This is a genomic window from Pseudomonas rhizosphaerae (assembly GCF_000761155.1).
In the GTDB taxonomy this organism is placed as follows: domain Bacteria; phylum Pseudomonadota; class Gammaproteobacteria; order Pseudomonadales; family Pseudomonadaceae; genus Aquipseudomonas; species Aquipseudomonas rhizosphaerae.
Map to the genome: position 1 here is coordinate 3971804 of NZ_CP009533.1, position 57671 is coordinate 4029474.

26 protein-coding genes and 1 pseudogene (2 of these 27 running past the window's edge) are annotated in these 57671 nt (G+C 61.6%); 17 read left to right on the plus strand and 10 right to left on the minus strand.

Features of this window, described 5'->3' with window-relative positions; translation table 11 throughout:
- Positions 1-467: the beginning of a mechanosensitive channel MscK gene (mscK, locus tag LT40_RS17620; protein WP_043192395.1), read on the minus strand. The gene continues 2914 nt to the left of window position 1, outside the view; the window shows 467 of its 3381 coding nt (coding positions 1-467); its start codon is at positions 465-467; the stop codon falls past the left edge of the window.
- 38 nt (positions 468-505) lie between these two features.
- A complete protein-coding gene (locus LT40_RS17625) occupies positions 506-2248 on the minus strand; it encodes a potassium/proton antiporter (protein WP_043192396.1) in 1743 nt (580 codons plus the stop codon).
- A gap of 226 nt (positions 2249-2474) precedes the next feature.
- On the opposite strand from LT40_RS17625, the gene LT40_RS17630 reads away from it, so the two are divergent.
- Entirely contained in the window at positions 2475-7052 is a 4578-nt protein-coding gene (locus tag LT40_RS17630) for a membrane-targeted effector domain-containing toxin (protein ID WP_043192397.1), read from the plus strand.
- A 57-nt stretch (positions 7053-7109) separates the two neighbouring features.
- Here LT40_RS17630 and putA read toward each other — a convergent pair whose 3' ends face one another.
- Positions 7110-11063 (minus strand): trifunctional transcriptional regulator/proline dehydrogenase/L-glutamate gamma-semialdehyde dehydrogenase, encoded by a 3954-nt coding sequence (gene putA, locus LT40_RS17635; RefSeq protein WP_043192398.1) that lies wholly within the window; start codon positions 11061-11063, stop codon positions 7110-7112.
- A gap of 394 nt (positions 11064-11457) precedes the next feature.
- On the opposite strand from putA, the gene putP reads away from it, so the two are divergent.
- Together putP and LT40_RS17645 are read left to right on the plus strand one after the other, a co-directional pair.
- Positions 11458-12945: a sodium/proline symporter PutP gene (gene putP / locus LT40_RS17640; protein ID WP_043192399.1), complete on the plus strand. Its 1488-nt coding sequence runs from the start codon at positions 11458-11460 to the stop codon at positions 12943-12945.
- 222 nt (positions 12946-13167) lie between these two features.
- Positions 13168-14007, plus strand: coding sequence for a 23S rRNA (adenine(2030)-N(6))-methyltransferase RlmJ (locus tag LT40_RS17645; protein ID WP_043192400.1), 840 nt, complete (start codon positions 13168-13170; stop codon positions 14005-14007).
- A 47-nt stretch (positions 14008-14054) separates the two neighbouring features.
- On the opposite strand, the gene LT40_RS17650 is transcribed toward LT40_RS17645, so the two are convergent.
- From LT40_RS17650 to aceE, 3 genes are all read right to left on the minus strand, one after another.
- Positions 14055-16745: a putative bifunctional diguanylate cyclase/phosphodiesterase gene (locus LT40_RS17650; RefSeq protein ID WP_043192401.1), complete on the minus strand. Its 2691-nt coding sequence runs from the start codon at positions 16743-16745 to the stop codon at positions 14055-14057.
- A 294-nt stretch (positions 16746-17039) separates the two neighbouring features.
- Positions 17040-19004, minus strand: coding sequence for a dihydrolipoyllysine-residue acetyltransferase (gene aceF, locus LT40_RS17655; protein ID WP_043192402.1), 1965 nt, complete (start codon positions 19002-19004; stop codon positions 17040-17042).
- Between the two features lie 11 nt (positions 19005-19015).
- Complete coding sequence (aceE, locus tag LT40_RS17660; protein ID WP_043192403.1) at positions 19016-21661, minus strand: pyruvate dehydrogenase (acetyl-transferring), homodimeric type; 2646 nt, start codon at positions 21659-21661, stop codon at positions 19016-19018.
- A gap of 382 nt (positions 21662-22043) precedes the next feature.
- Between aceE and glnE the strand changes: the two genes are divergently transcribed.
- The 10 genes from glnE (at position 22044) to LT40_RS17710 (ending at position 36594) form a co-directional block, all read left to right on the plus strand.
- A complete protein-coding gene (glnE, locus tag LT40_RS17665; RefSeq protein ID WP_043192404.1) occupies positions 22044-25070 on the plus strand; it encodes a bifunctional [glutamate--ammonia ligase]-adenylyl-L-tyrosine phosphorylase/[glutamate--ammonia-ligase] adenylyltransferase in 3027 nt (1008 codons plus the stop codon).
- Positions 25071-25287: 217 nt separating this feature from the next.
- Positions 25288-26337, plus strand: a complete 1050-nt coding sequence (waaF, locus tag LT40_RS17670; protein ID WP_043192405.1) for a lipopolysaccharide heptosyltransferase II — start codon at positions 25288-25290, stop codon at positions 26335-26337.
- Position 26338: 1 nt separating this feature from the next.
- A complete protein-coding gene (gene waaC, locus LT40_RS17675; RefSeq protein WP_043192406.1) occupies positions 26339-27403 on the plus strand; it encodes a lipopolysaccharide heptosyltransferase I in 1065 nt (354 codons plus the stop codon).
- On the plus strand, positions 27403-28524 hold the full coding sequence (locus LT40_RS17680) for a glycosyltransferase family 4 protein (protein WP_043192407.1): 1122 nt from the start codon (positions 27403-27405) through the stop codon (positions 28522-28524). Before waaC ends, LT40_RS17680 begins: the two co-directional genes overlap by 1 nt.
- Entirely contained in the window at positions 28521-29327 is an 807-nt protein-coding gene (gene rfaP, locus LT40_RS17685) for a lipopolysaccharide core heptose(I) kinase RfaP (protein WP_043192408.1), read from the plus strand. The genes LT40_RS17680 and rfaP overlap by 4 nt, the downstream gene beginning before the upstream one ends.
- Positions 29327-30061 carry a lipopolysaccharide kinase InaA family protein gene (locus tag LT40_RS17690; protein ID WP_043192409.1) on the plus strand — a complete coding sequence of 245 codons (735 nt, stop codon included), beginning with the start codon at positions 29327-29329 and terminating at the stop codon, positions 30059-30061. Before rfaP ends, LT40_RS17690 begins: the two co-directional genes overlap by 1 nt.
- Positions 30058-30810 carry a lipopolysaccharide kinase InaA family protein gene (locus tag LT40_RS17695; RefSeq protein WP_043192410.1) on the plus strand — a complete coding sequence of 251 codons (753 nt, stop codon included), beginning with the start codon at positions 30058-30060 and terminating at the stop codon, positions 30808-30810. Before LT40_RS17690 ends, LT40_RS17695 begins: the two co-directional genes overlap by 4 nt.
- Positions 30810-32240: a lipopolysaccharide kinase InaA family protein gene (locus tag LT40_RS17700; RefSeq protein WP_043192411.1), complete on the plus strand. Its 1431-nt coding sequence runs from the start codon at positions 30810-30812 to the stop codon at positions 32238-32240. The genes LT40_RS17695 and LT40_RS17700 overlap by 1 nt, the downstream gene beginning before the upstream one ends.
- A gap of 105 nt (positions 32241-32345) precedes the next feature.
- On the plus strand, positions 32346-35429 hold the full coding sequence (locus tag LT40_RS17705; RefSeq protein WP_043192412.1) for a dermonecrotic toxin domain-containing protein: 3084 nt from the start codon (positions 32346-32348) through the stop codon (positions 35427-35429).
- 175 nt (positions 35430-35604) lie between these two features.
- Positions 35605-36594, plus strand: a complete 990-nt coding sequence (locus tag LT40_RS17710) for a polymorphic toxin type 44 domain-containing protein (RefSeq protein ID WP_043192413.1) — start codon at positions 35605-35607, stop codon at positions 36592-36594.
- 57 nt (positions 36595-36651) lie between these two features.
- On the opposite strand, the pseudogene LT40_RS22130 reads toward LT40_RS17710, so the two are convergent.
- The 4 genes and pseudogenes from LT40_RS22130 to LT40_RS17725 form a co-directional block, all read right to left on the minus strand.
- Positions 36652-36825, minus strand: a pseudogene (locus LT40_RS22130) (hypothetical protein); the annotation flags it as partial.
- Positions 36826-37010: 185 nt separating this feature from the next.
- Positions 37011-40304 (minus strand): Ig-like domain repeat protein, encoded by a 3294-nt coding sequence (locus LT40_RS17715; RefSeq protein ID WP_043192414.1) that lies wholly within the window; start codon positions 40302-40304, stop codon positions 37011-37013.
- Positions 40305-40744: 440 nt separating this feature from the next.
- Positions 40745-44434: an Ig-like domain repeat protein gene (locus LT40_RS17720; protein WP_043192415.1), complete on the minus strand. Its 3690-nt coding sequence runs from the start codon at positions 44432-44434 to the stop codon at positions 40745-40747.
- Between the two features lie 488 nt (positions 44435-44922).
- Positions 44923-46995 (minus strand): hypothetical protein, encoded by a 2073-nt coding sequence (locus tag LT40_RS17725; RefSeq protein ID WP_043192416.1) that lies wholly within the window; start codon positions 46993-46995, stop codon positions 44923-44925.
- Positions 46996-47299: 304 nt separating this feature from the next.
- On the opposite strand from LT40_RS17725, the gene LT40_RS20980 reads away from it, so the two are divergent.
- The 4 genes from LT40_RS20980 to LT40_RS17750 form a co-directional block, all read left to right on the plus strand.
- The gene (locus LT40_RS20980) at positions 47300-50023 is read left to right on the plus strand and encodes an autotransporter outer membrane beta-barrel domain-containing protein (protein ID WP_084139841.1); all 2724 of its coding nucleotides are present in this window, start codon (positions 47300-47302) and stop codon (positions 50021-50023) included.
- Positions 50024-50177: 154 nt separating this feature from the next.
- Positions 50178-52385, plus strand: a complete 2208-nt coding sequence (locus LT40_RS17735) for an autotransporter outer membrane beta-barrel domain-containing protein (RefSeq protein ID WP_052393460.1) — start codon at positions 50178-50180, stop codon at positions 52383-52385.
- 1392 nt (positions 52386-53777) lie between these two features.
- A complete protein-coding gene (locus tag LT40_RS17745; RefSeq protein WP_148308577.1) occupies positions 53778-56582 on the plus strand; it encodes an RCC1 domain-containing protein in 2805 nt (934 codons plus the stop codon).
- A 57-nt stretch (positions 56583-56639) separates the two neighbouring features.
- A protein-coding gene (locus LT40_RS17750) for an RCC1 domain-containing protein (protein WP_052393461.1) crosses the window boundary here: on the plus strand, positions 56640-57671 show its 5' portion. Its footprint extends 951 nt past the window's final position; only the first 1032 of its 1983 coding nucleotides appear in the window; it begins with the start codon at positions 56640-56642; its stop codon lies beyond the right edge, outside the window.

The following is a 57671-nucleotide window of genomic DNA, read 5'->3' on the forward strand; positions in this document are numbered from 1 at the left end:
GCGCTGATTTCGGTCTGCGCACGCTCCGGGCGAGTCTGCGCGGTAATGATCAGGCTATTGGCATCGGACAGCGCCTTTTGCAGCTCACCTTGTTCGGTGGTGCGCTCGCTGAAGATCTGCTCCAGTTGCGGCACGCTCAAGGTGGCATAGCGCTGGGTCACCGGAATGATCGGCATGCCCTTGAGGCGGCTCAGCTCGCGCTGGGCCTCGAGGGTCTGCTTGGGCGCATCGGCCAGTTGCTGCTTGAGTTCGGCCAGCTTGCGCTCTTTGTCCGTCTGGTTGCCGAGCAGACCCAGAGTCTGCTCGAACACTTGCTGCAGGGCCTTCTGGTCGGCTTCTGGCAGCTTGCGTTCGGCGATCTTGTCGAGGTTGTTTTGCACCGTTTCACGGTTCAGCGGGTCGGCGGCCTGAGCGCCGGCGACAGCCATGCACAGCCCCAGCAGGGCTGCGGAAAGAAGTTTGCGCATAGGTAAAAAGTCGTACAGCTAGAAGAGAGAAGGGCAGTTTAGAGGAAGAGCCCAGGCCCTGGACGACTTCCTTCGGGGAATTTGACGCCCACTTTCATGATCCGGTTCCCGTCCATCACCGCGACCGTCCAGAGCGTGCCGTTCCACTCCACGTGGTCGCCGACGATCGGCGCGCCGCCTACGCGTTGGATGATGAAGCGGCTTAGCGGCATTTGCGGGTCGAGACCGTCGAGCTTGAGGCCGTAGAGCGCCGAGACCGCGCCCAGTTGCGCGTCGCCCTCGAGTACGAAGTCGCCGAAGAAGCGCAGGTCCAGACCGCGCTGGGGTGCCTGGCTGAACAGTTTGCCCAGGGCCGGCAGGTTGTGCTCGTGGCCGATCACGCACAGCAGATCGTCCACTTCCAGCACGGTACTGCCCGACGGGTGGAGCAGTTGCTGGCCGCGAAACAGTGCCGCAATGCGAGTGCCTTCAGGCATCTTCAGCTCGCGCAGGGCCGCGCCGATGCACCATTTTTCCGCGCCCAGGCGGTACACGAACAATTCCCACTCGCTGGTGATGTGCACCTCGAGGGCCGAGCGCGAGATCGGCGCCGGGTCCGGCGGCACGGTGACCTTGAGCAACTTGGCCACCCACGGCAGGCTGGTGCCCTGCACCAGCAGCGACACCAGCACGATGAAGAAGGCCAGGTTGAAGAACAATTGTGCATCCGGCAGCCCGGCCATCAGGGGGAACACCGCCAGGATGATCGGCACCGCGCCACGCAGCCCGACCCAGGAAATGAACGCCTTTTCGCGGCCGTTGAACGCTTTGAACGGCAGCAACCCGACCATCACCGACAGCGGCCGCGCAATCAGGATCATCCACAGGGCCAAGGCCAGCGCGGGCAGGGCGATGGGCAGCAGGTCGTGGGGCGTGACCAGCAGCCCCAGCACCAGGAACATGCCGATCTGCGCCAGCCACGCCATGCCGTCGAGCATGTGCAGAATGCCGTGGCGGCTGCGAATCGGCTTGTTGCCCATTACCAGGCCGCACAGGTAGACGGCGAGGAAGCCGCTGCCGTGCAGGGCGTTGGTCAGGGCAAATACCAACAGGCCGCCCGCCACCACCAGGATCGGATACAAACCGGTGGCCAGGTTGATACGGTTGACCAGTTGCAGCATGACCCAGCCGCCACCCAGCCCGATGATGCCGCCGATGCCGAACTCGCGCAGCAAGTGGCCCAGCAGGCCCCAGTGCAGGCCGGTCTGGTTGCTGGCGATCATGTCGATCAGGGTGACGGTGAGGAACACCGCCATGGGGTCGTTGCTGCCCGATTCGATCTCGAGGGTCGCGGTCACCCGCTCGTTCAGCCCCTTGCCGCCCAGCAGCGAGAACACCGCCGCCGCATCGGTGGAACCGACGATGGCGCCGATCAACAGCCCCTGGATCATGCTCAGGTCGAACAGCCAGGCCGCCACTGCACCGGTCAGCGCGGTGGTAATCAGCACCCCGACCGTGGCCAGCGACAGCGCCGGCCACAACGCCACGCGAAAACTCGATACCCGCGTGCGCAAGCCGCCGTCGAGCAGAATCACTGCCAGCGCCAAGTTGCCGACCAGATAGGCCGTGGGGTAGTTGTTGAATATGATGCCGCCGCCGTCCACGCCGGCGGCCATGCCGACGGCGAGGATGATCACCAGAATGGGAATGCCCAGGCGCGACGAGAGCGAACTGACCAGAATACTCGCACCCACCAGCAACGCGCCGATCAAGAACAGGCTGTTGATGAAGGTGGCATTCAAAGGGCAGTACTCCATGAAAACGGGGGAAGCCGCGGAGGCGTCATGCAGGCCGCGTGCCAAGGGATTCTAACCTGTGCAAATGGTTGTATGTCAAAGTGCTTATCGCTAATTCATCCATTGGCCCAAAAGCCCTGGCAGTCCAGTGACAGGTGGATATCTATGTAGCGCGAGCGCTTCGGGGTGCCTGCCTATGGTGCGACCTTCGTTAATTTGAAGGTGAATCCACATGACACTGCACACCGCGCCCGACCTCGCTTCGGTGCTTGAACTGCAAGCGGGCGATGGCCCACAACGCACGGCCTTGCTCAATACCGCAGGGCTGCTGCTGGCCCAGGCGCAAGAAGCTCACGCTGCGCTGAACGGGTTACTGGCGCAAAAACCGGAAGAAGTCGGACAGTACTGGCAGGACCTGGCACCGGGCGCTTTGATGTCGCGCCGCGACCACGCGCGGCAGCTGCGCCGCCAGGTCTGGTCAGACCGTAGCGCGCTGCTGACCCTTTTCGCCCAGCTGAGCCCGCGTGTAGCGAGTTGGCTGGACGACAGCAGTCCCGGGACGATGGCTGTGCGTTGCTGCACACTGGTGCTGCATGGCAGCGATGGCACCCGGCTTGGCCTGCCGGGCGCCCTGGCGTTCGACGACCCGGCCAGCCCTGGTTGCCTGTTGGTCATCCCCGGTGTCGAACACGAGCTTTTCGAATTCGACTCTCGCGAGCTTGCCGCCCAGGCATTGATCGAATACTTACTCAGCGAGGCGGGTAGCGCCTATGCGACGTGGCTGAATGCCCCGGCCCTGTTGGCCGCGTCCTCGACGATCGGAGTCATGCTGCTGTTCGAACCTGCCGCAGGCGACCCCTGGTCTGTCAGCATCGACGCCTCCATTGCCGCGCTGGGCGTTAACTCTTTTGCTGAGCGCACCCAGTGGTTCTGCCGCGCCCTGCCGGACGCCTATGTCGAGGCCGTGGCCAGCGTATCCAGCCGTGATGCCCGCCGTCAGCAGCCGTTGCTGCACTTCCACAGTTTCGGTGCGAGCCTGAGCGACGCGTTGTGCCATGAGAAAGGGGTGGCCTGTGAAGCAGCCATTGCGCGGTTCTTCGGCGAGCCCATGGACAGTGACGAATTCAAACGCTACCGCCAGGCCCATGCCGAGTTGCAGGCGGCACAGGCGCGCGGCGACGCCTTGCTCAATGAGTTGATCAACGCGCCCCAGGTGTTACCCGCCGACCATTGGAGCGCCAAGGACGACACGGGCCTGGACCGCACCCAGCGGCTGGTGAGCAGCCTGGCCAAAGGGTTGTTGCAGGAAGCGCAGTTGCAGGTCTACGAGCAGACGCTGAGCATCGAGGCCCTGGCCCTGGTCACCGAAGTGGTGACCCATCCCTCGGCCCGCGAACGCGGCGACAGCTCGATCACCGTGCTGGAAGTCGCCATGGGCGATGCCGAATTTGCCTGGACCCTGCCCGGCGCTCTTGTGCTGCGCAACGAGGACGCCGGGCAGAGCGCCACGCCTGCGCTGTTGTTCTACCTGATGGGCTGCGAGGGTGGGCTGAAATCGTTCGAGTCCATCGACGCATTGCGCACTTGCCTGCAGGCTACCCTGGCCGACACGGCCTACGACCTGCTCTGGTCGCGGCTGGACAGCATGGGCCTTGCGGCCTTGCAGCGCTTTCGCAGCATTGGCAACGTGCCGGTACTGATGCGCGAGGTCGAGGGCGACGCAATCAGCCAGTGCGTGCAGGACTGCATCGACCGCGCAGCGTCAGCTCGGCACGATGAGCCAAGCCGTGCGCGCCTGGCCCAGGCTCGACAGCTGCGCCTGCCGGGCAGCGAAATCCGCGACCTGGCCGTGGGCCGGATCGCCGAACAGCGACGTGTGCAGGCCACACTCGCCGCGTTGCCCAGTTGGCTGACCAAGGCGCCCGACGCCGTGCACAAGGTCTATGGGCTGCGTCTGCACGCCTATAACCAGGCCGCCACTGACCTGGAGCGCTACCTGGGGGGTGAGCCCGCCAACCTCTTCAGCTTTGCCCACGGACTGTTGGCACAGCGCCTGAAAGCCGATCTTGGCCAGGACCTGGACCCTGAACAAGTGATCGTTCAGATGCCCGACGAGGTCGAGCACAAGGCCGTGCCCAACGTGCCCTCGTTGATCAAGAGGCCCAGCAGAGCCACCCATCGACTGCACCTGGTCGAGTTGGCACTGCTCAACGTCGACCGCCAGGTCAGCGCCCGGCTGGACTTCGCCCAGCTGTTCGACGGTCGTACCGGGCTGGCATTGAACGTGGCGGGGTTGAACGCTGGCTATTTGCGTGCCCTGGTGATCGAGCTGGACATCGCCCGCCAGTATCGCGACAAAGTCGTAGCCACCTTTGGCCTGCTCGATGACGCCCAACCCCTGGGCGGGCTGCGCAGCCAGATTCTGCTGGCGCCTTACCGCCACCAGCTGTTGTTGCACGCGTTGAGCGCACAGCAACAAGGCCAGCTGGATGCCGCAGGCGTGGCGCTGCTGGAACGCGCGGTGGCGGCCCGCACCCCTACGGCTCTGGCGCAGCAAAACCTTGCGGTCTGCACGGTCACCCTGAGCCTGGGCGGCCAGGAGCGGGATCTGTACACATCCTTGGTGCTGATCCACGACCCGGTGGCGCAGCAGGTGGTGTTGTACCTGCCCGATGTGCCGCAGGGTGGCGAATTCATTCAGGCCGCCACGCCGGCAGCGGCCAGCGACCAGTTGCTGCGGCGTCTGCTCAAGCCCGCGGTGCTGACATGGCTGGCAGGCCAGGGTGGCCTGCATGAGGCCAGCCCTGAGCGCGTGGCGTATCTCGACACTGCACTGCTGCGCAATTACATGGGGTTTATTGCCTACCGGGCGGTCAGTCATCGCGTGTACCCCGTGGCAGCCTGCCTATTGGAAACCCGCAAGCACCTGTTGCTGGCTGAAGCGGCCGCAGCATCGCGCAGCCGCGACGACGTACGACAGGCGTTCAAGCAGCAACTGCTCGGCGGCGCCCGGCAACTCTTGATCTCGGGGCTCAGTTACCAGCCCGGCATCGGCACCGCCATTCAGCTGCACGACGGCTGGAACGATGCGCAAGCGGCGGCCAATGCCTTTTCCCAGGGCCATACGGCACTGGGGCTGCGGCGCATGGCGTCGGCAGAACTGAATTTCGGTTTTGCCCTGCTCTCGTTCATTCCCGGTGCTGCCGGCCTGCGCGCGGCGCGCGACAGCGTGCGCAAGCGTCAGCGCCTGGCCACGGCGATGCCGCCGATCGACGTGGGCCACAAGCGCCATGTGCTGAACGGCTTCAAGGGTCACGAAGTGGACATCTCGCTGGTAGCGGCCAAGGCTCAGAACGGGCGCAACCTGGGCACCTGGAAAAAGGACGGCAAGCTGTATATCTGGCAGGACGGCAAGGCCTATGAAGTGTTCCGCCGCCCCGGCGAGTTGACCCTGCGTCTGCGCAAGACTGCGCGCAGCGGCTACGAGCAGCCCGTGCGACGTGCGGCCAACGGGCGCTTCGTCGGGCATGCCGATCTGCCGGGCAAGGGCGGCGGCAAGCCCGCTGCTGCTGCAGCACCCACCACCCCCGCCGAGGCGAAGACCAGCCGCTACGAGATTGCCGAGGCGGACCGGGCACTGCTCAAACCGGTGATGGACGCAGCCCACCGCAACCGTCGCCTGCTGGACCCGCACATGGTGTCGTTCAGCGAGATGACGACGCCTACTCCAGGTCATCTGGCCAAGCAGCGGTTCTTCAAGCTGCGCGACCTTCTGCTGGCCGATGCCGACCAGTACCTCAAGGAATTGACCCTGCCTGCCCGAGTCGAGCTGCCAGGCTTGGCACCGAACATGTCCCAGCGAGCCTTCATCGAGGCGGTCTACGCCAAGGCCCAAGGTATGGTGGTAGGCGAAAGCCACGGCATGATCAGCGGCAAGCGAGTGATCATCGACAATTTGCAGACCCTCAAGGAGCAGGGCGTGAAGACCCTGTATTTCGAGCATCTGCTCAGCGACATGGATGGCGTCGACCTGGCGACGTTGAACAAGCAGCGCAAGCTACCCGCCGGGCTGAAGAAGGAGCTGCAGACTCAGGACACGGGCAACGGCGTGCCTGTCGGCCAGCCCTACACCTTCCTCAATGTCGTGGAGCAGGCCAGCAAGATGGGCATTGACGTGGTGGCCATCGACTGCGCCGCCAGCTATCGGATTTCCAACATGTTCTATACCGGCATTGCACACCGCCAACGCATGTTCAGCTATTACGCGAGCAAGGTCATTCAAGAGCATCAGGCTGCCAATGGCGCGCACAAGTGGGTGGCCCTGGTGGGCAACTCGCACGCCAATACCTTCAAACGGGTACCGGGGCTGGCAGAAATCAACCGGGCGATAGGTTTACGCGTAGCGGATGTGCCCAAGGGGCAGGCTGCGATCCAGCTGGATGTGGGGGAGGGGTTGCAGAGCGGGCTCGGTGGTCCGTTGCATTGGACACAGGCCGATTTCTATCTGACCGTCGAGGCGCCCCATGTGACGGTGGCCGGGAGCACTTCACTGACGGCGCGAAGCGCGCAGCCAAGTCCGGCGCGGTTGTCGGCGCCGGGCACCTTCTATATCGACAGCTCGGCGCAAGGGCTGGCCGTAGTCCATTTGAGCCGCGATGGGCAGACTTACCGGACACCCATCAGCAAAGACGCCGGGGGTGGTTATTCGGTCAGCCGGCCCAGCTGGGCTGCGGTGCATGACAAGCCCTTTGCCGACATGGACGCGCTGCTCGGCGGCTTGAGCGCCCAGGGCATGACCCACGTGCCCTGAGGCTCTTGCCTGACACCCACGCTGCAACGCGGAGTGCGTGGGTTGTCAGGCAGCCGGTCAGCCGATGCTCATCAGGCTGGCATTGCCTCCGGCAGCCGCCGTGTTCACGCTCAGTGCCCGTTCGATCACCAGGCGTTCCAGGCAAATCCCGGTTTCACCCTGGGAAAGGCCCTGCACGCCGACGATGGCACCGCCGCGCTTGGCGATCTGCTCGCACACCGCGCGCAGCTGATCGGAATCACCGTGGTGCAACACGGCGTCGAAGTGAACTTCGTCCTTGTTCCACTCCGGCACCAGTGTGACCCGTTCCTGGACTTCCTTGGGCAAGCGCGCACGCACCGCCTTGTTCAAGGCATTGTCGGGCATCACTGCACGGGAACCCACCGCCATGACCGCCGCCAGTTGCACGCGCAGGTCAGCTTCCACCTCGGCCAGGCACAGCACGTGCTCGCGCGGCAGAAGGGTGTAGCTGTTGCGCTCTCCGGTCGGGCCATCGAGCAGGCGCGTCACGCCGCTCTGCGACTGCGCGGCGAACTCACCGCACAGTTGGGCCAGATCGGCCTGCTGGGTGCTGGCGGCCCAGGCTTGCAGGGCCTGCAAAGGCTTGCCCATCGCATCGCGCAGGCGCACATCCGGAGCGATCCCGGCGTCGCTGCGCTGGAAGGACTGCGCGATGGCATCGTTGGGTCGAGTCGACAGCAGGCGGTACAGGTACAGCGGACCACCGGCCTTGGGACCGGTACCCGACAGGCCTTCGCCGCCGAACGGCTGCACGCCCACCACGGCACCGACGATGTTGCGGTTGACGTAGACGTTGCCGGCATGGACGTTGTCGATCACCTTGGCGATGGTCTCGTCGATACGCGTGTGCACGCCCAGGGTCAGGCCGTAGCCGGAAGCGTTGATCTGACCGATCAACTGGTCCAGCTCGCGACGCTTGTAGCGCACCACGTGCAGCACCGGACCGAAGATCTCGCGCTGCAGTTCGTCGAAGCTTTCCAACTCGATCAGGGTCGGCATGACGAAGGTGCCGCGCTTGATCTCGGCGCTGTCGGCAATGGCCATCTGGTACACGTCGCGGCCTTTGTCGCGCATGCCCTGGATGTGCTTCTCGATGCCCGCCTTGGCCTCGGCGTCGATTACCGGGCCAATGTCCACGTTCAAACGCTCCGGGTTGCCCAGGCGTGCTTCGGCCATGGCGCCCTTGAGCATTTCGATCACACGGTCAGCCGAATCTTCCTGCAGGCACAGCACGCGCAGGGCCGAGCAGCGCTGGCCAGCGGAGTCGAAGGCCGAGGAAACGACGTCGATCACCACCTGTTCGGTGAGCGCCGAGGAATCGACGAACATCGCGTTCTGGCCACCGGTTTCGGCGATCAGCGGAATCGGACGGCCTTGCGCATCCAGGCGCCCGGCGATGTTGCGCTGCAGCAGCCGCGCCACTTCGGTGGAGCCGGTGAACATCACGCCTTTGACGCGCTCGTCGCCTACCAGCCGCGCGCCCACGGTTTCCCCGCGGCCGGGCAGCAGTTGCAGCACGCCTTCGGGAATGCCGGCTTCGAGCAGCAGACGTACGGCCTGGGCAGCCACCAGTGGCGTCTGTTCTGCCGGCTTGGCCAGCACCGGGTTACCGGCGGCCAGGGCCGCGGCGACCTGGCCACTGAAGATCGCCAGCGGGAAGTTCCACGGGCTGATGCACACCACCGGACCCAGCGGGCGGTGGGCGTCGTTGCTGAAGTCGTTGCGCGCCTGCACTGCGTAGTAGCGCAGGAAGTCCACGGCTTCGCGGACTTCGGCGATGGCGTTGGCGAAGGTCTTGCCGGCTTCGCGGGCCAGCAGGCCCATCAGCGGCTGGATCTCGGCTTCCATCAGGTCTGCGGCACGCTCCAGTACCGCAGCGCGCTCGGCCGGCGGCGTGGCCTGCCAGATCGGGCCGTTGATCAGCGCGCTCTGAATCGCGTTGTCGACATCGGTCACCGTCGCTTCTTGAACATGACCGACCACGTCGCGCAGGTCGGACGGGTTCAGCACCGGCTGGGCCGGTTCGTTGCTGGCCTCGCAGCCCAGCATCGGCAGGGCTTTCCAGTCGTTGTGAGCCGTGGCCAGCAGGGCTGACGACAACGACGCGAGGCGATGCTCGTTGGCCATGTCGATACCGGCCGAGTTGGCCCGGTCGCTGCCGTACAGGTCACGCGGCAGGGGAATGCGCGGGTGCGGCAGGCCGAACTGACCTTCCTGGGTCGCCATCCGCTCGATGGTGGCCACCGGGTCGGCGACCAGTTCCTGGATGGAGATGGACTGATCGGCAATACGGTTGACGAACGAGGTGTTGGCGCCGTTTTCCAGCAGGCGGCGAACCAGGTAGGCCAGCAGCGTTTCATGGGTGCCGACCGGTGCGTACACACGGCACGGGCGGTTCAGCTTGCCATCGGCGACCTTGCCCACGACCTGCTCGTACAGCGGTTCGCCCATGCCGTGCAGGCACTGGAATTCGTACTGGCCGGGGTAATAGTTCTGACCGGCGATGTGGTAGATGGCGGCCAGCGTGTGAGCGTTGTGAGTAGCGAACTGCGGGTAGATGACTTCCGGTACCGACAGCAGCTTACGCGCGCACGCTACATAGGACACGTCGGTGTACACCTTGCGGGTGTACACCGGGTAGCCTTCCAGCCCCTCGACCTGGGCGCGCTTGATCTCGCTGTCCCAGTAGGCGCCTTTCACCAGGCGGATCATCAGGCGATGACGGCTGCGACGAGCCAGGTCGATGACGTAGTCGATCACATACGGGCAGCGCTTCTGGTAGGCCTGGATGACGAAGCCGATACCGTTCCAGCCGGTCAGCTGCGGCTCGAAGCACAGGCGTTCGAGCAGGTCCAGCGACAGCTCCAGGCGGTCGGCTTCCTCGGCGTCGATGTTCAAGCCGATGTCGTATTGCTTGGCCAGCAGGGTCAGCGACAGCAGGCGCGGGTACAGCTCTTCCATCACGCGCTCGTACTGGGCGCGGCTGTAGCGCGGGTGCAGCGCCGACAGCTTGATCGAGATGCCCGGACCTTCATAGATACCGCGGCCGTGGGAGGCCTTGCCGATCGAGTGGATCGCCTGCTCGTAGGAGGCCAGGTATTTCTGCGCGTCGTGCTCGGTCAGCGCCGCCTCACCCAGCATGTCGTAGGAGTAGCGGAAGCCCTTGCTCTCGAATTTGCTAGCGTTGGTCAGGGCTTCGCCGATGGTTTCGCCGGTGACGAACTGCTCGCCCATCAGGCGCATGGCCATGTCGACGCCCTTGCGGATCATCGGCTCGCCGCTCTTGCCGATGATGCGGCTGAGCGACGACGACAGGCCCGATTCGTTGTGCGTGGACACCAGCTTGCCGGTCAGCAGCAGGCCCCAGGTGGCGGCGTTGACGAACAACGATGGGCTGTTGCCCAGGTGCGGGTGCCAGTTGCCGGTGCTGATCTTGTCGCGGATCAGGGCATCGCGCGTGCCCTTGTCGGGGATGCGCAGCAGCGCCTCGGCCAGGCACATCAGGGCCACGCCTTCCTGGGAACTGAGGGAGAATTCTTGCAGCAAGCCCTGGACGATGCCCGCACGGCCACCGGCACTCTTCTGGTTGCGCAGCTTCTCGGCGATGCGCGCGGCCAGCTTGTTGGTGGCCTCGGCCATGTCGGCCGGCAGGCGCGCCTGCTCCAGTAGCATCGGCACCACTTCAGGCTCGGGACGGCGATAGGCACCAGTGATCGCGGCGCGCAGTACCGACTGCGGCAGGATGCTTTCGGCGAATTCCAGGAAGCACTGATGGGCATGGTCGGGCTGGATGTCGCCCGCATCGTCATTGCCACTCACCCCGGCGCTGGTCAGCTCGCTCAGCGTCGCGCCACCTTCCAGCTTTTCCAGGTAGTTGAAGATCGCTTGCTTGATCAACCAATGTGGCGTGCGGTCAATGGACTGCGCGCACGCCTTGAGGCGTTCGCGGGTCGGGTCGTCCAATTTGACGCCCAGGGTGGTGGTTGCCATTTCTTGTCCTCATCAGGGCCACGGTGCGTGGCAATAAAGCCGGCGGCAAGATTAGCCGTGCGCTTTGCGGGGTGCAACCAGGTGCAACCTTGATCTCGATGAAAGTTGCACCGCTCGACGGAAAATCTTTTTGCATGGGTTGAATCTGCACAATGCCAGTGCGGCTGTGTAGCCGTGAACGAGCAAATGCTCCGAAAGGAAGCAGATGCGCTGTGTTTATCCGGATGTTTCCAAAGGTGCAACTTGCTTGCCAAAAGGGGTTGCGCCGGTCTGCAATGCGAGCCTAAAGTTCGGCGCCCTTGGGTCAACCCGAATGTCGTGCAATCTGCCGACCTGCACCTAGAGCGCCGAAGCGCGCTTGCAGGCTCATAAAAACAAATCAAGGAGACACCCCATGAGTGTCAGCAATCCCACTCTGATCACCTTCGTGATCTACATCGCTGCCATGGTCCTGATCGGCTTGTTCGCTTACCGTTCCACCAACAATCTTTCCGACTATATCCTTGGCGGGCGCAGCCTCGGCAGCGTGGTCACAGCGCTGTCGGCCGGCGCCTCGGACATGAGCGGCTGGCTGCTCATGGGCCTGCCGGGTGCGATCTACATGTCTGGCCTGTCCGAGGCCTGGATCGCCATTGGCCTGATCATCGGCGCCTACCTGAACTGGTTGTTCGTCGCGGGCCGGCTGCGCGTGCAGACCGAACACAACGGCGATGCCCTGACCCTGCCGGACTATTTCGCCGGGCGCTTCGAAGACACCAGCGGCCTGTTGCGAATCATCTCCGCAGTGGTGATCCTGGTGTTCTTCACCATCTACTGCGCTTCGGGCATCGTCGCCGGCGCGCGGCTGTTCGAAAGCACCTTCGGCATGTCCTACGAGACCGCCCTGTGGGCCGGTGCCGCAGCGACCATTGCCTACACCTTCGTCGGCGGCTTCCTGGCGGTGAGCTGGACCGACACCGTGCAGGCCACCCTGATGATCTTCGCCCTGATCCTCACGCCCATCGTCGTGGTACTGGCCACCGGCGGCGTCGACACGGCTTTCCTGGCCATCGAAGCGCAGAACCCGGCCAACTTCGACATGCTGCGCGGCACCACTTTCATCGGCATCGTTTCGCTGTTGGGCTGGGGCCTTGGCTATTTCGGTCAGCCACACATCCTCGCCCGCTTCATGGCGGCCGATTCGGTGCGCTCGATCGCCAAGGCTCGCCGCATCTCCATGACCTGGATGATCCTTTGCCTGGGTGGCACCGTAGCCGTGGGCTTCTTCGGCATCGCCTACTTTTCGGCCAACCCCGAACTGGCCGGACCGGTCACCGAAAACCACGAGCGCGTGTTCATCGAGCTGGCCAAGCTGCTGTTCAACCCATGGATTGCCGGCGTGCTGCTGTCGGCCATCCTGGCCGCGGTAATGAGCACCCTCAGCTGCCAGTTACTGGTGTGCTCCAGCGCCCTCACCGAAGACTTCTACAAGGCGTTCCTGCGCAAGGGCGCATCCCAGCGCGAGCTGGTCTGGGTCGGCCGCATGATGGTGCTGCTGGTGGCACTTGTCGCGATCTGGCTGGCGTCCAACCCCGAGAACCGCGTGCTGGGCCTGGTCAGCTACGCCTGGGCTGGATTCGGCGCGGCGTTCGGGCCGGTGGTGCTGATCTCGGTCATCTGGAAAGGCATGACCCGCAACGGTGCCCTGGCCGGCATTCTGGTCGGCGCGGCGACGGTGATCGTGTGGAAGCACTTCGAATTACTGGGTCTGTACGAGATCATCCCGGGCTTTGCCTTTGCGAGCCTGGCCATCGTGATCGCCAGCAAGCTGGGCCGCGGTCCTTCGCAAGGCATGCTCAACCGCTTCGCACACGCCGAGGCGGCTTTCCACCAGGGCAAGTGATGCAGAGCAGGCTGCCCTATTCCGTCTAGAAGCGGCCAAAGTGGGAGCGGTCCGTGGCCGCGAAAAGAACACCGCGGTGCGTCAGTCAACACGCGCCGCCTGTTTCGCGGCCGATGACCGCTCCCACGGTTTACGTGTGGAACAGGGCGCGAAAGGGCCCGTCCACCCGCCGCAAAAATCCCATCCGAAATGCTAGACTCCTGCCCATCTGCAGGAGTCCCCATGAACTATCGTCATGCCTTCCACGCCGGCAATCACGCCGACGTGTTCAAACATATCGTCCTCACCCGGTTGATTGCGCTGATGTCGCGCAAGGAACAGCCGTTTGCCTACATCGACACCCACGCCGGCCTCGGCCTGTACGACCTCAACGGCGACCAGGCGACGCGCACCGGTGAATGGCTCGAAGGCATCGCCCGCCTGTGGCAGGCCACCGACCGGCCTGCGCTGACCGACGATTACGTCAAGGTGATCAACCGCCTCAACACCGAAGGCGAACTGCGCTACTACCCAGGCTCGCCCGAACTGGCGCGACGGCTGATGCGCCAGCAGGACCGCGTGCTGCTCAACGAAAAGCACCCGCAGGACGGCCAACTGCTCAAGGACAACATGAAGAAGGACCCACGCGTCGCGGTTCATCTGGGGGAGGGCTGGCACGTGCCGCGGGCCTTGCTGCCCGTGGCCGAAAAACGCGCGGTGATGCTGATCGATCCGCCGTTCGAGCAGCTGGATGAGTTGCAGCGCTGCGCCAAGGCCATGAAGGAAACCATCGGCCGCATGCGTCAGACCGTGGCTGCCATCTGGTACCCGATCAAGGACGATTCGCGCGCCCTCAAGCGTTTCTACCAGGAACTCACCAGCAGCGGCGCGCCCAAGCTTCTGCGCGTTGAGCTGCTGGTGCACTCGCTGGATACGCCGCAGAGCCTGAACGGCTCGGGACTGGTCATTTCCAACCCGCCATGGGGCCTGGAAGAAGAACTCAACACACTGATGCCCTGGCTGGCCAATCTGCTCGGCCAGAGCCAGGGTGGCTGGAAGATGGACTGGCTGATCGCCGAATGACCCTCAGGGTGTAAGGCACACCTCGCTGTAATCGCAGGCTGGGAACGTCAGACCGCAGGGCCGCGGGGATAGCGTTTGAGCCGTTCGATCAGCTCGGCGCCAGGAATCGGCTTGTCGAACAGATAGCCCTGGCCGACGTCGCAGCGCTGACGGCGCAGGAACGCCAGTTGCTCGGCAGTCTCGATGCCTTCGGCCACCACCTTGAGCTTGAGGTTGTGCGCCATGGCGATCACCGCCGAGGTGATCTCCATGTCGTCCTGGTTGTCCGGGATCTCGTGGATGAAGCTGCGATCGATCTTGATCACGTCGATGGGGAATTTCTTCAGGTAGCTCAACGATGAATAGCCGGTGCCGAAGTCATCCATGGCCAGGGTCATGCCCAGTCGCTTGAGTTGGTCGAGTTGCTGATGGGTGTCGACGGTGGCTTCGAGCAGCAGGCCTTCGGTCAATTCCAGTTCCAGCAACGAAGCGTCCAGCGCCTCTTCCTCGAGAATGCTGGCGATGGAAGCGACCAGGTCCGGATCGGAAAACTGCTTGGGCGAGAGGTTGATCGCCACCTGCAGGCGGCCCAGGCCAGCGGCGGTCATGGCCTTGCTCATGCGACACGCCTGACGGGCGATCCACTTGCCGATGGGAATGATCAAACCGGTTTCTTCGGCCACGCTGATGAACTGATCGGGGCGGATCATGCCTTTTTCCGGGTGGTTCCAGCGCAGCAGCGCCTCCATACCCAGCAGGCGACCCGAGCGCAGGCACAGCTTGGGCTGGTAGAACACATCCAGTTCGTTCTGCGTCAGCGCCCGCCGCAGGTTGTTCTCTACGAACAGCTTATAGCTGGCCTCGGCGTTCAGCGCCTCGGTGAACACCTGCACCTGATGCTTGCCGTTGGCCTTGGCCTTGTGCAGCGCAAGGCCTGCGTTTTTCATCAGGGTTTGCGGATCGCGCCCATGCAGCGGCGCGCAGGCCAGGCCCACGGAGCCGGTGACGTTGATCAACTGGTTGTCCACGAACATCGGCTTGTCGAGGGTCAGTAGCACCTGTTGGGCAATGCGCTGGCCGGCTATCAAATCAGTGTCATGCAACAGCACGGCAAATTCGTTGCTGGCAAAACGCGCCAGGCTGCCAGCCGGACTGAGGCTGTTGCGCAGGCGCCGCGACAGGCTGACCAACAGCTTGTCGCCGGTCTGGTGGCCGAGGCTGTCGTTGATTCGCTTGAAGTTGTCGATGTCCACCAGCATCAGGCTGATCGGCCGGTCGCTGTCGTGGGCGAAGCTCTCATCGAGGCTGCGAATGAACGCCGGGCGATTGCCCAGGTTGGTCAGGTTGTCGGTGTAAGCCAGGCGCTCGATGCGCTGCTGGGCCAGCTTGCTCTGGGTAATGTCCTCATAGATGCCGATGTAATGGGTCAGCTCCCGGTCATCGCCGTACACCTTGGAGATCGACAGCTGACCCCAGTAGGGTTCCAGGTTCTTGCGGCGGCTCTTGAACTCGCCTTGCCAGCTGTTGCCGTTGGCCAGGCTCGACGGCGCGTCGAACAGCAGTTCGCTGAGGTTTTCCAGGGCCGGCAGATCCGCCAGGCGCTTGCCGTGGACTTCCTCGGTGCTGTACTGGGTGATCGCGGTGAAGCTGGGGTTGACGTATTCCACTACGCCGTCGCAATTGACCAGCAAAAAGGCATTGGCACTTTGTTCGACGGCGCGCTGGAACAGATTCAAGGCACTGGTGGCCGCGCGGCGGTCATGGTTGTTGATCACCTGGGCGAACTGGTCGGCCAGCTCGCCGGCGAAGGCGATCTCGTCCGCGCGCCACACGCGTCCGCCGCCGCTCTGCTCCAGGCACAGCACTCCGACCACCTGGCCGTCGATGCGGATACTGGCATCGAGCACGGAGTGAACGTCGCGCAGCGCCAGCAACGGCGCCAGCTGGCACGTGCGCGGATCAGTGGCCACGTCGCTGGCGTCGATGGCACGACTGGCGTGCAGGGCTGCCAGATAATCCGGGTAATCAGCCAGCTCCACCGCCTGCGGACAGCCATGGGCTTGCCGATCACGGTGGTAGGCGGTGATGGGCACCAGCTGCTGACCTTGCAGGTTCCACAGGCTGGCGCAATCGACGGCGTAGATGTCACAGGCATTGCGGGTGATCAGCTCGGCCGCTTCGAGCAAGGGCTTGTGGGTGCCGTAGCGCTGCTGTGCCAGGCTCAGAATCAAGGCCTGCTGGGCGCTGGCCCGCTCCAGATGCTGCAGTTGCTCCTGTTGCACCAGCTGGTTCAGTTCAAGCGCCATTTGCAGCGGACTGCTGGTGTCGGTCTGCTCCGGAAAATTGCCCACCGCACTGTCGACAGTGGCGTCGACCACCACCAGGTAGCCGCGCAGCAGCTGCCGGTTGCGTTGGCGAAAGGCTTCACCCAGCTCCATCAAGTGCAGGCTGCCGCGGTTGCTGTGCAGGGTGTAGCGCACGACATAATGGGTACTGTCGACCAACTGCGCCTGGATGGCATCGTGCAGACGGTGGCGCGTCTCGGGTTCCATCAAGCTGGCGTACGGCGCGTCGGTCAGCGAACACAGCTGCGCAGCAGGTAGACCGAAAACACGTTCGCAGGCCGGATCCAGGAAAAGCAGCGCCCAGTTAGCCTCGTTCAGCCGCTCGAAGCGCAGCATTCCCAGGCGCGAGGGCACCGGCAGCTGCGTCACTACCTCGGCCACCATGCGGTTGGCGGCATCGGGCTGGCTTTTCATTGAAAACTCGCTTCAAGAGTACTGGTCGCGCAGAGACGACAATCCCTACAGGCTGGGGTCTCTACAGGCTGGCGCGTTGGGCAAGGTTGCATCATGGCGCTCGGGCTTACAAGCGATACAGTAGCTCGTCTTTCCATGTTGTCGGCAGGCGCACAAAATTCTGGAATTGGATCCGAAAATACACGGTCGTGGCGGTATTTACCGTACCAGTTGCCGCCATGTTGCAAACTTTCGGGTCAAATCCCGGGCAAAAAAAACCCACCGATGACGGTGGGTTTTTTCATCCAACCAGCCTTACAGCAGCATGGTGCGGATGTCGGTCAGCAGCTCGCCCAGACGCTTGGTGAAGCGGGCAGCGGCGGCGCCGTTGATCACGCGGTGATCGTAGGACAGCGACAGCGGCAGCATCAGCTTGGGCTGGAACGCCTTGCCATCCCAGACAGGCTGGATGGTGGCTTTGGAGACACCCAGGATCGCCACTTCCGGCGCGTTGACGATCGGCGTGAAGCCGGTGCCGCCAATGTGCCCGAGGCTGGAAATGGTGAAGCAGGCACCCTGCATGTCGTCTGCCGAGAGCTTCTTGGTCCGGGCTTTTTCAGCCAGGGCCGCGGCTTCGGCAGCCAATTGCAGCAGGCTCTTCTGGTCGACGTTCTTGATCACCGGCACCAGCAGGCCGTCCGGCGTATCGACCGCGAAGCCGACGTTGACGTACTTCTTGCGGATGATCGCCTTGCCGCTAGGGGCCAGCGAGGCGTTGAAGTCTGGCAGCTCCTTGAGCAGGTGCGCACACGCCTTGAGCAGCAGCGGCAGTACGGTCAGCTTGACGCCGGCCTTTTCCGCCACGGCTTTCTGCGCCACACGGAACGCTTCCAGCTCGGTGATATCGGCCTGGTCAAACTGGGTCACGTGCGGCACGTTCAGCCAGCTGCGGTGCAGGTTGGTCGCACCGGCCTGCATCAGGCGAGTCATCGGCACTTCTTCGGTTTCGCCGAAGCGGCTGAAATCGACCACCGGAATCGGCGGAATGCCAGCACCACCGGTAGCGCCGGCCGCAGCGGCCGGTGCTTCCTTGGCCTTCTGCATCATCGTCTTGACGTAGACCTGCACGTCTTCCTTGAGGATGCGGCCGTGCGGGCCGGTCGGGCTCACTGCGTTCAATTCGACGCCGAACTCGCGCGCCAACTGGCGAACGGCCGGGCCGGCATGAACCTTTGCACCGGCCGCAGCGGCAGGCGCTGCAGGTGCAGCGGCCGGCTTGTCGGCACTGGCAGCTGGCTTGTCGGCCGCCGGCTTCGATGCGGCCGGAGCCGCCGGTGCAGCAGCAGGGGCAGCCGCTTGAGCAGGGGCAGCGCCAGCCACTTTCAGCTTGAGGATCAGATCGCCGGTACCGACTTCGTCTTCCAGCTTGACGCTGATGCTTTCGACCACGCCGGCAGCCGGAGAAGGAATCTCCATGCTGGCCTTGTCCGATTCCAGAGTGATCAGCGATTGATCGGCCTCGACCGTGTCGCCGGCCTTGACCAGTACTTCGATGATCTTGGCTTTGCCAGCCGAACCGATGTCCGGCACATGGATGTCCTGCACGCTGTCGCCGGCAGGCGCTGCGGCCGGCTTTTCAGCCGGTGCAGGCGCCGCTGCGGCTGGCGCGGGAGCAGCGGCGGCCGGGGCAGCAGCGGGGGCTGCGCCTTCGACCGTCAGCTTGAGGATCAGATCACCGGTGCCGACTTCGTCGTTCAGGTTGACGCTGATGCTTTCCACCACGCCTGCAGCAGGCGAGGGGATCTCCATGCTCGCCTTGTCCGATTCCAGGGTGATCAAGGACTGATCGGCGGTGACGGTGTCACCCACCTTCACCGAAATCTCGATGATCTGTGCCTTGCCCGACGAACCGATGTCCGGCACGTGGATGTCCTGGCTCGAAGCGGCAGCCGGGGCCGAAGCAGGCTCCTGGGCCGGTTTGGCCTCGGCTTTTTCTTCGATCTTTGGCTCGGCGGCAGGCTCGGAAGCCTGAGGCGCTTCTTCAGCACCCTCGACGTCCAGCTCCAGCAGTTCGTCGCCTTCTTTCAGACGGTCGCCCAGCTTGACCTTGATGCTTTTGACGACGCCCGCCTTGGGCGCCGGCACTTCCATGCTGGCCTTGTCCGACTCCAGCGTCAGCAGGCTCTGCTCTGCCTCGATGCGGTCGCCGACCTTGACCAGCAATTCAATGACTTCACCTTCACCGCTGCCGATGTCAGGTACGCGAATGAGTTCGCTCACAAAAAATCTCCTCAGCAGTCCAGTGGGTTGCGTTTGTCAGGGTCGATACCGAACTTGACGATGGCCTCGGCCACCACCTTGGCTTCGATATCGCCGCGATCTGCCAAGGCTTCCAGGGCAGCCAGCACGACGAAGTTGCGGTCCACTTCGAAGAAGTGGCGCAGCTTCTTGCGGCTGTCGCTGCGACCGAAGCCATCGGTACCCAGGACTTTGAATTCCTTGGAAGGAACCCACTGACGAATCTGCTCGGCGAACAGTTTCATGTAGTCGGTCGACGCGATGACCGGACCTTTACGGCCGCTCAGGCATTCTTCGACGTAGGTGGTCTGCGGCTTCTGCCCAGGGTGCAGGCGGTTCGAACGTTCCACGGCCAGGCCGTCGCGGCGCAGTTCGTTGAAGCTGGTGACGCTCCATACGTCGGCGGCAACGTTGAACTCTTCGCGCAGGATCTTCGCCGCTTCGCGGACTTCACGCAGGATGGTGCCCGAGCCCAGCAACTGGACGTGGTGCGCCGCTTCCTTGGTGTCTTCCTCGAGCAGGTACATGCCCTTGATGATGCCTTCCTCGGCGCCGGCCGGGATGGCAGGCTGGGTGTAGGCTTCGTTCATCACGGTGATGTAGTAGAAGATGTCCTGTTGCTCTTCGGTCATCTTCTTCATGCCGTCCTGGATGATCACCGCCAGCTCGTAGCCGTAGGTAGGGTCATAGGTGCGGCAGTTCGGGATGGTCGCGGCAAGCAGATGGCTGTGGCCGTCTTCGTGCTGCAGGCCTTCGCCGTTCAGGGTGGTACGGCCAGCAGTGCCGCCGATCAGGAAGCCACGGGTACGGCTGTCGCCGGCGGCCCAGGCCAGGTCGCCGATACGCTGGAAACCGAACATCGAGTAGAAGATGTAGAACGGTAGCATCGGCTGGTTGTGGTTGCTGTACGAAGTACCGGCAGCGATAAACGACGACATGGCGCCGGCTTCGTTGATGCCTTCCTCGAGGATCTGGCCCTTCTTGTCCTCGCGGTAGAACATCACCTGGTCTTTGTCGACGGGATCGTACAGCTGGCCGACAGAGGAGTAGATGCCCAGTTGGCGGAACATGCCTTCCATACCAAAGGTACGGGCTTCGTCCGGAATGATCGGAACGATGCGCTGACCGATCTCCTTGTCCTTGACCAGCTGCGACAGGATGCGCACGAAAGCCATGGTGGTGGAAATTTCACGGTCGCCCGAGCCGTCCAGAATCGCCTTGAGGGTTTCCAGCGGCGGGGTCGGAACGCTGAAGCTCTTGGCCCGGCGCTGCGGCACGAAACCACCCAGGGCGGCACGGCGCTCGCTCAGGTAACGGGCTTCGGCGCTGCCTTCTTCAGGCTTGTAGAACGGCATGCTTTCCAGCTCGTCGTCCTTGATCGGCACGTCGAAGCGGTCGCGGAATTTGCGCAGGCTGTCGACGTCGACCTTCTTGGTGTTGTGCGCGGTGTTCTTGGCTTCGCCTGCACCGGTGCCGTAGCCCTTGATGGTCTTGGCCAGGATAACGGTCGGCTGTTCCTTGTGGTTCACCGCCTGATGGTAGGCCGCGTAGACCTTGTACGGGTCGTGGCCACCACGGTTGAGCTTCCAGATCTCGTCGTCGGACAGGTCGGCGACCATGGCCTTGAGTTCAGGGCTGTTGAAGAAGTGCTCACGGACGAACGCGCCGTCCTTGGCCTTGTAGTTCTGGTACTCGCCGTCGATGACTTCGTCCATGCGACGCTGCAGGATGCCGTCGACGTCCTTGGCCAGCAGTGGGTCCCAGAAACGGCCCCAAACGACCTTGTTGACGTTCCAGCCACCGCCGCGGAACACGCCTTCGAGTTCCTGGATGATCTTGGCGTTGCCGCGAACCGGGCCGTCGAGGCGCTGCAGGTTGCAGTTGATGACGAAGATCAGGTTGTCCAGCTTCTCGCGGCCTGCCAGGGAGATCGCGCCCAGGGATTCGGGCTCGTCGCACTCGCCGTCGCCCATGAAGCACCAGATCTTCTGCTTGCCGGCTGGGATGTAGCCGCGGGCTTCCATGTACTTCATGAAGCGCGCCTGGTAGATCGCCTGGATCGGGCCCAGACCCATGGAAACGGTCGGGAACTGCCAGAAGTCAGGCATCAGCCAGGGGTGCGGGTACGAAGACAGGCCCTTGCCGTCCACTTCCTGGCGGAAGTTGTTCATCTGGTCTTCGCTGATGCGGCCTTCCATGAAGGCACGTGCGTAGACGCCAGGCGAAGCGTGGCCCTGGAAGTAGATGAGGTCGCCGCCGTGTTCGTCGGTCGGGGCCTGGAAGAAGTAGTTGAAGCCGATGTCGTACAGGGTCGCGCTGGAGGCGAAGCTGGAGATGTGGCCGCCCAGATCCGGGTCGCGCAGGTTGGTCCGGACCACCATCGCCAATGCGTTCCAACGCACCAACGAGCGAATGCGGCGTTCCATGAACAGGTCGCCAGGCATGCGTGCTTCGTGGGTGACGGGGATGGTGTTGCGGTACGGCGTGGTGATGGCGTAGGGGAGTTGTGAACCACTGCGGGTGGCCAACTCGCCCATGCGGGTCATCAGGTAGTGAGCGCGGTCTTCGCCTTCTTTGTCGAGGACCGACTCCAGGGCATCCAGCCATTCCTGGGTTTCGACGGGATCGAGGTCTTGCATGGCTTGCTCCAGGGCGGAAAGGCTTCCAGAATCGAAGCCTGAGTTTGCGACTGGCCTTGTGGGCAGACGATATGGAATTCTTGGATTACCGGCAGCGTGCCCGGCGTGCTGTAGTTTTACTACAAATCCCTGCCCTTTTCATGCCCTTGCGGGTGAGGGGCAGCCGGGGAAACACAGGATACAGGCTTTTGGCCCCCTGTCCGGTTGTGGGTTGGATCGCAACCTGCGATCGAATGCATTCATCTTGAGGCTTTGCGCAGGTGACTTCTGCCAAGTTATAGCAAAAGTCAGCTATTTATCACCTTTGTTCGACAGTTCAGGGACAGATGAACCTGTCTATACAGACCTTTACTGGGCTCTTCACGCCGCACAAGGATAGACCATGAACCTGCCTTTGCTGGTCGAAATACCGGCCGTTCTCATGCCTTTGGTGGCGCGCAATCGCGAGTCGTTCCAGGCGGCTGTGGTGGGGGCTGAGGGACTCTTCGCGGGCAGAGGGCTCAGCCGCCCGCCCCGCTCCCACAATTCCAGTGTGGGAGCGGGCTCTGCCCGCGAAGAGGCCCCCCCAGTCACCACACCTCTGGACTGGCCCACCGACCGCTGGCAACAATGGGACCGCGTCACCACGGCCAGCGACTTCGTCCTGCAGCAAGCCATCCAGAACCCTGCCATGCTGCTCGACCTCATCGCCAGTGGCGACCTGGACCGCGCCTTCAAACCCGGTGAGCTGCGCGAACAGATCGCCCAGGCCGTGGCCCAGGCCAGCAGCGAAGACGAACTGGCACGCACCCTGCGCCGCCAGCGTGCGCGGCAACAGTTGCGCATCATCTGGCGTGACCTCAACCGTCTCGCTGACCTGGTACAGACCTGCCGCGACCTGTCGGACATGGCCGACGCCTGCATCGACCAGGCCTACCAATGGCTCTACCCGCGCCAATGCCAGCAGTTCGGTACGCCCATGGGCCGGCGCAGCGGCGAGCAACAGCACATGGTCGTGCTGGGCATGGGCAAACTGGGCGCGGTGGAGCTGAACCTGTCGTCCGACATCGACCTGATCTTCGGTTACCCCGAAGGCGGCGAAACCCAAGGGGTCAAGCGTCCGCTCGACAATCAGGAGTTCTTCATCCGGCTCGGCCAGCGCCTGATCAAGGCCCTGGACCCGATCACCGTCGACGGCTTCGTCTTCCGCGTCGACATGCGCCTGCGTCCCTACGGCTCGTCCGGCGCCCTGGTGCTTAGCTTCAACGCACTGGAACAGTATTACCAGGACCAGGGCCGCGACTGGGAACGCTACGCCATGATCAAGGCGCGCGTGGTGGCCGGCGACCAACAGGCCGGCGCGCAGTTGCTCGACCTGCTGCGACCCTTCGTCTACCGCCGCTACCTGGACTTCTCGGCCATTGATGCGTTGCGCACCATGAAGCAGCTGATCCAGCAGGAAGTGCGGCGCAAGGGCATGGCCGACAACATCAAGCTGGGCTCGGGCGGCATTCGCGAGATCGAGTTCATTGCCCAGGCGTTCCAGCTGATTCACGGAGGACGTGACCTGAGCCTGCAGCAACGACCCTTGCTCAAGGTGTTGGCGACCCTGGAAGGGCAGGGCTACCTGCCGGCCGCGGTAGTCGACGAGTTGCGCGAAGGCTACGAATTCCTGCGTTACACCGAGCACGCCATCCAGGCCATCGCCGATCGGCAGACGCAGATGCTGCCCGACGACGAACTGGACCGTGCGCGCATTGCATTCATGATGGGCTTTGCCGACTGGTCAGCTTTCCATGAGCGCCTGATGCACTGGCGCAGCCGCACCGCCTGGCACTTCGCGCAAGTGATCGCCGACCCCGACGAAGACGCCGAGGCCAGCAATGCCCTGGTGATCGGCGGCGAATGGCTGCCGTTGTGGGAAGAAACCCACGACGCCGATTCGGCCTGCCGACAACTGCAGGAAGCCGGTTTCAGCGACGCGCGCCTTGCCCTCAAGCGCCTCGAAGACCTGCGCGCCAGCCCGCAACTGCGCGCCATGCAGCGCCTGAGCCGCGAGCGCCTGGATGCCTTCATTCCACGTTTGCTGGCCCAGGCGGTGGAGCACGCCGACCCGGACCTGATCCTGGAGCGAGTGCTGCCGCTGGTGGAGGCGGTGGCGCGGCGTTCGGCGTATCTGGTGTTGCTGACGGAAAACCCCGATGCCTTGCGTCGACTGTTGACCCTGTGCGCGGCCAGCCCGTGGATCGCCGAACAGATTGCGCGGTTTCCGTTGCTGCTCGACGAGCTGCTCAACGAGGCGCGCCTGTTCAACCCGCCGCTGGCCCCGGAGTTGGCGGCCGAACTGCGCGAGCGGCTCACGCGCATCCCCGAGGACGACCTGGAACAGCAGATGGAAGCGCTGCGTCATTTCAAGCTGGCGCACAACCTGCGCGTGGCGGCCTCGGAAATTGCCGGTGGGTTGCCGCTGATGAAGGTCAGCGATTACCTGACCTGGCTGGCCGAAGCGATTCTGGAGCAGGTGCTGGCCCTGGCCTGGCGCCAGACCGTGGCCCGCCACGGCGTACCCAAGCGGCCCGACCGCAGCGATTGCGATCCGGCCTTCGTCATCGTCGGCTATGGCAAGGTCGGCGGCATCGAGCTGGGGCACGGCTCGGACCTGGACCTGGTGTTCATCCACGACGGCGACCCGAGCCTGGAAACCGATGGCGCCAAGCCGATCGACAGCGCCCAGTTCTTCACCCGCCTGGGGCAGCGCATCATTCACCTGCTGACCGCACAGACCAACTCCGGCCAGCTGTACGACGTCGACATGCGCCTGCGCCCCTCCGGCGCGGCGGGGCTGCTGGTCAGTTCGGTGGCGGCGTTCTCGCGCTACCAGCAGACCGAAGCCTGGACCTGGGAACACCAAGCCCTGGTGCGCGCCCGGGTACTGGTGGGGTGTCGCCAGACGGGTGAGGCGTTCGAGCAGGTGCGTGGCGCCGTGCTGGCCAAGCCGCGCGACCTGGACACCCTGCGTGCAGAGGTTAGCGAGATGCGCGCGAAGATGCGCGACAACCTGGGTACGCGCCAGACTGCGGCCGGCCGCGGCAACAATGCCTTCGAGGCTGGCCAGCGCTTTGACGTCAAGCAAGACGCCGGTGGTATCGTCGATATTGAATTTATGGTGCAATACGCGGCTCTGGCGTGGTCGGGCAAGCACCCGAACCTGCTGCGGTACACCGACAACATTCGCATTCTCGAAGGCCTGGAAGAAGCCGGATTGTTGCCCGCCACCGATGCGGCGTTGCTGCGCGAAGCCTACAAGGCCTACCGCTCGGCCGCCCATCGCCAGGCCCTGCAGAAGCAGGCCGGGGTGATACCGGGCGACCAGTTCATCGATGAACGGCGCGAGGTGATGCGGATCTGGGGTGAGCTGGGGTTGAGCTGATAGCAGCACTCCCGTGGTGCCCCTGTAGGAGCGGTCACTGGCCGCGAAAAGGCCACGCGGTTCTTCCGGCGCCGCGCGGCGCCTGATTCGCGGCCAATGACCGCTCCTACGGTACTTCGATCCATGTGGGAGCGGTCAGCGGCCGCGAAAGGGCCGGCGCCGAAATCCCCGGGACCACCGCACTACCGCACCACCCGACTGACTGTTCTGGAAAACTATGAGAATTCTGATCATTGGGCCCAGCTGGGTCGGTGACATGGTAATGGCACAGACCCTGTTCCAGAGCCTCAAGCAACGGCACCCCGAGTGCCTGATCGACGTGCTGGCACCCGAATGGAGCCGCCCGATCCTTGAACGCATGCCGCAAGTGCGCGCGGCCCTGAGCTTTCCGCTTGGCCATGGCGCGCTCGAACTGGCCACGCGTCGGCGCATCGGCAAAAGCCTCAAGGGCCAGTACGACCAGGCCATCCTGTTGCCCAATTCGCTGAAGTCGGCGCTGGTGCCGTTTTTCGCTGGCATCCCCAAGCGCACCGGCTGGCGCGGCGAGTTTCGCTATGGCCTGCTCAACGACGTGCGCACGCTGGACAAGCAGCGCTATCCCTTGATGATCGAACGCTTCATGGCCCTGGCCTTCGAGCCCGACGCGCTGCTGCCGCAACCTTATCCACGTCCCGAGCTGCGCATCGACCCGGCCAGCCGCGACGCCGCGCTGGCCAAGTTCGGCCTGTCCCTGGACCGCCCGGTGTTGGCCCTGTGCCCCGGTGCCGAGTTCGGCGAGGCCAAGCGCTGGCCGTCCGAGCACTACGCCGAAGTGGCCGAGATCAAGATCCGCGAAGGCTGGCAGGTCTGGCTGTTCGGTTCCAAGAAGGATTTCCCGGTAGGCGAGGCCATTCGCGAGCGACTGATTCCCGGCCTGCGCGAGGAAGCCTACAACCTGTCCGGCGAGACTGCGCTGGCCGAGGCCATCGACCTGATGTCGTGCGCCGACGCCGTGGTGTCCAACGATTCGGGCCTGATGCACGTCGCCGCTGCGCTCAATCGGCCACTGGTGGCGGTGTACGGCTCCACCTCGCCCGGCTTCACGCCACCCTTGGCGGAAAAGGTCGAGGTGGTGCGCCTGGGCCTGGACTGCAGCCCGTGTTTCGACCGCACCTGCCGCTTCGGCCACTACAATTGCCTGCGCCTGCTGGAACCCAAGCGGGTCGCCGATGCATTGCAGCAGGTGGAAGGGCCGGCCACGGTCGAACTGACAGTCAAGGCGGAATGAATTGCGGGTATTGCTGATCAAGACCTCGTCCATGGGCGACGTCATTCATACCCTTCCCGCGCTGACCGATGCGGCCCGAGCCATGCCTGGCATCCGTTTCGACTGGGTGGTGGAAGAAGGCTTCGCCGAGCTTCCGAAATGGCACCCGGCCGTGGACACGGTCATTCCGGTGGCCATCCGGCGTTGGCGCAAGAACCTCTGGCAGGCCTACAAGAGCGGCGAATTCAAGCAACTGCGCCAGCGTTTGCGCGCCAACCGCTACGACCTGGTGATCGACGCCCAGGGGTTGCTCAAGAGCGCCTGGCTCACGCGCCTGGTCAAGGCCCCGGTGGCCGGCCTCGACAAAGGCTCGGCGCGCGAAGGCCTGGCCAGCCGGTTCTATCACCGGCGCCTGGCGGTTGCGCGCGGCCAGCATGCGGTCGAACGCGTGCGCCAACTGTTCGCCCTGGCGCTGGGCTACGATCTGCCCGAAGGCACCGGCGACTACGGCCTGAACCGCCTGCAGTGGCGTGACCTGATTCCCGGCCCGGCGTTCGTGGTGTTCCTGCACGGCACCACGTGGGACACCAAGCACTGGCCGGAAATCTACTGGCGCGAGTTGGCCGAACGCCTCGGCCATGCCCACATCCAGGTGCGCCTGCCGTGGGGCAACGAGGCCGAACAGGCGCGTGCGCAACGCATTGCCGCCGGCCTGAAGAATTGCGTGGTACTGCCCAAATTGAACCTGGCAGGAATGGCGCAGACCCTGGCCGAGGCCCGCGCCTGCGTGGCGGTCGACACCGGCCTGGGCCATCTGGCCGCCGCGCTGGACGTGCCGACCATCTCGCTGTTCGGCCCCACCAACGTCGGCCTGACTGGCGCCTATGGCCGTGGCCAGATCCACCTGGCCAGCGATTACCCGTCATGCGCACCCTGCATGCAGAAAAAATGTACCTACCAGCCGACGCCGGACGACCAGCGTCGGTTCGATCTCAAACGCGAGTGGCCGCTGTGTTTCACAAGCCTCAACCCCGAGCGTGTGGCAAGCCGATTGAGCGCCGTGTTACTGGCCGAGGATCTTCGTTGATGCAACTGGCATTCGTGCTCTACAAATACTTTCCCTTCGGTGGCCTGCAGCGCGACTTCATGCGCATAGCCCTGGAATGCCAGCGCCGTGGCCACAGCATCCGCGTCTACACGCTGATCTGGGAAGGCGAGGTGCCCGAGGGTTTCGAGGTGCAGGTTGCGCCGGTCAAGGCGTTCTTCAACCATCGGCGCAACGAGAAACTGCTGAGCTGGATGCAGGCCGACCTGGCCAAGCGTCCGGTCGACCGCCTGATCGGTTTCAACAAGATGCCCGGCCTGGATGTCTACTACGCCGCCGACGGCTGCTATGAAGACAAGGCGCAGAACCTGCGCCATTCGCTGTACCGTTACTGGGGTCGCTACAAGCACTTCGCCGACTACGAGCGCGCGGTGTTCGGGCGCGACGCCAAGACCGAAATCCTGATGATTTCCGAGGTTCAGCAACCGCTGTTCATCAAGCATTACGACACCCCGCTGGCGCGCTTCCACCTGCTGCCGCCGGGCATTGCCCAGGACCGCCGTGCGCCACCGGACGCGGCCTTGATCCGCGCCGAGTTCCGTGGCGAATTCATGCTCGAAGACGACGAGCTGCTGCTGGTGCAGATCGGCTCCGGCTTCAAGACCAAGGGCGTGGATCGCAGCCTCAAGGCCATGGCGGCACTGCCCGCGGCGCTGCGCAAACGCGTGCGGCTGATGGTCATCGGCCAGGACGACCCCAAGCTGTTCCAGGTGCAGAGCGCAGCGCTCGGCCTGGGCGACCGGGTGCAGTTCCTCAAGGGGCGCAGCGACATCCCGCGTTTCCTGCTCGGCGCCGACGTGCTGATCCACCCGGCCTACAACGAGAACACCGGCACCGTGTTGCTCGAAGCCGCCGTGGCCGGCCTGCCAGTGCTGGTGTCGGCGGTGTGCGGCTATGCCCATTACATCGCCGAGGCCGACGCCGGGCTGGTGCTCAGCGAGCCGTTCGAGCAGGAAGAGCTCAACCGCTACCTGCAGCGCATGCTCGAAGACGACGGCGCGCGAGCTTCCTGGTCGGCCAATGGCCTGGCGTTCGCCGACAGCGCCGACATCTACAGCATGCCCGAGCACGCCGCCGACGTTATCCTGGAGGCGCGACCATGAAACTGGTGCTTGACGAGCCGTTCAAGACGCTGTGGGCCGGACGCGATCCGTTCGTGGCCGTCGAAGCGCTGCAAGGTGAGGTGTTTCGCGAACTCGAAGCGCGCCGTACGCTGCGCACCGAAGTCGACGGCAAGGGCTATTTCGTCAAGATCCACCGCGGCATCGGCTGGGCGGAAATCGCCAAGAACCTGCTCACCGCCAAGCTCCCGGTGCTCGGCGCTGGCCAGGAATGGAAGGCCGTCCAGCGCCTGCGCGAGGCCGGAGTGCCGAGCATGACGGCAGTGGCCTATGGCGAGCGCGGCAGCAACCCGGCTGACCAGCATTCGTTCATCATCACCCAAGAGCTGGCGCCCACCATCGACCTGGAAGTGCTGAGCCTGAACTGGGCCAAGCAGTCGCCTGAACCGGTACTCAAGCGCGCGCTGATCGCCGAGGTGGCGCGCCTGGTCGGCATGATGCACCGCGCCGGCGTCAATCACCGCGACTGCTACATCTGCCACTTTCTGCTGCACACCGACAAGCCCGTCACCGCCACGGATTTCAAGCTGTCGGTGATCGACCTGCACCGCGCCCAGGTGCGTCCACGCATCACCCGTCGCTGGCGCGACAAGGATTTGGCCGCGCTATATTTCTCGGCGCTGGACATCGGCCTGACCCGCCGCGACAAGCTGCGTTTCCTGCGTGACTATTTCCAGCAGCCCCTGCGCCGCGTGCTCAAGGACGAAGCGGTGCTGCTCGGCTGGCTCGACGGCAAGGCGAACAAGCTGTACGACCGCAAGCAACGTTACGGGGACGCGCTCTGATGGCCGGCTGGAACCTGGAAGCGGGCTATGAACACCTGCAGACCGACTTCGGCAGCCTGGAAACGGTGTTCGCCCTGACCGGCGAGCGCCTGACCCGCGACCCGTTGTCCGAGGTGATTCGCGTACAGCGCGGCGGCGTCAACTATTACGTCAAGCGCTACGTGGGCGCGGGCAAGGGCCTGCGCGCGCACCTGGGCAAACCGCGAGTGAAATCCGAATGGCAGAACCTCAAGCGCTTCGCCAAGTGGGGCATTCCCACTGCCGAAGTGGTGGCCTGGGGTTTGGAACGCAATGGCGCCAGCTATGACCGCGGGGCGCTGATCACCCGCGAATTGGCCAACACCCAGGACCTGCATCACCTGGCTCTGAGCGGTGATCCACGGCTGCGCAACCGCGCCTGGGTCGACCACATCAGCCGGCAACTGGCGCAACACACACGCACCCTGCACGACAACCACTTCACCCACAACGATCTGAAGTGGCGCAACCTGTTGGTCGACGACAAGGACGTGCTGTACTTCATCGACTGCCCCAACGGCGCCTTCTGGCGCAGCTTCATGTTGCGCTATCGCATCATCAAGGACCTCGCCTGTCTGGACAAACTGGGCAAGAGCGAGCTGTCCAACACCCAGCGCCTGCGCTTCTACCTGCAATACCGCCGCCGCGAAAGGCTCAATGCGTCGGACAAGCTGCGTGTGCGCAAAATCGTCAAATTCTTCGAGGGCCGCGAATGAGCGACTTCATCGCCAGCGAGGAGCGCGCCTTGCTCGAGCGCCACGGGCTGGCCACGTTCGACACGCTGTGGAACCTGCAACTGGACGCCGTGGACGAACCCAACACCGGCCGTGGCGGCTGGAGCAGCGTGTACCGCCTGGACCTGGAAGGCCGTGGTTTCTACCTCAAGCGGCAGAGCAACTACCTGACCCGGACCCTGGCCCGGCCGTTTGGCGAGCCGACCTTTGCCCGTGAATTTCGCAACATCAGCCGCTATCGCAAGCAGGGAATCCCGGCATTGCAGGCGGTGTTCTACGGTCAGCGTCAGGTGCAGGGCGACACCCGCGCCATGCTCATGACCCGCGCGCTGGACGGCTGGTCCGATCTTGAAGCGGTATTGCAGCAATGGCCGACCCTGACCCCCGACACGCGCCGCGCGGTGCTAGTGGCGGTCGGCGAGCTGGGGCGCATCCTGCATTCGGCAGGGCAGGTGCATGGCTGCTTCTACCCCAAGCACATCTTTCTGCGCGCCACGGCAAGTGGGTACCAGGCGCAGTTGATCGACCTGGAAAAAACCCGGCCATTGCTGTTTGGCCAACGCGACCGCGCCAAGGACCTGGAACCCCTGCTGCGCCGCGCGCCACGTTGGCAGGCGGCGGATATTCGTGTGTTGCTGGCCGCCTACCTGGCCCAGCCCGAAACCAGCCCTCTGGTCGACGCCTGGCTTCAACGTTTGAGCCGCCGTCGCAGCCACAAGGAAGCCCGCTGATGCGCCTGTCTGAACTGACCCAAGCCGGCCGCAGCCCAGCTCTGCCATTGAGCATCACCCTGGCCGACGCCGCCGGCCCCGGCGAGCTGCAACTGCTGACGCTGCTGCGCGTGCTGCCCGGGCAGCGCTACGTCGGCGCCGGTGTTTGGCGCGGTCGCACCGTGCTCGCCAAGTTGCTGGTCGGCAGCAAGGCCGCTCGGCATTTCCAGCGCGAGCTGACCGGCGTGCGCCTGCTCGCCGAGCAGGGCCTGAGCACCCCGCAACTGCTCGCCGACGGCCTGCAGGAAGGCGAGGGCGGCTGGTTGCTGTTCGAGTACCTGGAAGGCGCCCATAGCCTGGCCGACGAATGGGCTCGCGTGGAAACCCTGCCGCCCCTGGCCGACGAACAAAGCGCCGTGCTCGGCGAAGCCCTTGGCGTCATCGGCCAGATGCATGGCAAAGGCCTGTGGCAGGCAGACCTGCACTTGGACAACCTGCTGCGCCACAACGCTCAGGTGTTCCTCATCGACGGCGCCGGCATCCAGGCTGAACAGGCCGGCAAGCCCCTGTCGCGACAAAAGGTGCTGGAAAACCTCGGCGTGTTCTTCGCCCAATTGCCCCGCAACCTGGAGCCCTTCACCGAAGAACTGCTGGTGTATTACCTGCTGGCCAACGGCGAACACGGCCTGCCCATGGAAGCGCTGCAGAAGCAGATCGACAAGGTCCGCGCCTGGCGCCTGAAAGATTATCTGGGCAAAGTCGGCCGCGATTGCAGCCTGTTCAGCGTCCAGGACAACGCCTCCAGCCTGCGCGCCGTACGCCGCGAAGAAGAAGCCGCCATGCTGCCCGTGCTGGAGCGTGCCGACGCCCTGCTTGAACAGGGCCACATTTACAAGACCGGCGGCGCCGCCACGGTCGGCCGCGTCCACAGCCAGGGCCGCGACCTGCTGGTCAAGCGCTACAACATCAAGAACCTGCTGCACTGGGGCAAGCGCTTCTGGCGCCCGAGCCGTGCCTGGCATTCGTGGGTCGAAGGCAACCGATTGCTGTTCCTCGGCATCGCCACGCCCAAGCCGTTGGCCGTGCTGGAGAAGCGCACGTTGTGGTTGCGCCGCGAGGCCTATCTGGTCACTGAACACCTGAGCGGCCCGGACCTGATCGAAGCCTTCGCCCCTCATGTCGACACGGGAGACGTCCCCGAAGCCCAGTTGCAGGCTTTGGACCAGCTGATCGCCGACTTGACCCGCGAGCGCATCAGCCATGGCGACCTCAAGGGCCACAACCTGTTCTGGCACAACGGCCGCTGGGCCCTGATCGACCTGGATGCTATGCAGCAGCACGGTAGCGATGCCAGCTTTGCTGCCGCCCATGCCCGCGACCGCGAGCGGCTGTTGCGCAACTGGCCGGTGAACAGTGCCCTGCGCACACTGCTGGAACAACGCCTGGGCTGAGGGCTCAGGCGGTATTCACACTCGATGGCGGTGCTATCCATGCACGCCCAAAGCGCACTCGCACGGCTCTAACCTCGTGGTCTCCCAACCCACGAGGCAACCACCATGAGCACCCTCCAGACCCCTGTCACGTCCACACTTGAAAGCGCAGGCGACCTTGCCGATACCGAAGCTGACCTACTCAGCGCCAGCACCCGCTATTGGCAAACACGCCTTGGCCAACTGATCGACCAATACCCAGACCTGGAAGGCGCCGCCTTCGCTGCGGCTCAATACCTGCTGGCGAAACTGGGTGGGTTCGATCACGACCCCTACGAAGTGTATTGGCACTGGTTCGACTCGGCCAACACCAGCCCACGCACCTACACAGGCTGGGAACACCACGGCAAACCCTTGCAATCCATGACGCTGGTGGAGCTGGTAATGCGCCGCTTCAACCTCGAGCAGCAGCGCAATCCCGATCTGCTGGCGCAAATGGGTGGTTTCTATACGGCCGATGCCCACGCCGCTCACTACAACGAGCACAACGAAGTGCGCCTGGACCCGCGCAAGGTGCTGCAGCACTTCTGGGATGGGGACTTCGCCAATCAATACCTGTCGCGCCTGCGTGGGTTCTGGATCAACCAGCAAAGCGCGTATCGCACCGTATCGAAAATCAGCATGCTGTGCAGCGCCACCTTGCAGTGCCAGCGAGGCGACATGGCGGTCGAAGATTTCCTGGAGGTCTACGCGGCCGTAGCGAACGACCCCAGCAGCCCGTTCAGCCCGGAGAAGCTCTACGGCGATAACGTTTCAAGCTCGACCACCGTGGTCCGCGCACTGGATGTGGAAGGAATGGTCAGCCACGGCGTCCTGCGCTTCTGCACTGCACAAGGGCGCGAGATTCTGTACTGCGCCATGCAGCACCCTTCATTCGTTACCGTCAAAAATGCCGAAGCACTCTACCAATGGGTGCAAAGCCACTTGGCGACGGCAGACAGCCGGCAGCGGTTCGGTGTGCAGTTCGTCAGGGCGGAGCACAACAAGCAGGCCGAATGGGCGACGCTGCAAGGGCATCTGAGCCACATAGCCAAAACCCCGTGGGCCGCACGCAAGTCGCGTCTGAACGTGCTGAACAAAAAGCTCGATGGCTACACGTTCAACTTTCTGGTCGACAGCCTCAAGGCCGACATGGAGCAGGATGCCAAGTACTTGCTGATGTCCAACAGCCGGCTGGAGAAAGGCCTGTGGATCGGCTATCTGGAAAGCTTTCTCAAGCTCTATGGTGGCTTGAGCCTGATCGGCTGGCCGGTCGCCGCGCTGTCCATTGCTGCCGGCCTGGTGGAAGTGGGCCTGTATGCCGACAAGGCCATCAATGCGCTCGACGAGAAAGAGCGGACCGAGGCCGTTCGCGGTTCCATCATTCAGGCGCTCAACCTGATTCTGACGCTGCCCTTGCTCAGTGATGCCAGCCTGCTGAGCGAGTATGACGAATTCGACATCGATACCAGTGCCCAGCTGGACGTGGATGGCGAGGTGTTGCTGCCGGACGAAGAGGATCTGGACTCGGGCGATGACATCAATGATTCGACCTTGTCGTCGAACCAGGACGAAGCGGGCGAGACGGACAGCGACTCCAGTGTGCTCGGCAGTGATTCCGACCAGGAAGATGCCACCCAGGCCCAGGCACTTCGCAATGCCCAGGATCTTGCTGCCTGGCGTCCGGTGATCATTCGCGATACCGGATTCAAACTGCACCGACACGGTCCCTTGGCGGGCTTGTATGTACGCCAGGGATTTGAAACCTATGCGCGCCTGCATTCAACCTTGTATCGCGTGCGCTATGTGCATGCCCTCAAGCAATGGGCCGTGGTCGACCCACTCAACCCCTACGGCCTGCACAGCTATATCCCGATCACCCTGCACGGCAACATCTGGAGAGCGGCAAGCCGTATCACGTTGAGCGCTACCGACGATGTCGAAACCACCCGGCTCTGGAATCTGGCTCCCAGTGACCCTGCAATAGGCGTACAGCGCCCCGCCAACACCATCAGCATCCAGGTGCCGCTGGACGACGTGGAAAAAATCATGGATCGCTACATGGTGCGTATCCCCGAGCGGGGCCATCTGCTGGCCATGTATGACGTCGAAGAACGCACCTGGCGCGCCAATCACCTGGGCAATACGGCCTACCTGTGGCGCACGCCCGAAGGCGAATGGCGCAGCGGCGATCGAGCCCAGTGGCTGCAAGGCAGCACGGCGTCCCCTGCGCCGCAGACGCTCAAGACGATCACGCTGCCGCCGTTGCCGGCGCTTTCGAACCTGGCCAAAGCCATTCCCAAGGTGTTGCACTACCTATGGATCGGCCACGAGCTGCCCAGCCAGGCGCTGCTCGATAATCTGCTGATCAACGATGTGCGCATGAAGGGCTATCGCACCATCATCCACGCCGACATGGACACGCCGCAGTTGCTTCGCCGCCTGACGTGGCAGTTCGCCGGGAAGGCCAACTTCGAAGTCAAGCCGCTGGCAGACGAAGCCTTTTTCCATGCCTTGCGTGCAGGCCCCAGCGGCGCGCAGTACGACGCGCTGCGTTCAGGCGTGGCGAAGAATTACGCCGCTGCCAGCGACCTGTTGCGCTACCCCCTGCTCGACACCTATGGCGGCATCTACACCGACGTGGACAACACCTTCGTGGCAGTGCTGGACAAGGTCGACCTGCCTGCAGGCCCCAGTGATCTGCTGCTGGACGACGCGGTGGTGCACAGCGATGTGCAATATCGGGGCTACAACAGCCATGTGCTGGGCAGCCACCCGAACAACCCGGTGCTCAAGGCGGTGATGCGTTCCATGGCGCAGCGCTACCAGGCCCGCGCCGACTTCTACACCCGGCCGCGACCCTTTCTGGACAGAGCCAAGACACCTGCTCAAATCAACGAGTTCTGGGGCTATGTGCGCACCACCTTCGACATGACCGGCCCACAGGTGCTCGATGACGTCCTGCGCGAAACTCGCCCCGACTACTACGACCTGGCCTTGCGCCCGGACCTGCGTCAATCGATGGGCATCAGCAGCCAGGAGTATGAATTGCGCCTGCTGGCGCGGGTGCAGCACTACTTTCCATTCGCCAACAAGGCCGAGATAAAGGTCGGCAGCCTGCACTCCTGGAAAACCACGCGCAAGCGTCGGGCTCTGCGCGCGCTCGTGTAGGAGCGGCTAGCAGCCGCGAAACAGCTGGTACGTTACCGGCCACTTGGCGACGGCAGATCAGGACATGTCCTTCACTTCCGTGGGACCGATCCTACAGACGTACTTCCCGTACTCCCGGAAACTTCTGTCGCTTGGCGGTCCCTCGCGGGCCAGCGGCAGAGCAGGGGAGTGGGACATGAGACTGGGATACTTCATTCGGCTGGGCGACAAGACATCGTGCGGCGGCACCGTCCTCGGCGGCGAGCGAAGCGTCACCTTGCTCGGCGTCCCACGCTCGCGCGAAGGTGATCGCGTGTCGTGCGGCAAGAGCACCGGTGAATTCCACATCGTCGGCGGCGTCGACCAGCTCAAGAGCAACGGCCGGCGCGTCGCCGGCAGCCTCGACAGCACCAGCAGCTGTGCCTGCAACGCGCTACTGATTCCGTCTTCGTTCACGACCCAGTACGAGTCGCTGCGCAGAGTCAAACCACAGCCGGCCGCCGTGCCGCGCCCAGATACGCTGCAGAACTGCGGCCACCCAGACCAGTTGCTGTCGATCACCACCTACATGGCCGGCGAGATCAACCGCAATGTCCGCCACCCCACCGTGGTCAAGATCAGACAACTCAACCGCTACGATGCAAGTCAGGACACGCGCGCTTATAAGGCGCTGCCCTGGCATGCACGCTGGTGGGCACGCGACCCGCAAGTGGTGGCCAAGGCATGTCGGGACGAAGCCGTGGCCTTGTGGGTCAATCAAATGGACAACAACAGCGATTGGAACTACCGGGCCAAAATTTCGCAGCTGCAGAACTCCAGCTGGCACAAGCAGGGCCGCTACCTCTACCACGTTGGTCTCTGGACCGGCATTCATTACGGCTACCTGGGTCTGGCCGCAGGTTTTCGCTCAGGCGTGCTGCTCGACGGCATCGACGGGCAGACGCCGCTGGAACAGCGTCGAACTCTGCGCCACTGGCACACACCCGCCGAACGGGTGGCGATCAGCATTGGGATGGAGTTGTACAAGCGCCATCCTGAAGGGGTGGTGACGGCGAAGGCGATCCTTCATGCGGTGGTGGGGGCCGAGCGGGAGAATTGGGGAGCGGGCAGGCGGGAGCATGGGTGTAGTGCTTATGCTCGACTGAGCGTCGCAAGACCCGGCGGCGCGGTCCTACAGGATGCGTAAGTGGCACAGCCAGCAGCTTCCGCTTTCTCTACAGGAAGTCGTTTAGCGAGCAAATTAGCCGGCCTGCTCCAGGCAGAACTTGGCCGATTCATAGGGCATGCGGTTCTTTGCATGCTTGTCGCGCACGAAGCGCTTCTCTTAGGGGGCGGCAATTAGCTTGTCGTTGATGTATGGGGCCGATTAAGGGTTGTGGCTAAGGGCGCCGGACAGGCCAAGAATCGTAAATGCCAAGGGTCTAGCCTCTTTGAACGGGTAGATGCGCCCGCAGGCCTCTGGGGCGGGCGGCGGGCGGCGAAAGGCGGGGATTATAGTGTAATTGCCCACCGCCCAACACTGTCGTGCCTGTCACCCCCCCCCCTGAGCCTTGAGCGGGCATTCGCGTAAGGTCGCGACGAGGCCAACACCTCAACCGTTTCCTAGTCAATTAGCTCTATCAACGAATCATCTAGGTAGATTGCCTGCAGAGGCCTGCCTGTTCCTACTGTGTCCATTAGGCCAACGTAGACATATATCGGCTCTGTCGAAGAAACGGCCTTAAAGGTTCCTGAAAGGGTTGTCATATTGCCGTTGGTAACGACGACAGTTGCAACCCCGTTCATGCCAAGCCTATTAACTACGATAGCTTTAGTAAATCGGAATGATTGCGTTGTTAGGAAGCCCAACTTTGCACTCCAGCGGTAGTTGCCTCCGACCTTCAGATGGGTAAGCGTCTTAGATATACTACCTGCCATCCCCGGACCGCCGTTCGCAGCAGCTGAGAGCACGTGACTGCCGCCAACACTTATGATGTTGCTAGGCAGTCCAATCCAGCCATGTGTATGGTTACTCTCAAAATCTGCATACTCCCGCGTCAATACATAATAGGAAAAATTCCTGGGATCAGATACCAAGCCGCTTCCATAAACTGCTCTGGCCGTAATCGAATAGCTTCGAATCGCCAGATTCGTGATGGTGAAACTCCACTTTCCGTTGCTGTCTGCAGTCACGGTGCTGATCTGTGTAGAACCATCTAGCAATTGAACCTGTTGAGACGGTGCAGCTGTTCCCATGACAACGACTTCGTCGTTGTACGTTGTCCCTCCGTGGGCGATCTCTCCATCTGAATCCCGAACAGTGGTGATTACGGGGCGGACATCAGGCACCGATTTCACTGTATAAACCCGCGGCGCAAAACTTACCGCATCCGACTCGGTCGGGCTGCCATCCAAAGCCACCTTGAAGGTCACGGTCAGCGAGGCGCCGTCCTTAAGCTCTTTGAGTTCCGCCATGGTCACGTTGACCGTCTTCCTACCTTGGCTGACCCACGTTGCGTCCGTCGGCGTAGCGGCCAAGAGCTCTTTGCTCCAGGCACTGCCGTCCTGCCGCGTGCCTGTCAGGGTTAGCCACACCGGCTGCGCCACTTCAATCATCGGCCAGCGCCCAACCCTGATGGTGGCATCCTGCATGAGTCGGCTTACATCAAACTCCGGCCCCGCCCCGCTGTTTGCCGCTTCCAGGATGATCAACTCACTCAACTCATTCGCCGGCAGCGTTCCCACCTGCAGGTTCATCAACGCCGAATTCCCCACCAAGTCCGAAGCAGGCCCCCTGAAAACCACATACCCCACCTGCACTGTCTGCCCTAGGCTGCGCACTAGCACGGTGGCCGGCACTGGTACACGCCCCTCACCGGCACCTGCCAGCATCCAGGGAATGGTTAGATCCGTACCGCCAGGCAGGCGCCAGATGATGGCAACGGTATCGCCCGCCAGAATCCGGCTGTCGCTGACGACCACCGTGGCAGTGTTACTCTCGTAAGAAGTCCCCGGCTTTACTGGCTGCCAGGTGCTGACCTCGCCGTTAGTCGCATCCACCACCTTGGGCAGCGGCCACGGCAATTCAGCCGCTGCGCCAACATGCAGTTGCAACACCTGCGAACTGCCCACTGGTTGCCCATTACGTCGGGCCTCATAACTGACGTCCACATAGCCATTGGTGTTTCCGTCAATGTAGGGCGTCTTGCCGATGCGGATTTCAAGGTTGCCCGAGCTTGGAAATGCCTGATCGGTCAGCGTGATGCTGGCGTTGGACCGACCTAGCCATTTCACGGTCAACAAGTCACCCGGGGCGAGGGTCGAGTTGGGCTCCACCACGACCTTGATGGCGTCCACAATCGCACCCGGATCAATCTCCCCGTTCGCAAACACCGGCTCCGTAGTCGGCTTGGGCAAGTTGCTCGGGATACCCACCACAGTCAGCTGCAGCGTCGGCGACAGATAGCTCACGCCTTGCGCAGTGACTTCGTAGTACACCTCCAGCACCCTGCCGGTGCCAAGGGTGATCGCAAACGCCTTGTCGATCAGCAGGCTTACATCCTGTGGCGTATTGCTGGTCACTGCATGGTTCACCGTGGTGTACATCGGCGTGCCGCTGGCGGTCTGGCCTTTCCAGTGCAGCTGGATCGTTTGTCCGCTGGCCATGAACCCGTAGGCTGGAACGATCACCTCCTGATGCGACCCGGTGACGATGTCGGGGTTGAAGGTGTTGCCGGTGACGCCGGTCAAGCGTGGTTGTGCCAGTGTCACTGGCTGGCCGATGACGGTAGCGGTCACGCGGTGCGAGCGTTTGTTCTGGCCGCCGATGATGGCGTCGTAGTAGACCGTGACACTGCTGCCGGCCAGCGCAGCAGCCTTGGCGTTTGGCACTTTGACGGTCACCCGAGAAGCACTGGCCTCGACGCGAAAGGCCGCGGTGTAGGTCAGCTGTGGCCCCAGAATCGGTTGCCCCGTCCAGGTCAGGGTGCCCTGGGTACCGGCAGGCATGTTGTTGCCGGTGACTGGAATGTACACCGTCACGTCGGCGCCGGCCAGGTCATCCATGTCCAACTGGTCATAGTCGTTGGTCTGCGGCAGCGTTGGGACGTGCAGCGAGCCTGGTACGTCCACATCCGCATGTGCTTCCAGGCTGTACAAGGACCAGTTCATCACCGTGTCATGGATTTCGTAACGCACGATCAGACCCAGGCCCGGCGTGTTGTCGATGATGTCAGCCGAGACGGTGATGGTCAGCGGCATGCTAGGGGTGGAGGCTTCGGCAGCGTTAACGGTCTTGCGGATTTCCTGGTTCGACCAGTGCAGGACGATCTCGTCGTTCTCGGCAATGTTCGCGTAACGAGGAATGGTGACCGTCAGCGGCTGGCCTGGTGTCACCGTGGCGGGAATACCGGTGGGCGGGGTGAGGTGTTCGTTCACATAGGGTGTGGACGGATCAGGATCAGGGTTGCCCGGCACACTCTGCTTGACCAGAAAAGGGCCTGCGTTGCGGGACACGCTGAACGAGTCAGAGGGCGGTACCTTGTGGTGATAGTGCAGCGTGACCTGACCGTCCTGGGGAAACACGGAAGGCAGCAGGTAGAAGGTGACGATGCCGCTTTCCAGGTGCTCCGGGCGCAGGGTCTCGACGGCCACGGCAGTGTCACCCAGATAGAGGGTGAGATCGTCGTTCTCGAGCATACCGATCTGCAACACCACCTGCACAGCCACGGGCACGGCAGGATCATGCAGGTCGTTCTTGTTCAGGCCGTTATGCACCAGCAGTGCAGGTACCTGAGGCGCAGGCAAAGTCGGCGTGCCGGGGTGATAGGGCGCGGCACCGAAGGCGCCGACGTCGGGCGACTGGCTTTGCCGGATCTGCAGTTGGAGCAGGCGCAGGGCGTTGTTGAGAGTGGTCATGGCAGGGCTCTTGTGAGGTTCAGGTGGAGAGCGACTGTTATGACGGTAGAAGAAGAATGAAGAATTAACCGGTCGAAAATATAGGCGTTTATTTTTTGAAGTAGTGGAGTACTATTAAGATGTCGAGCGGCTTTGAAAGCAAACTTTCAAGAGTATAAAGCAGGTACGGATTTATTCATTGTTGAATGCCGTGATCGATAGCCGATAGCACTGGCGAAAGTTGCTGAGTGGTTAATTAACGGGAGCCTGCAGAGATATGCCAAAAAAGCCAGGTTACACCCCGTAAGGAGGTAACCCAGCTGTAACTTTCAGTCAGGCTGAACACGCGACTGTATCGCTATGCCCAACCCCGACCAAACCTGAACAAAGTCGCGGCAGGCACTGTAACCGAGCCTTCGCGGCGCATGCGCGTTCCCGCGAAAGCCGGCTACCACCTTCCGTCACAAAGGCCGCTTGAGCATATGATGCGCAGCCGTGCCTATTCCCTGACCCGCCTCGGTTCCTTCAGCCCCCGTACTCAGGTTTCTGGTGTAGTACCGGCGGATTCCGTCCGAGGTCGTGCCGGTCCAGTACACACCGCCTGGAATACCCAAAGCCGCCACTCCGCCATGGGCAGCGCATTGCGCCCAGATCTCTGCCATCAGCTCGCGTGTGAGGATGCTGCCCGCATTGCCGGGTAGGTACCATTGCCCCGAACCTGCGTAGCGGAACAGGAACACGCCGGAAACCGCTACCGTGAAGCTCAGGCGTTGGCCGGCAGAATCGCTCACCGTGATCGTGGTATTGCCTTCGCCTCGGGATTGCACCAGGCCCGAACCATCCACGGAGGCAACATTGCTGTTGGCCGACGCATACTGATAGGGCGGAACGCCACCCGACGCACTGCGCCGCGAGGATGTTCCCGCCGGCAACGGATTGGGTAACCCTCCAGCGACGTTGATATAGATTTTTCCATTGAGTACCAGGTGCGACGTGTCCACGACCAACGGACGGTTTGCGCGTGTGAACGTTCTGGCAGCAGAAGACTGGCCGCTGCCATAGCGGGCTCTTGCCGTCATGGAATGGGCGCCGATAGCCAGCCCGCCTGTTCCCAGACTCCAGTTCCCGCCTGCGTTGACCGTGGCCGTACCCTTGGAGCTCGAGTGATCGAACACCTCTACCTGCTGATTGGGTAGGGCGGTCCCACTGACAGTGACTTGGGCATCGTAGGTAGTGCCTCCCGGTGCCACTGTTCCCCGAGAGTCGGTGACGTTGCTGATGGTGGGAACGGCATCCGCCAGGCGTGTGAACGTTCGGGGCAAGGACTGCTGGCCACTGCCGTACAACGCCTTGGCGGTGAGTGAATGCGTACCTAAGGACAGTGCATTGACACCCAGGCTCCAGGCCCCGTTGGCATTGACGGTGGTTCGGCCCTTGGAGACGCCATTATCCAACAGCTCGACATCCTGATTGGCCGTTGCCGTTCCTGACACCGTCACCTCGGCGTCGTAGGTGTCGCCGCCGTTGGCCACTTCGCCCTTGGAATCCCGCACGCCGCTGATGAGCGGCTGGGTGTCTGCCACGGATCTGACGGTGTAGGTCTTGGGGGTAAAGGTTACGGCCTGGTTCTCGTCCAGCGCTTTGCCTATGCCGACTTTCAGCTGTACGGTCAGGCTGCTGCCATCCTTGAGCGCCTTGGCTTCGGCTTGGGCCACGCGTGCCGTGCGGTAACCAAGGCTCGCCCATGCCGACTCCACCGTATTGGGTGGCGACAGCACGGTTTTTGAATACGCCGTGCCATCGGTCCTGGTACCGGCCAGCGTCAACCACACGGGCTGGCCTACCTCGATCATCGGCCAGCGACCAACCCTGAGGGTGGCATCCCCCGTCAACTGGTTCACGTCGAATTCCGGCCCAGCCCCGCTGTTTGCAGCTTCCACAATGATCAGCTCACTCAGCGCATGTGCCGGCAGCGTTCCCAATCGCAGGTTCATCAACCCGGAATTGCCCACCAGATCCGAAGCAGGCCCCCTGAACACCACATACCCCACCTGCACCGTCTGCCCCAGGCTGCGCGTCAGTACGTTGGACGGCACCGGCACACGCCCCTCACCGGCGCCAGCCAGCATCCAGGGAACGGTTAGATCCGTACCGTCAGGCAGGCGCCAGATGATGGCGACAGTATCCCCCGCCAGAATTCGGCTGTCGGTGACGACGATGGTGGCGGTGTTGCTGTCGTAAGAAGTCCCCGGCTTCACGGGCTGCCAGGTGCTGACCTCGCCATTGGTCGCATCCACCACCTTGGGCAGCGGCCACGGCAACTCAGTCGCTGCGCCAACATGCAGTAGCAACACCTGTGAACTGCCGACCGGCTGGCCGTTGCGTCGGGCCTCATAGCTGACTTCAACGTAGCCGTTGGTATTGCCGTCGATGTACGGCGTCTTGCCGATCGGTACTTCAAGATTGCCGGACACGGGGAAGCTCTGGTTGGCAATCGACGTACTGGCATTCGAGCGACCTTGCCAGTGAATGGTGAGAAGGTCCCCGGGCTGAAGGCTCGAGTTGGGCTGCACCACTACCTGGACAGTGGCGCCGACGGTGCCTGGGTCGATCTCCCCGTTCCAGAACACCGGATCGGTGGTGGGCTTGGGCAAGTCGGTTGGCACGCTCATCACGGTGAGCTCGAGCGTCGGCGAGGCATAGGTGGTGCCCTCGGTGATGATCTCGTAATACACCTTGAGCAGGGTGTTGGTGGCCAGGCTGGTGGCATACATCTTTTCGATCTGAAAATGGATGTCCTGCCGGTTGTCGCTGGCCAGGTCTTTTCTCTGCTGCACGTAGAGCGGGCTGCCGCCGGCGGCCCTTCCTTCCCAGTGCAGGATCACGGCCTGCCCGCTGGCCATGAAACCATAGGCGGGCACGACCACTTCCTGGTGGCTGCCGACGATCAGCGCCGGGTTGTAGTTATCGCCCGGAACACCCGTAAGGGTGGGCTTTTCCAGAGTCACGGCTTCACCGATCACCGCGACGCTGGTGCGTTGCGAGGGGGTGTTCACGCCGTTCAGAAGCGCCTCGTAATACACGGTGGCGGTGCTGCCGATCAGCGCCATGGCCTTGTCGTTGGGCACCATGAGGGTGATACGGGTCGTTGCTTGCTCGATCTTGAACGCCAGGGTAAAGGTCAGCCGCGGCCCGAGCACCGGAATGCCCGTCCAGGTCAGCACGCCCTCCGTGCCAAGAGGGAGGTTGCCATTGACCGGGATCTGAATGGCCACCTCGTCGCCGTCCAACTCATCCATGTCCAGTTCGTCGTAGTCGTTGGCATCACGCACGGTGGGTGCATGCAGTACCCCTGGCGGATCGACGTCAGCGTGCGCTTCCAGGCTGTACAGCGACCAGTTCATCACCGTGTCGTAAATGTCGTAGCGCACGATCAGGCCCAGGCCGGGCGTGCGATCGATGATGTCGGCCGGCACGGTCACAGTCAGCGCCATGCCAGGGGTGGAGGCTTCGGCAGCGCTGACGGTCTTGCGGATTTCCTGGTTCGACCAATGCAGGACGATCTCGTCGTTCTCGCGGATGTTCACGTAGCGGGGAATGGTCACCGTCAGTGGCCGCCCTGGCGGTACCGGGTTGGGAATGCCGGTGGGTGGGGTCAGGTGTTCGTTGACATGGGGTGTGGACAGGTCTGGATCGGGATCGCCCGGTACGTTCTGTTTGACCAGAAAAGGCCCTACGTCACGGGACACGCTGAACGAGTTGGAAGGCGGGACGCCGTGGTGATAGTGCAGCGTGACCTGGCCTTCTTGGGGAAACAGGGAAGGCGCCAGGTAGAAGGTGACAATGCCGCTTTCCAGATGCTCCGGGCGCAGGGTCTGCACGGCCACTGGCGTGTCATTCAGGTAAAGATTCAGCTCGTCGTTCACCAGCATGATGGGCTGCAGCACCACCTGCACGGCGATGGGCATGGTGGGATCGTGCAAGTCGCTTTTGTTCAGGCCATTGTGCACCACCAACGCAGGGACTTGCGGGGCGGGCAGGGTGGGCGTTCCGGGATGATAGGGCATGGCGCTGAAGGCGCTGATGCCTGGCGATCGACTTTGGCTGATCTGCAGTTGGAGCAGGCGTAGGGTGCTGTTGAGGGTAGTCATGGCAGGGCTCTTGTGAGGGTCAAGTCGAGAGCGACTGGTATGACGTTAGAAGCAGAATGGATAATTAACCGGTCGAAAATACAGGCGTTTAATTATTGGATTGATAAGGTATTATTACTGGGGCGCCTGCTTTTGAAAGCTGGCTTTCATACGTTCTAGTCAGGTACGCGTTTATTCATCTACATGCCTTGCTAGTGGCTAATAGCTAATGGTGCTGACGGAGATGTATTCGATGGTAACGTGCTGAGGGGTGTTGGCGCTTGCAATGGCGCGTATTGAAATAGCCGCGTTGATGACGCCCGGAAATGTCCTGATTCCAGGGTTTTATAAGAGGTGGGTAGGTTATTAGGTCTGCAATGAATAGCACCGGACAAGTGTCAACTCAACGCTGAAACTCGCCGATGCCAGGGTTCGTTGGCGAATGCTGCAGGGCAGCGGAAATAGCCGGATGATTTCCTGTAAAGAAGTCATCCGGCTATGAGTTACCGTCAGGCAGGTTTCACTGATGCATTGGAGACTTGGCTATTGGTATCAAAACTGCACTCGCTGCCTACCATGGTGACCTGAGTGATGCTTGGAGGATTGGTCGCACCCGTGCCAGAGGCATTGGTGATCTCATGATGGACCTCCAAATGGTTGTATCTTCCAGGGTACAACGTAGGTACGAACGCCGAAGCCAGGATACGGAAATCGATATATTTCTGGGCAAACTCTTCAGGGTTCACCGTATCGGTGGCGGTAAACTCAGTGCCTGGCAACGCGGCTCCGGGGGCGGTTGGCCTTCCGCCAATGCCTTGTCCGTTGAGCACGATCCTGTCGTTCACAGCGGCATTTGCATACGTGAGCGGGATTCGGAAGATCGCTCCGTTGGTCGTGTTGCATCTGTCCAGGAATCCAGACGCGTTGCGGTTTAAAAACTCACCCACAGGAAGCGGTCCGCCGCCGCCTGGAGTCGAACCAGGTGAAGTGACTTGCACGATCTGCACAGCGGAGTAGCTGGTGTTGGTTACCGGAGGATACGGCGACGACGCCGGAATGGTTCGCTCTACAACATACTTGAGCTGAATCGCACCAGCTCCGGCCGAACCAATCTGCGAAGCGAGCAGAGTAAAGGGGTCCAGCGTGCTATTGGAGACTTCGGTGGCCGTGACCGCGCGAGCAGCGGGTGGTACATCCGTCCCTGCGTACGACACTGTAATCAGGTCGCCCGCCAGGAGATCCCCAGCAGTGGGCCAAGGGATGGTGATGGTCGCATTTTGAGCGTACTGCGCTGCGGTGATGACGTTCGCAGTGGCACCGCTACCTGTACTCAGCAGGCTAGGCAGCGCAAGGTTTTCGTTCTCGGGCGTGTCTGGGTCTGGATCTGGGCCCGCCGGTGTGGCGATATTGACCAGCACATTGAGCAGGAGTGGAGAGGTCGCGACCAAGGCTTGGCTGCGGATGACTTGATAACTCGCCTGCGTGGTGTAGCGCAAAGCGTTATTGCCATTTGGATCGCCAGCGAGCACAGCAGCGTAGGGCACGCGGATCTTGGCCAACGGGGTATCGCCTACATTAGTGACTTTCCCAGCACCTACCATTCTATTGCCCCACAACAACACAAACTCATCGTCCACGGCAACGTTTTGGTAAGGAGGAATCTCGACATCCAGGATGCGCCCGTCTGCTTCGTCGATCACACCGTCGTCGGCAAACAGCGGAATTTCAGGTGGAGCCAGATTGATGGGCGTGTTGTGCAGTACGAACCGCACTGCCGTTTCCTGCGATATCACCGATTTATTGCCGGCGAGGTCTGTCACACGGTAGCCCAAGGTATGCGTACCATCGCCTGCTGCATCCATATCAGCAAAGGCGAACCTCAATACAACTGGGTTGGGTAGCGTATTGCCGGGTGGTAGCCGGGTCGTCGTGCCCAAGTAATCAGGCGGTCTGCCGTTGGTGGTAATGAAGGGCTCGATAAGGTCGCCCTGCCATTCTCCACTGTAAGAGGGTACCTCAGTGATCAAGTCCTGCGTGGCGGGGTCCAGATCTTGCAAAGTGATCACGTACTGACCGCCCGGCCCCGGTGTCAGACCGGGAAAAAGCAACTTACCTAGAGTCGGCCTGCCTGGCGGCGTCGTATCAACATAGGCGGGTTGACTATCGCCGAAGTCGTAAGCATCGGTATCGCCCCAATCGATGCGATAGCCAAGTCTATGGGCGACCGTGTCCCAGTCGTCGGCTGACGTCAACGGCAACTCCAGTATCAACGGAACCTTGTTGGTCTGGTCAGCTGCGGTGATTTCATAGCGACTGGAGGTGATCAGCGTACCGTCCCACTCCAATTCGAGCGCATCCGCAGGCTTTCCTAGGCCAGCGTCCGCAGGATAATAATCATCACTCCACGGTACTGCGACTTCAACCGTCGCGGCAAACGCATCAAACCTGAGGATGTTAGTGGGATACAAAGGTACTTCAGTAATTTTTTCGACGAAACTGGCTGGGGCGTACACTCTGGGCGCTCGCGGCGCCGACACGCGCGCCAACTTTTGAGTTTTGGAAAGTTGCTTGAGAACGGTCATGCCACTTCTCCTTCTAACATGGGATGCAGGTGCGCGACGTAGAGCTGTCGGCACAGGAATACTACATAACGGAATGAGTGTGCGGTGCGGCCAGCTTCAATAACAAGCCTGCAATGAGCCCGCACTTTCAAACTAGCAGGCCTATTGGAAACAGCAACTCTCAATCGTAAATCCCGACCAAAGGAAATCAGTGAAAATAACGTTTCAGATAGGTATTTAATAAATAAAAACTTACAGCAATTCACAACTATGATGATCAGGAAAGTTTTCAGTCACATCATCATTTGTCATAGGGAACTTGACCATGACTTACGTACGCCGGCCTTTAACACCCTTGCCGATGGTCATGCTCGGACTCATGTTGTCCCCGCTGGTCAGCGCCGCGGTAGTGGTAGGTCCCGCCACTGCTACCGTGAACCCTGGTGACACCGCCGAGCCGTGGCAGATTTCCCAGGGCGGGACGCTGACGGTCAACCCTGCGGGGCAAACGTTGCAGATCTATGCAAGCGATTCCATTGTGAATCTAAACGATGCCTCGGTCACTTCGGTGTCAGATCGAGCATTGGAACTCAGTGGTTCGAGCGCGACGGCGACCGTGAGTGGCAGCACACTGGTGACGGTTGGGGGAACCACCGTGACCGTGGGCCGGGGATCCTTCGCTTCGTTCAGCGATAGCCAGGTGAGCGGAGTGGGCCGCGGGCTCAACGTTCTGAACGAAGGGCAACTGAGCGTGCGCAATACCCTGGTAAACGTAACGGGGGATGGCAGTACCACGCCTTTGGGCGGGGGAGCTGGGCTGGTGATGCTGTCGGGCGAAACCATGCTAAGCGAGGGGAGCATCATCGTCGGTGCCAACAATGGTGCGGCCTTCAGCAACGACTTGCCCAGCCTCGGAGAATCGGCCTTGCGCTCTACATTGATGGTCGACGCTTCCACTGTACAGGGCGTAGCGGGCAGCGGTCTGGTGGTTTTTCCCCTGCGCAACGCATCGCCCCTGGCCGATGTCACTTTGCGCAACGGCTCCCTGCTGACCGGTGGCAATGGTGTGGCTGTGGACCTGTTCGCAGGCTCTGCCGCGTTGCTCAGCGTCGATGCCAGCGATATTCGGGGCGCATTGAACACCGGAATTGACTCGGAGCTGAACATCGACCTGGCCAATGGCAGCACGCTCAACGGTGCCGGTAACGTCAACAATCAAGCCTTCATGGCGTTGAATGTGGATGCCAGCGTGATGACTGGGGACATCAATGTGCGTGACGGCGGCGATGCTGTGGTCGCCTTTCGCAATGGTGCGCGGCTGACTGGGTCCGTTCAGGCGACCACCCCTGTGGGCACCAGCGTGTTGTTGGATAACAGCCAGATGGATGGCAACTTGACTGCCACCGGCATGGACACTGACCTCACGCTGCAGAACGCTGCCGTACTGACCGGCTTCGTGCAGGGGGCCAACCAGATGAGCCTTAGCTCGGGCTCGGTGTGGAACATGACCCAGGATTCGCGTGTCGGGGCGCTGACCGTAGCCTCTAGCCGGGTGAACCTCAATGGTGCCGCTGGTGCATTCCGCACCTTGACCATGGACAGCCTGACAGGCGCCGGGACCTTCGCCCTGAACACCGACATTGCCAACCTGCAGGGCGATAGACTGGTGGTAACCGGGGCCGCCGCGGGCAACCACACCCTCGAAGTCGCCAGCACCGGCATGGAGCCAAAAGTCGGCGACTCGGGGCTGACAGTGGTGAACACCGGGGGCGGCTCTGCAGCGTTTGCACTGGCCGGTGGCCAAGTCGATGCGGGCACTTATGTGTATGACCTGGCCAAACAGAGCAACGACTGGGTGTTGGTGCAGCGTGAACCTGGCACCGTGGACCCTGGTACGCCTGTCGATCCGGGTACGCCAGTTGATCCAGGCATACCGATAGATCCTGGCACACCGGTTGATCCAGGCACGCCGGTTGATCCAGGCACACCGGTGGATCCTGGTACGCCGGTTGACCCAGGCACACCGGTGGATCCTGGTACGCCGGTTGACCCAGGCACACCGGTGGATCCTGGTACGCCAGTTGACCCAGGCACGCCGGTCGATCCCGGGAATCCTGGTGGCGGTGGTCCAGAGGTCACGCCCAGTGCCCGCGCGGTACTGGGGTTGTTCAGCGCCGCCCCTACCGTCTGGTACGGAGAAACCACCACCCTGCGCAGCCGCATGGGCGAGCTGCGCTTGGGACGCGGTGCTAGCGGCCCTTGGGTACGTGCGTTCGGCGGGCAATACAACCTGTCAGCGGGCGCTGGTGTTGCCTACCGGCAACAGCAGTCGGGTATCAGCTTCGGGATCGATGCACCGCTGCCAACTGCCGATGGTCGATGGATGATAGGCGTCATGGGCGGCTACAGCCGCGCTAATCTGGACCTGAAAGCGGGCACCGATGGTCATGTCGACAGCTATTACGCTGGTCTTTACAGTACCTGGCTGAATGAGTCGGGCTATTACATCGACGCACTGATCAAAGCCAACCGCTTTCAGAATCGCTCCGATGTGCTGATGAGCGACGGGCGGCGGGCCGGCGGTGACTATGACAACTACGGCGTGGGCGGATCGGTCGAGGTGGGCAAACATATCAAGCTGCCGTCAAATTGGTTCGTCGAGCCTTTTGCCCAAGTGTCCGCCCTGTGGGTGCAAGGTGAAAAATACGGGCTCGACAACGGCATGCAGGCGCGCAGCAACCATGCCAATTCGCTAATAGGCAAAATCGGCACTCACTTGGGTCGCAGGATCGAATTGCCCGATGGCGGGATATTGCAGCCCTATCTGAAAGTGGCTGCAGCTCAGGAGTTTGCCAAGGCGAACAAGGTCAGGATCAATGACACCTACTCGTTCAACAATGATTTGTCGGGCGGAAGGGTCGAAGTCGGTGCAGGCGTTATCGCGCAACTTTCAGAGGCTATCCAACTGCATGGTGACGTTGACTACGGCAACGGCAGGAATATGGAACAGCCGTGGGGCGTGAGTCTTGGAGTACGTTATGCGTGGTGAATCCTGTGGCATCTCCTGACACCCATTTAAGGACAGCACTCACAGCACTGTAGGACTTATCCTACACATTAACTGCGTATCCGCTTCTTACAATGCAGGCAAACCCAAAGGGCTTTGAATCCCTGAATTTTCCCGCCTTTTAGAGAAGCTTGATATGAACCGTAGTTTGTTGCGTGACAGCAGCCTGTTGCTGCTGTCGGTCGCACTGTTGATGCCCGATGTCGCACCTGCGGCCTGGCAAGAGCTTACTGGTCCGGATGCCATCGCCACCGTTCGCCCTGGCGATAGCGTCCACTCGTGGAGGCTCACCGCCGGGGCGACCTTGAACGCCGAGCCCGGTGCCACCCTGACGCAAATCGAGAGCTATAAATCCACGGTCAACCTGAACGGCGCTTCGTTGGCTGGGCCAGACCACACCGTATATCTGGACAACTCCACTGCCACCATCCGAAACACCACCCTCAAAAGCGCTGACTCCGCTCTGAACGTTGTCAAAAACAGCACGGCTTCTGTCCATGACAGTACCCTTGAAGGTGTGGGGCGGGGAGTCAATGTCGCTGCAGGCGCTCAGGCGCTGCTGGTCAACACTCGGGTTCATGGGGTCAGCGACGATGTCTCGGGTAGCATGGCCGGAGGGTCGGGCCTGGCGCTGGTCAATGGCTACGTTACCGTCACGCAGAACAGCCACGTGGTCGGCGACCACCATGGTGCGGTCATCAGTGCCGATCGCTTCAATGGCGATGCCGGCCTGAACAACAGCCTGGTAGTGGACAACGCTCATGTTCAAGGCATGACTGGCAGCGCCATCATGGTGTCCACCTTTACCGCCCATCGCCCAACCACAGCCACTATCAGTCTGCGTAACGGCGCTGTACTGACGGGCGGCAATGGCATGATCCTCGAAGTCGACAAGGGCGCCACGGTACATTTCTCGGCATCCGACAGTCGCTTGACCGGCGATGTTGTCGTCGCTTCCGGTTCCAAGACCGACGTCGTACTGCGTGATAACAGCAGCCTGACCGGCGGGGTCAGCGGTGTGCGAGTTATGACCATGGATCATGCCATCTGGAGCATGACGCAAAACTCAACCCTCCAGCAGTTGGACATGAACGAAGGGCGAATCAACCTGGGAGGCAGCAATGGCCATTTCAACCAGCTAAGGGTGGACAGTCTGCGCGGCAACGGTACGTTCGGCTTGGGCACAGACCTGGCCACCGGCCTGAGTGACAAGCTGATCGTCACAGGCACCGCCAGTGGCAAGCACCACTTGGCCATACACAACACCGGCAAAGACGTCATTCAAGACCAATCCCCCGTTGCGGTCGTCCAGACCGGAGGCGGCGATGCACAGTTCGGCTTGATCGGCGGCCAAGTGGACCTGGGCACCTTCGTCTACGACCTGCAGAAACAAGGCAATGACTGGTTTCTGCTGCAACGTCCCGGCGAGGTCGTCACGCCGGGTACTCGATCGGTGCTCGGTTTGTTCAGCGCTGCACCTACCGTGTGGTATGGCGAATCCTCGACGCTGCGCTCGCGCATGGGCGAACTGCGCATGGGCAACGGCGAAAGTGGCGTGTGGAGCCGTACTTACGGCAACCGCTACAACCTGTCCGCCGGCGGCGGTGTTGGCTACCAGCAGCGCCAGCAAGGCCTGAGCGTGGGTGCCGATGGTGCGTTGCCCGTCAGCAACGGCAAGATGCTTTTAGGCGTGATGGGCGGCTATAGCCGTTCCGACCTTGATCTAGCCGGCGGTACCACGGGCAGCGTCGACAGCTACTACGTCGGCCTGTACGGCACTTGGCTGGCCGATGAGGGTTACTACGTCGATGCCTTGATGAAGCTCAACCGCTTCCAGAGCAAATCCGAGGTGCGCATGAGCGACGGCCAGCGTTCCCGTGGCAATTACAACAACCAGGGTGCGGGCGTTTCCGTGGAAGCAGGCAAGCGCGTCGATCTGGACAATGGCGTGTTCGTGACCCCTTTCGCGCAGTTTTCGATGCTCCAGGTACAGGGTGAGCAGTACGAGCTGGACAACGGCATGCAGGCGCGCAGCAACAAGGCCGATTCACTGCTGGGCAAGGTCGGCACGCACATAGGTCAGACGCGGAAGATGGCCAACCATGGCCATTTCGACTACTACGGCAAAGTCGCCATCGCCCAGGAATTTGCCAACAACAACACGGTGAAGGTCAATGGCAATCGTTTCACCAACGACTTGTCCGGCACCCGTGCAGAATTGGGCGTGGGTGCTGCGGTGCAGGTGTCGGATCGACTGCAATTGCATGCGGACTTCGACTATGTCAAAGGCCAGAACCTGGAACAGCCCTGGGGTATTAGCCTTGGCGCCCGTTATAGTTTCTAAGGATGACCTGAACAGAGTGTAGAGTCGACCGGGCAGGGGTGAGTGGTCATTGCTACTTACCCCCAAGCCGGAGGCCAGGCAAAAATACAATTGACGCCCGATGTGTATAAGAATTGATATAAGGCTTGCACTCAAAAAATATTATTCATTATTTAGCTGTCGTCAATACTACATCTTTGGCTGCTCCAATAAGCGCCTGAGTTTTCGACCGGTCGATTCCCCATTCATCCTTTACGGTCATAACAGTCGCTCTCGACCTGAACCTAACAAGAGCCCTGCCATGGCCACTCTTACAATACCCTGCGCCTGTTGCTGCTGCAGATCAGCCAAAGTCAGCCCGCCACGCCCACATCGTTCGGCGCTGCGGCCTACCACCGCCTTGGCCGCCGAGGCCCTGCGCCAGGAGCACCTGGACAGTGGCGTGCTCACCTTATATCCGGTGCCATCCGTCTTTCCCCAGGAGGGCTGGATCACTCTGCATTATCACCACAGCGTTCCGCTTTCCAGCACGTTTAACGTTTCCGAAAGCGTCGGCCCCTTTCTGGTCAAGCAAACCGTACCGGGCCATCCCGATCCGGCCCCGTTCACTGCCTACGCCAACGAACGACTGACGGCCATCACCGGTATTCCAGACCCCCGTGTCGCCTGGTCAGGCAGTGACGGTGACCCTCCCGCGTTACGTGAACAGTCGCGAACACGACAAGATGATTCTGTATTGGGCCGATAAGAAAATTGTCTGAATCATCATCGCCGACGAAGCTTCGAATCCCGATATACCACTGGCTGTCATCGTACAGGCCAGCATCATTGACAGCACTCCGGGCGTTGGCTTGATCGTACGCTACGACACTTACAATACGGTGATGAACTGGTCGTTGTACAGCGAGGCAAGGAGCTATTCGCTGAGATCAAGCAGCGAGTCAGCGAGTTGCCGAGCTATGGCTAAGGTCGTGTTTAAGGTTTGTTGCGTCGCAAACGCGAAATCCAGTTGCTGCTACTGATCAGCGTTAAACGGGTCTATCACGTTATGCGCGATCACAACTTGCTGTTGGAGAAATGAATCAAGCAGCCGAGCATCACAACCAGCAGCACCCACGCCGCGCTTTGAAAAATCGGTCGCCGAGAGAGTTTAGGTGCTTGGCGGCGGCATCAGTCTGATGGCGAGTTGGTGTCTGGTGTGGTAGGGGCAAGCCCACTCAAAACTTAGTTTCCGTAAAAGAAAAAACACATCAAGTCATTTTGAATAATAATATTCACTTGCTAGCGAGTAGAGAGATTACGCTCTTATAGCTTTAACTAAAAGACCAAATTTTCGACTGGTTTTTTCTCCGACCCATCCTACGCTGATGGCTACCACCATTTATTGCTCACGCCTGCAAAGAGGCAACTATCATGACGGATCTAAAGAATTATGTGTGCTCATTGCAACTACAAATTGCGCGGCAGCAGGCGGCACGAGCCTTAGAACTTCCAGATCAGCCTACAAGGCATCCAGGCGCCCCTACGCTGCCCGCCCCGCATGTGCCGGCCATATTAGTCCACGGCGGGCTTAACAAAAGTGATTTACATGACCCTTTGAACTCCGTCGCGGTACAGGTGGTGCTGCAACTCTCCATGCTTAAAGATGATAATCTCTACCTCTACATGAATGACCGAGCCATCGCCGCGTACACCTTGCGGGAAGATGATATAACGAATGGGCTGGTCACTTTTTATGTGCTGCCTGCTGAGTTTCCCTTCGAGGGGGAGGTCATTCTGCACTATCACCACTTAGTGCCGCCTTCTAGTGCCTTCAGCACATCTCGTGATGTAGGACCTTTTCCCGTCAAGCAGACCGTACCCGGTAACCCGGATACCGATCCTTCGACCCCCTATGTCAATGAGCGGTTGAGATTACCAAGCGGCATACCTAGCAATCCCACGCCAAACAACGATCTTCTAGTCACTATTCCGCGCTACGACAATCTCTGCAAAGGCGACATCGTGACGCTGTACTGGGCAGGTGTCCCGATCAAGATAACCGTCAGCGCTGACCAAGCCAGTAATCCGGACATTCCAATCACCATTGTGGTGCCCGCCTCAATCATTGCCGATAACCCAGGAAGCAAGCTTACGGTTCGTTACGACGTACGTGACATCGTTAACAATTGGTCACTGTATAGCCTCGCCGTCCAGGTGACAGTGACGCGGCCTGGCGTTTTTCCACCACCGTTGGTAGACCAGGCACCGAATTACATTTTGGATGTCGATGTGCTCAACGGGGAGGATGTCCGGATCATGGTGCTGGTACATCCTCACTTCCCAATCGCCAACACGCCATTGACCGTAATCTGGCGCGGCAGCCCGGTGATAGGACCGGCTATGGAGGTTCGGCTTGATACCCATACAACTAACCCCTATTCACCCGTTACTGTGTTGCTACCCCATCGTCAAGCTGCTGCACTGGCGGGTAGTACGGCCCAGGTACTGTATGAGGCGTATGTTGATGACAGCGGTAACCCAGGCATGGAGCTACGTCAGTCAGACGTGCTGACACTGACGGTGATTGGCACCCCTCCAAGACTGGCTAAGCCACATGTAGTTGGAGTATCCGGGACGGTACTGGACCCGGACAAAATCACTGGGGATTATCAGGAAGTGATCGTGCCCGCGTACGACTTCATGGATATAGGTGATGAGATTACAGTGCACTGGGAAGGGGTCACTGCCAGCGGCAACACGGTATATGAAGCGCAGCAAATTTTCATCAGTCAGCCGTCACAGATAGGCAAGCCACACAGCGTCTCGTTCGAGAAACGCTTAGCTACGCTTCTGAGGGAAGGCAACTTGGAGGTTTCCTATAGCGTCAAGGTAAATGGGCAGTCCTATCTTTCAGAGCCAGTGCTCCTGCAGGTTGGTCAAACGACGGTATCCACATTGACCGTCATAGGCTCCCGCTCACAAACAGGCCCTTTCTATCATGCCAATACGTGCCGTCTGCAGGCGGCAAGTCCAGATCCCCAAGCCACCTTCGAGTGGCATTACCAAGGGTTTGACGAGAGCTCTACAGACGCATTCTTTTTAGATACGTATCCAGAACTGCCGTTGCTGGTGCGGTCGATCAAAACGGGCGGTGCTATCGAAACCCTTACGCTACGCCCGGTCAATGCAACCGGAAATGCCAGTTTTTCCGCCTATCGAAGCGGATGCATCGTCAAGGATGAAGGCACTCTTTTCGGCTGGGGTGCGGGCGCCATTGCCCCACCTGCCAACTTGGCAGGTATACGCTGTGTGGTTGCAAACAGCCAGGCTTATGCGGGCCTGCATACTGATGGAAGCGTTACGTGCTGGGGCAACTTGCACAATGGTGGCAGCGCACCGGCGGGTCTTCGGGACGTGGCTCAAGTTGCAGCAGCCAGCTCCGCATTTGCCGCGCTGCATCAGAATGGATCAGTAACGACATGGGGAAATGCCTTGCATGGAGGCACCGTTCCTCCCGTGATTGCGCCGCAGCTATTTGACATTGTGCAAATCGTTGGAGCTGATAGCGCCTTTGCCGCGCTGCGCAATGACGGTGAAGTCTTTTGCTGGGGAGGGGATCAATGGCCCTACGGTATGCATGTGATTGCTGCGCGCGGCAGCGAGCGATTGAGTGCTAGCAACAACGCCTTCGCCGCTGTGACCTCGCAGAGCAGCGTGGTGGCTTGGGGCCTTGAGTCTGACGGTGGGCGTATACCAGCCGAACTAGTGAGCCAACTCACTGGAGTGATCAGCCTTGCATCCACCAGTGCGGCTTTTGCCGCGCTGACGGCCACCGGTCGGGTACTTGTGTGGGGCGACACCCGCTTTGGCGGTCAGTTACCTGCGCCTGTAACCAACATTTTGTACGTGACAGGAAGCACTACAGCGTTCGCCGCCATCACTCTGAACAACTCCGTAGTGGCTTGGGGCGAGCCCAACGAAGGTGGCACACCCCCACCAAACCTGCAGGCTGTTTCCCTGACGGCGGGCTACGGCTCCTTCGCCGCCTGCCGACCGGATGGCTCGGTGGTGTCATGGGGCGTAACAACGGGCCAATACTCCGCTAACGACGCTCGAGCTGTCTACGCCGTTGGCGCAAATTTCCTGGTGCTAACAGCAGACCGGAAAGTCGTAAGTTGGGGAAGTGACAACCTCGACTTGCAGTCACTGGCAGGCCAGATCACACAAACGATCTAAACCTCTTTTTCAAGGGGCCTGTACCGCTATCTAACTGATAAATTTGGAGTGTCCGAGATGAACAATAGTTTGGATGTCAATGCCGCACCCGTCGCCGAAGACGTCATTATTTTGGGCGAACCCATAGTCGGTGGCACCTTGATCGGCAGCTACAAGTACCGAAACGCTTCCGAAAATCCGGAGGGCAACTCGCATTATCAATGGCTGGTTGACGGTGCGGTAGCGGCGATTACCCTGGACTTGCTTGTGACCAGTGCTTATCAGGGCAAGTCCATCGTCTTCACCGTGACTCCAGAAGCCGTCTCCGGTGAAATTGGCGCGACGGTGGCTTCTGCAGCCAAGTTGGTGATTGCCGGTTTCCAGAACATCACCGATGAAGAGAACGAAAACAGCTTCATGAAGCAACACGGTAACTTCTCCTTCTACAGACCCGAACCGTCGGACAGAATATTCGTCTCCACCGGTGGTGCTTTTTCCTTGATCGATGGTCCGACACAAAGCGTTCATGTTCGCGGCCAGAATGACTACGGGGCAGTGGTTCCCGAATCCATCAAGAGTTACCTCATCAATAATCCGGCGACGGTCCTGTTTTCTACCGAGCGCGATTTCGCAGCCCTGGTGCCACTGGGTAGACAGAATCAGCTTCTGGCGTGGGGTATCGATATCCCGGCCAACGCCGATCTCTCCAAGTTGCGTAACATCCGCTCGGTGTCTGCCAACGGGAATGCCTTTGCCTTCATCTACAACGCGCTCACATCGGAGAACCGATGGCTTGGCGCCATTGGTCATGTGTCCAATGGTGGGGTAGTGCCAGATAGCGTTCATCTGCGTTTGGTGACAGACCCGCCCGTGGCAATCTACTCAGCATTCCAGGCCTTCGCAGTACTCACGACGGCTGGAAAAGTCTACGCCTGGGGCAATGCTGCAGATGGCGGCACTATCAGCGCGAGCGCTCAAGCGCTTCTGGATCGTATGGTGGTGAAAAGAATCATCGCGAACATGAGCGCGTTCTGTGCCATTGGCGCCGACGGTGAGATCGTTACATGGGGCAATGTCGGCAATGGCGGCGTCATTCCGGCTGACCGCCTG

What these genes read in the sequence shown, in the direction of transcription:
- LT40_RS17630 (WP_043192397.1), top strand. Translation starts at nt 2,475, where the DNA reads ATGACACTGCACACCGCGCCCGACCTCGCTTCGGTGCTTGAACTGCAA.
- LT40_RS17725 (WP_043192416.1), bottom strand. Translation starts at nt 46,995, where the DNA reads ATGACCGTTCTCAAGCAACTTTCCAAAACTCAAAAGTTGGCGCGCGTG.
- LT40_RS17645 (WP_043192400.1), top strand. Translation starts at nt 13,168, where the DNA reads ATGAACTATCGTCATGCCTTCCACGCCGGCAATCACGCCGACGTGTTC.
- glnE (WP_043192404.1), top strand. Translation starts at nt 22,044, where the DNA reads ATGAACCTGCCTTTGCTGGTCGAAATACCGGCCGTTCTCATGCCTTTG.
- LT40_RS17700 (WP_043192411.1), top strand. Translation starts at nt 30,810, where the DNA reads ATGCGCCTGTCTGAACTGACCCAAGCCGGCCGCAGCCCAGCTCTGCCA.
- LT40_RS17705 (WP_043192412.1), top strand. Translation starts at nt 32,346, where the DNA reads ATGAGCACCCTCCAGACCCCTGTCACGTCCACACTTGAAAGCGCAGGC.
- LT40_RS17735 (WP_052393460.1), top strand. Translation starts at nt 50,178, where the DNA reads ATGAACCGTAGTTTGTTGCGTGACAGCAGCCTGTTGCTGCTGTCGGTC.
- LT40_RS17650 (WP_043192401.1), bottom strand. Translation starts at nt 16,745, where the DNA reads ATGAAAAGCCAGCCCGATGCCGCCAACCGCATGGTGGCCGAGGTAGTG.
- putP (WP_043192399.1), top strand. Translation starts at nt 11,458, where the DNA reads ATGAGTGTCAGCAATCCCACTCTGATCACCTTCGTGATCTACATCGCT.
- LT40_RS17720 (WP_043192415.1), bottom strand. Translation starts at nt 44,434, where the DNA reads ATGACTACCCTCAACAGCACCCTACGCCTGCTCCAACTGCAGATCAGC.
- putA (WP_043192398.1), bottom strand. Translation starts at nt 11,063, where the DNA reads ATGGCAACCACCACCCTGGGCGTCAAATTGGACGACCCGACCCGCGAA.
- LT40_RS17710 (WP_043192413.1), top strand. Translation starts at nt 35,605, where the DNA reads ATGAGACTGGGATACTTCATTCGGCTGGGCGACAAGACATCGTGCGGC.
- waaF (WP_043192405.1), top strand. Translation starts at nt 25,288, where the DNA reads ATGAGAATTCTGATCATTGGGCCCAGCTGGGTCGGTGACATGGTAATG.
- LT40_RS20980 (WP_084139841.1), top strand. Translation starts at nt 47,300, where the DNA reads ATGACTTACGTACGCCGGCCTTTAACACCCTTGCCGATGGTCATGCTC.
- LT40_RS17695 (WP_043192410.1), top strand. Translation starts at nt 30,058, where the DNA reads ATGAGCGACTTCATCGCCAGCGAGGAGCGCGCCTTGCTCGAGCGCCAC.
- rfaP (WP_043192408.1), top strand. Translation starts at nt 28,521, where the DNA reads ATGAAACTGGTGCTTGACGAGCCGTTCAAGACGCTGTGGGCCGGACGC.
- LT40_RS17680 (WP_043192407.1), top strand. Translation starts at nt 27,403, where the DNA reads ATGCAACTGGCATTCGTGCTCTACAAATACTTTCCCTTCGGTGGCCTG.
- aceE (WP_043192403.1), bottom strand. Translation starts at nt 21,661, where the DNA reads ATGCAAGACCTCGATCCCGTCGAAACCCAGGAATGGCTGGATGCCCTG.
- LT40_RS17715 (WP_043192414.1), bottom strand. Translation starts at nt 40,304, where the DNA reads ATGACCACTCTCAACAACGCCCTGCGCCTGCTCCAACTGCAGATCCGG.
- LT40_RS17690 (WP_043192409.1), top strand. Translation starts at nt 29,327, where the DNA reads ATGGCCGGCTGGAACCTGGAAGCGGGCTATGAACACCTGCAGACCGAC.
- LT40_RS17745 (WP_148308577.1), top strand. Translation starts at nt 53,778, where the DNA reads ATGACGGATCTAAAGAATTATGTGTGCTCATTGCAACTACAAATTGCG.